This window comes from Bacillus sp. OK048 (genome assembly GCF_900103525.1).
GTDB lineage: Bacteria > Bacillota > Bacilli > Bacillales > Cytobacillaceae > Neobacillus.
Window position 1 is genome coordinate 485,971 of record NZ_FNHN01000001.1, and the last position, 57,671, is coordinate 543,641.

The 57,671-nt window shown below is 38.5% G+C and carries 59 protein-coding genes (2 of these 59 only partly in view); 1 reads left to right on the forward strand and 58 read right to left on the reverse strand.

Features of this window, described 5'->3' with window-relative positions:
- From BLR86_RS02310 to BLR86_RS02510, 41 genes are all read right to left on the reverse strand, one after another.
- A protein-coding gene (locus BLR86_RS02310; protein ID WP_090758019.1) for a PolC-type DNA polymerase III crosses the window boundary here: on the reverse strand, positions 1-750 show its 5' end (the start). Its footprint begins 3,573 nt before the window's first position; 750 of the gene's 4,323 nt are visible here — the first part of the coding sequence; its start codon is at positions 748-750; its stop codon lies off the left edge, out of view.
- Positions 751-898: 148 nt separating this feature from the next.
- Entirely contained in the window at positions 899-2,158 is a 1,260-nt protein-coding gene (gene rseP, locus BLR86_RS02315) for an RIP metalloprotease RseP (protein ID WP_090758020.1), read from the reverse strand.
- Positions 2,159-2,176: 18 nt separating this feature from the next.
- Positions 2,177-3,319: a 1-deoxy-D-xylulose-5-phosphate reductoisomerase gene (gene dxr, locus BLR86_RS02320; protein ID WP_090758021.1), complete on the reverse strand. Its 1,143-nt coding sequence runs from the start codon at positions 3,317-3,319 to the stop codon at positions 2,177-2,179.
- A 29-nt stretch (positions 3,320-3,348) separates the two neighbouring features.
- The gene (locus tag BLR86_RS02325; RefSeq protein WP_090758022.1) at positions 3,349-4,137 is read right to left on the reverse strand and encodes a phosphatidate cytidylyltransferase; all 789 of its coding nucleotides are present in this window, start codon (positions 4,135-4,137) and stop codon (positions 3,349-3,351) included.
- Positions 4,138-4,181: 44 nt separating this feature from the next.
- A complete protein-coding gene (locus tag BLR86_RS02330) occupies positions 4,182-4,961 on the reverse strand; it encodes an isoprenyl transferase (protein ID WP_090758023.1) in 780 nt (259 codons plus the stop codon).
- Positions 4,962-5,463: 502 nt separating this feature from the next.
- Positions 5,464-6,021, reverse strand: coding sequence for a ribosome recycling factor (gene frr / locus BLR86_RS02335; RefSeq protein ID WP_090758024.1), 558 nt, complete (start codon positions 6,019-6,021; stop codon positions 5,464-5,466).
- Positions 6,021-6,746: a UMP kinase gene (gene pyrH, locus BLR86_RS02340; protein WP_090758025.1), complete on the reverse strand. Its 726-nt coding sequence runs from the start codon at positions 6,744-6,746 to the stop codon at positions 6,021-6,023. Before pyrH ends, frr begins: the two co-directional genes overlap by 1 nt.
- 104 nt (positions 6,747-6,850) lie before the next feature.
- Positions 6,851-7,732, reverse strand: a complete 882-nt coding sequence (tsf, locus tag BLR86_RS02345; RefSeq protein ID WP_090758026.1) for a translation elongation factor Ts — start codon at positions 7,730-7,732, stop codon at positions 6,851-6,853.
- Positions 7,733-7,986: 254 nt separating this feature from the next.
- Positions 7,987-8,691, reverse strand: coding sequence for a 30S ribosomal protein S2 (gene rpsB / locus BLR86_RS02350; protein WP_090758027.1), 705 nt, complete (start codon positions 8,689-8,691; stop codon positions 7,987-7,989).
- A gap of 195 nt (positions 8,692-8,886) precedes the next feature.
- Positions 8,887-9,666, reverse strand: a complete 780-nt coding sequence (gene codY, locus BLR86_RS02355) for a GTP-sensing pleiotropic transcriptional regulator CodY (protein ID WP_090758028.1) — start codon at positions 9,664-9,666, stop codon at positions 8,887-8,889.
- Positions 9,667-9,723: 57 nt separating this feature from the next.
- A complete protein-coding gene (hslU, locus tag BLR86_RS02360; RefSeq protein ID WP_090758029.1) occupies positions 9,724-11,127 on the reverse strand; it encodes an HslU--HslV peptidase ATPase subunit in 1,404 nt (467 codons plus the stop codon).
- A 16-nt stretch (positions 11,128-11,143) separates the two neighbouring features.
- On the reverse strand, positions 11,144-11,686 hold the full coding sequence (gene hslV, locus BLR86_RS02365; protein ID WP_090758030.1) for an ATP-dependent protease subunit HslV: 543 nt from the start codon (positions 11,684-11,686) through the stop codon (positions 11,144-11,146).
- Positions 11,687-12,035: 349 nt separating this feature from the next.
- On the reverse strand, positions 12,036-13,343 hold the full coding sequence (gene trmFO, locus BLR86_RS02370) for an FADH(2)-oxidizing methylenetetrahydrofolate--tRNA-(uracil(54)-C(5))-methyltransferase TrmFO (RefSeq protein WP_090758031.1): 1,308 nt from the start codon (positions 13,341-13,343) through the stop codon (positions 12,036-12,038).
- A 159-nt stretch (positions 13,344-13,502) separates the two neighbouring features.
- Positions 13,503-15,584 (reverse strand): type I DNA topoisomerase, encoded by a 2,082-nt coding sequence (gene topA / locus BLR86_RS02375; RefSeq protein WP_090758032.1) that lies wholly within the window; start codon positions 15,582-15,584, stop codon positions 13,503-13,505.
- A gap of 331 nt (positions 15,585-15,915) precedes the next feature.
- Complete coding sequence (gene dprA, locus BLR86_RS02380) at positions 15,916-16,758, reverse strand: DNA-processing protein DprA (protein WP_090758033.1); 843 nt, start codon at positions 16,756-16,758, stop codon at positions 15,916-15,918.
- A gap of 72 nt (positions 16,759-16,830) precedes the next feature.
- The gene (gene sucD / locus BLR86_RS02385; protein ID WP_090758034.1) at positions 16,831-17,733 is read right to left on the reverse strand and encodes a succinate--CoA ligase subunit alpha; all 903 of its coding nucleotides are present in this window, start codon (positions 17,731-17,733) and stop codon (positions 16,831-16,833) included.
- Positions 17,734-17,756: 23 nt separating this feature from the next.
- Positions 17,757-18,917 (reverse strand): ADP-forming succinate--CoA ligase subunit beta, encoded by a 1,161-nt coding sequence (gene sucC / locus BLR86_RS02390; protein WP_090758035.1) that lies wholly within the window; start codon positions 18,915-18,917, stop codon positions 17,757-17,759.
- A gap of 414 nt (positions 18,918-19,331) precedes the next feature.
- Positions 19,332-20,099 carry a ribonuclease HII gene (locus BLR86_RS02395; protein ID WP_090758036.1) on the reverse strand — a complete coding sequence of 256 codons (768 nt, stop codon included), beginning with the start codon at positions 20,097-20,099 and terminating at the stop codon, positions 19,332-19,334.
- A 93-nt stretch (positions 20,100-20,192) separates the two neighbouring features.
- Entirely contained in the window at positions 20,193-21,068 is an 876-nt protein-coding gene (gene ylqF / locus BLR86_RS02400; RefSeq protein WP_090758037.1) for a ribosome biogenesis GTPase YlqF, read from the reverse strand.
- 18 nt (positions 21,069-21,086) lie between these two features.
- The gene (gene lepB / locus BLR86_RS02405) at positions 21,087-21,638 is read right to left on the reverse strand and encodes a signal peptidase I (RefSeq protein WP_090758038.1); all 552 of its coding nucleotides are present in this window, start codon (positions 21,636-21,638) and stop codon (positions 21,087-21,089) included.
- Between the two features lie 161 nt (positions 21,639-21,799).
- On the reverse strand, positions 21,800-22,144 hold the full coding sequence (gene rplS, locus BLR86_RS02410) for a 50S ribosomal protein L19 (RefSeq protein WP_090758039.1): 345 nt from the start codon (positions 22,142-22,144) through the stop codon (positions 21,800-21,802).
- A 146-nt stretch (positions 22,145-22,290) separates the two neighbouring features.
- A complete protein-coding gene (gene trmD / locus BLR86_RS02415) occupies positions 22,291-23,034 on the reverse strand; it encodes a tRNA (guanosine(37)-N1)-methyltransferase TrmD (RefSeq protein WP_090758040.1) in 744 nt (247 codons plus the stop codon).
- Positions 23,031-23,549 (reverse strand): ribosome maturation factor RimM, encoded by a 519-nt coding sequence (rimM, locus tag BLR86_RS02420; RefSeq protein ID WP_090758041.1) that lies wholly within the window; start codon positions 23,547-23,549, stop codon positions 23,031-23,033. The genes trmD and rimM overlap by 4 nt, the downstream gene beginning before the upstream one ends.
- Positions 23,550-23,563: 14 nt before the next feature.
- Positions 23,564-23,950, reverse strand: a complete 387-nt coding sequence (locus tag BLR86_RS02425) for a YlqD family protein (RefSeq protein ID WP_090758042.1) — start codon at positions 23,948-23,950, stop codon at positions 23,564-23,566.
- A 210-nt stretch (positions 23,951-24,160) separates the two neighbouring features.
- On the reverse strand, positions 24,161-24,391 hold the full coding sequence (locus tag BLR86_RS02430) for a KH domain-containing protein (RefSeq protein WP_090758043.1): 231 nt from the start codon (positions 24,389-24,391) through the stop codon (positions 24,161-24,163).
- A gap of 5 nt (positions 24,392-24,396) precedes the next feature.
- Complete coding sequence (rpsP, locus tag BLR86_RS02435) at positions 24,397-24,669, reverse strand: 30S ribosomal protein S16 (RefSeq protein ID WP_090758044.1); 273 nt, start codon at positions 24,667-24,669, stop codon at positions 24,397-24,399.
- Positions 24,670-24,788: 119 nt separating this feature from the next.
- A complete protein-coding gene (gene ffh, locus BLR86_RS02440) occupies positions 24,789-26,141 on the reverse strand; it encodes a signal recognition particle protein (RefSeq protein ID WP_090758045.1) in 1,353 nt (450 codons plus the stop codon).
- Between the two features lie 12 nt (positions 26,142-26,153).
- Positions 26,154-26,486, reverse strand: a complete 333-nt coding sequence (locus tag BLR86_RS02445; protein ID WP_090758046.1) for a putative DNA-binding protein — start codon at positions 26,484-26,486, stop codon at positions 26,154-26,156.
- A gap of 84 nt (positions 26,487-26,570) precedes the next feature.
- On the reverse strand, positions 26,571-27,560 hold the full coding sequence (ftsY, locus tag BLR86_RS02450; protein WP_090758047.1) for a signal recognition particle-docking protein FtsY: 990 nt from the start codon (positions 27,558-27,560) through the stop codon (positions 26,571-26,573).
- 17 nt (positions 27,561-27,577) lie between these two features.
- Complete coding sequence (gene smc / locus BLR86_RS02455) at positions 27,578-31,144, reverse strand: chromosome segregation protein SMC (protein WP_090758048.1); 3,567 nt, start codon at positions 31,142-31,144, stop codon at positions 27,578-27,580.
- A 55-nt stretch (positions 31,145-31,199) separates the two neighbouring features.
- A complete protein-coding gene (gene rnc, locus BLR86_RS02460; RefSeq protein WP_090758049.1) occupies positions 31,200-31,943 on the reverse strand; it encodes a ribonuclease III in 744 nt (247 codons plus the stop codon).
- A gap of 162 nt (positions 31,944-32,105) precedes the next feature.
- Positions 32,106-32,339, reverse strand: coding sequence for an acyl carrier protein (locus BLR86_RS02465; protein WP_090758050.1), 234 nt, complete (start codon positions 32,337-32,339; stop codon positions 32,106-32,108).
- A gap of 215 nt (positions 32,340-32,554) precedes the next feature.
- Entirely contained in the window at positions 32,555-33,298 is a 744-nt protein-coding gene (gene fabG, locus BLR86_RS02470) for a 3-oxoacyl-[acyl-carrier-protein] reductase (protein WP_090758051.1), read from the reverse strand.
- Positions 33,295-34,242: an ACP S-malonyltransferase gene (gene fabD / locus BLR86_RS02475; protein WP_090758052.1), complete on the reverse strand. Its 948-nt coding sequence runs from the start codon at positions 34,240-34,242 to the stop codon at positions 33,295-33,297. The genes fabG and fabD overlap by 4 nt, the downstream gene beginning before the upstream one ends.
- Positions 34,243-34,294: 52 nt before the next feature.
- Positions 34,295-35,260 carry a phosphate acyltransferase PlsX gene (gene plsX, locus BLR86_RS02480; protein WP_090758053.1) on the reverse strand — a complete coding sequence of 322 codons (966 nt, stop codon included), beginning with the start codon at positions 35,258-35,260 and terminating at the stop codon, positions 34,295-34,297.
- Positions 35,257-35,841: a transcription factor FapR gene (gene fapR / locus BLR86_RS02485; RefSeq protein ID WP_090758054.1), complete on the reverse strand. Its 585-nt coding sequence runs from the start codon at positions 35,839-35,841 to the stop codon at positions 35,257-35,259. The genes plsX and fapR overlap by 4 nt, the downstream gene beginning before the upstream one ends.
- Positions 35,842-35,959: 118 nt before the next feature.
- Positions 35,960-38,008, reverse strand: a complete 2,049-nt coding sequence (recG, locus tag BLR86_RS02490) for an ATP-dependent DNA helicase RecG (RefSeq protein ID WP_254782204.1) — start codon at positions 38,006-38,008, stop codon at positions 35,960-35,962.
- A gap of 1 nt (position 38,009) precedes the next feature.
- Complete coding sequence (sdaAA, locus tag BLR86_RS02495; RefSeq protein WP_090758056.1) at positions 38,010-38,888, reverse strand: L-serine ammonia-lyase, iron-sulfur-dependent, subunit alpha; 879 nt, start codon at positions 38,886-38,888, stop codon at positions 38,010-38,012.
- A gap of 36 nt (positions 38,889-38,924) precedes the next feature.
- Positions 38,925-39,587, reverse strand: a complete 663-nt coding sequence (gene sdaAB / locus BLR86_RS02500) for an L-serine ammonia-lyase, iron-sulfur-dependent subunit beta (protein ID WP_090758057.1) — start codon at positions 39,585-39,587, stop codon at positions 38,925-38,927.
- Between the two features lie 99 nt (positions 39,588-39,686).
- The gene (locus BLR86_RS02505; protein ID WP_090758058.1) at positions 39,687-41,369 is read right to left on the reverse strand and encodes a DAK2 domain-containing protein; all 1,683 of its coding nucleotides are present in this window, start codon (positions 41,367-41,369) and stop codon (positions 39,687-39,689) included.
- Between the two features lie 36 nt (positions 41,370-41,405).
- Positions 41,406-41,768 (reverse strand): Asp23/Gls24 family envelope stress response protein, encoded by a 363-nt coding sequence (locus BLR86_RS02510; protein WP_090758059.1) that lies wholly within the window; start codon positions 41,766-41,768, stop codon positions 41,406-41,408.
- Positions 41,769-42,015: 247 nt separating this feature from the next.
- On the opposite strand from BLR86_RS02510, the gene rpmB reads away from it, so the two are divergent.
- Positions 42,016-42,204, forward strand: coding sequence for a 50S ribosomal protein L28 (gene rpmB / locus BLR86_RS02515; RefSeq protein ID WP_090758060.1), 189 nt, complete (start codon positions 42,016-42,018; stop codon positions 42,202-42,204).
- Between the two features lie 101 nt (positions 42,205-42,305).
- On the opposite strand, the gene spoVM is transcribed toward rpmB, so the two are convergent.
- From spoVM to BLR86_RS02605, 17 genes are all read right to left on the reverse strand, one after another.
- Positions 42,306-42,386: a stage V sporulation protein SpoVM gene (gene spoVM / locus BLR86_RS02520; RefSeq protein ID WP_090758061.1), complete on the reverse strand. Its 81-nt coding sequence runs from the start codon at positions 42,384-42,386 to the stop codon at positions 42,306-42,308.
- A gap of 96 nt (positions 42,387-42,482) precedes the next feature.
- Positions 42,483-43,130, reverse strand: a complete 648-nt coding sequence (locus BLR86_RS02525; protein WP_090758062.1) for a thiamine diphosphokinase — start codon at positions 43,128-43,130, stop codon at positions 42,483-42,485.
- Between the two features lie 59 nt (positions 43,131-43,189).
- Positions 43,190-43,834 (reverse strand): ribulose-phosphate 3-epimerase, encoded by a 645-nt coding sequence (gene rpe, locus BLR86_RS02530; RefSeq protein ID WP_090758063.1) that lies wholly within the window; start codon positions 43,832-43,834, stop codon positions 43,190-43,192.
- Between the two features lie 2 nt (positions 43,835-43,836).
- Positions 43,837-44,718 carry a ribosome small subunit-dependent GTPase A gene (rsgA, locus tag BLR86_RS02535; RefSeq protein WP_090758064.1) on the reverse strand — a complete coding sequence of 294 codons (882 nt, stop codon included), beginning with the start codon at positions 44,716-44,718 and terminating at the stop codon, positions 43,837-43,839.
- Positions 44,719-44,759: 41 nt separating this feature from the next.
- Positions 44,760-46,715 (reverse strand): Stk1 family PASTA domain-containing Ser/Thr kinase, encoded by a 1,956-nt coding sequence (pknB, locus tag BLR86_RS02540; RefSeq protein ID WP_090758065.1) that lies wholly within the window; start codon positions 46,713-46,715, stop codon positions 44,760-44,762.
- Positions 46,715-47,467: a Stp1/IreP family PP2C-type Ser/Thr phosphatase gene (locus BLR86_RS02545; RefSeq protein WP_090758251.1), complete on the reverse strand. Its 753-nt coding sequence runs from the start codon at positions 47,465-47,467 to the stop codon at positions 46,715-46,717. Before BLR86_RS02545 ends, pknB begins: the two co-directional genes overlap by 1 nt.
- A gap of 5 nt (positions 47,468-47,472) precedes the next feature.
- Positions 47,473-48,564: a dual-specificity RNA methyltransferase RlmN gene (gene rlmN / locus BLR86_RS02550; RefSeq protein ID WP_090758066.1), complete on the reverse strand. Its 1,092-nt coding sequence runs from the start codon at positions 48,562-48,564 to the stop codon at positions 47,473-47,475.
- 3 nt (positions 48,565-48,567) lie between these two features.
- Positions 48,568-49,917, reverse strand: coding sequence for a 16S rRNA (cytosine(967)-C(5))-methyltransferase RsmB (rsmB, locus tag BLR86_RS02555; RefSeq protein WP_090758067.1), 1,350 nt, complete (start codon positions 49,915-49,917; stop codon positions 48,568-48,570).
- Between the two features lies 1 nt (position 49,918).
- On the reverse strand, positions 49,919-50,863 hold the full coding sequence (gene fmt / locus BLR86_RS02560; protein ID WP_090758068.1) for a methionyl-tRNA formyltransferase: 945 nt from the start codon (positions 50,861-50,863) through the stop codon (positions 49,919-49,921).
- Entirely contained in the window at positions 50,860-51,345 is a 486-nt protein-coding gene (gene def, locus BLR86_RS02565) for a peptide deformylase (protein ID WP_090758069.1), read from the reverse strand. The genes fmt and def overlap by 4 nt, the downstream gene beginning before the upstream one ends.
- 114 nt (positions 51,346-51,459) lie before the next feature.
- Complete coding sequence (gene priA, locus BLR86_RS02570; RefSeq protein ID WP_090758070.1) at positions 51,460-53,871, reverse strand: primosomal protein N'; 2,412 nt, start codon at positions 53,869-53,871, stop codon at positions 51,460-51,462.
- Positions 53,868-55,082, reverse strand: coding sequence for a bifunctional phosphopantothenoylcysteine decarboxylase/phosphopantothenate--cysteine ligase CoaBC (coaBC, locus tag BLR86_RS02575; RefSeq protein ID WP_090758071.1), 1,215 nt, complete (start codon positions 55,080-55,082; stop codon positions 53,868-53,870). Before coaBC ends, priA begins: the two co-directional genes overlap by 4 nt.
- Positions 55,083-55,427: 345 nt before the next feature.
- Positions 55,428-55,673 (reverse strand): DNA-directed RNA polymerase subunit omega, encoded by a 246-nt coding sequence (gene rpoZ / locus BLR86_RS02585; RefSeq protein ID WP_090758072.1) that lies wholly within the window; start codon positions 55,671-55,673, stop codon positions 55,428-55,430.
- The gene (gene gmk / locus BLR86_RS02590) at positions 55,674-56,288 is read right to left on the reverse strand and encodes a guanylate kinase (RefSeq protein ID WP_090758073.1); all 615 of its coding nucleotides are present in this window, start codon (positions 56,286-56,288) and stop codon (positions 55,674-55,676) included. It abuts the gene before it with no gap.
- 11 nt (positions 56,289-56,299) lie between these two features.
- The gene (gene remA, locus BLR86_RS02595; protein WP_090758253.1) at positions 56,300-56,563 is read right to left on the reverse strand and encodes an extracellular matrix/biofilm regulator RemA; all 264 of its coding nucleotides are present in this window, start codon (positions 56,561-56,563) and stop codon (positions 56,300-56,302) included.
- Positions 56,564-56,622: 59 nt separating this feature from the next.
- On the reverse strand, positions 56,623-57,498 hold the full coding sequence (locus BLR86_RS02600; RefSeq protein ID WP_090758074.1) for a YicC/YloC family endoribonuclease: 876 nt from the start codon (positions 57,496-57,498) through the stop codon (positions 56,623-56,625).
- A 114-nt stretch (positions 57,499-57,612) separates the two neighbouring features.
- Positions 57,613-57,671: the 3' portion of a calcium-translocating P-type ATPase, SERCA-type gene (locus BLR86_RS02605; RefSeq protein WP_090758075.1), read on the reverse strand. It continues 2,620 nt past the right edge of the window; the window shows 59 of its 2,679 coding nt (coding positions 2,621-2,679); its start codon lies beyond the right edge, outside the window — the gene reads right to left on this strand; the stop codon is at positions 57,613-57,615.

The following is a 57,671-nucleotide window of genomic DNA, read 5'->3' on the forward strand; positions in this document are numbered from 1 at the left end:
ATCAAAAATAAACCCTTCAACGGTAACTCGTCTTTCTTCATCAACGATATCAATCATGTTATGCAGGTCGGAACCGTCCTTAATGGTTAGCCCTATAGACAAAGGCCCTTCATGAACAGCTCCTCCTGCTTCCTTCTCCGCCTCTTTCTTTTGTAAATCAGCGAAGGCCATGAGTCCTCGTTCCTGATCTTCCTTTTGTTTTGCTAATAAAAACTTTTGGTATTCATCATTTTTTTCTTCACTGTTAATTTCTGTTTCGACTATTAAGCTTGGGAATCCGTACGATTGATATAGACTTGTAATAATAGCGCCATATTTCTTTTTTACTTGGATACCTTCCATTTCATTTCTTACAGAAACCGTTAGCTTATTCCCAGATATCGTAGGCACCTGTTCATTCAAGAGTTTTACCATCGGTGGTAAAATTCCTTCGATTTGCTGAATGCTATAATTCCAATACTCTAACAACAGCTCAGCGTGGAAGCTTGGTTCGGCTACCTGAATTTCATAAGAAATACTTGCTATAGTTGAAAACTTTCTTTCTAGTTGAGTAGTAAAGCGAAGGTACAAGCTAAAAGGAAGTATTTTTTCTAGTGAAAATTGAAAATGCCATTTGCGTGCTTTTTTTTCGACAATAAATCTTTCAATTTGAGCATTTTGAAATTGTGCTACTACAGCGTCCTCTTTTAATTCTAGTTGCTGGAGCAAGAGTAAGAATCGCTCTTTTTTGCCAGAGGCATGTTCGCTCATCATTCCCTCTCCTATCTATATAAAATCTTCTCTACACTTCTTATGTCAAATAATAATTATATCATATGATACAGAATCATTCGGCTGAATTCGACAGAAAAATTAAACCAAAAAAGGGTTCCATTGGAACCCTTTTTAATAATGATTCTTATAGGAAAAATCTTTGAATGTCGTTCCAGGTAACAACTAACATTAGAAGCATAAGCAATGCAAAGCCTATGAAGTGGACCATTCCTTCTTTATGTCGATCAATCGGCTTTCCTCTTACAGCTTCTACTGCGAAAAACATGAGTCGTCCACCATCAAGCGCCGGAATAGGCAGTAGGTTCATGATTCCAAGGTTAATACTTAGTATCGCTGCCCATTTCATAACATAGTAGATACCTGACTGAACAACTGTATCCGTTGAAGCATATATCCCAACTGGACCGGAGAGCATGTCGATTGAGAACTGACCAGTGACTAATTGACCCAGCATGACAAAAATTTGCTTTGTCCAAAAGTATGTCTCGGTAAAACCAGCAGTAATAGCTTTCAGTGGGGATTTCTCTATCGGGCTATAAACACCAATCAAGCCTATTTTTTCACCTTCAACGGTTTGTTCTTTTGGAGTAACTGTGATCTCCTGCTCTTCTCCATTACGGCTAATAGAGAAGTCTAGTTTTTCATTTGGATTTTCCCTAATGATTTCTACAACGTCAGACCAGCTTGAAATTTCAGCGTCATTAATGCTTTGGACAATGTCACCTTCCATCAGACCAGCAGCATTGGCTGCACCATCAGAGGTAATTTCACCTAATTTTGGTTCATTGGTCGGAACACCCTGTAGAATAGCGATAATAATGAATAAAAAGAAAGCAAGCACAAAATTCATCATTGGACCTGCAAAAATCGCCATTGTTCTTTGTGGTAAGGTTTTGGAAGCAAATTGACGATTATATGGTGCCAATTGTGTTTCAATTCCATTTTCTACAGTCACAGCAGTCGGACTTACGGTGAACGTTTGTAATCTTTCATCCTCATCTTCTGGATAGCCCTTAATAAACAGCTTGTGTTCAATATCAGCCTGCTCCACTTCAATAATCCGACAATCAGGATACTTTTCTTTATTGTTCAAAATGATTTTATTTACGATATTATCTTTGTCAAACAATAGCCCAATTCGGTAGCCAGGCTTAATTTCAACCATTTCTGGGTCTTCTCCAGCCATCCGGACAAAGCCGCCAATAGGCAATAATCGAATAGTGTAGGTTGTTTCCCCCTTTTTATGCGTGAAAACCTTTGGGCCAAATCCAATTGCAAATTCACGGCATAAAATTCCTGCACGTTTTGCAAATATCAAATGGCCTAATTCATGGAAGAAGACTAGTGCACCAAAGATAACAATAAAGGCAATAACTGTAGTCAAACTAAAAAACCACCTTTTTTATAGAAGTGTTTGTACAAACTGTCTTGTTTCTTTGTCCACTTCTTGAATAATGGATAAGTCAGGATTCATAATCAAGTCATGCTTGCTTAATGCTTTCTCTATCAAATCCTCAATCTGTAAGAAATTAATCCTTTCATTTAAAAATGCAGCTACGGCAACTTCATTGGCTGCATTCAAAACCGTTGGCAGTGTTCCGCCTCTTTTGCCTGCCTCGTAGGCAAATTTCATGCAGCGAAAACGATTAACATCCATTTCTTGAAAATGCAGCTTACCAATTTGTGCCAAATTTAAACGTTGTGAGCTAGGAAGTGGTAACCGGTCAGGATAGGAAAGTGCATATTGAATCGGGACTCTCATATCAGGTGTGCCAAGCTGGGCTATCACTGAACTATCATGAAATTCTACCATTGAATGAATAATACTTTCTTTATGAAGCAAAACATCAATTTTTTCATAAGGAATATTATAAAGCCAATGAGCCTCAATTACCTCAAGCCCTTTATTCATCATTGTGGCAGAATCAATGGTGATTTTTGCTCCCATTGACCAATTAGGATGATTTAATGCTTCGCTAACTGTGACACCTTCTAGCTCTTTACGAGTCCGATCACGGAAGCTGCCGCCAGATGCCGTCAAAATTAATCTGTCAATATTCTTTTCTTTTTCTCCCTGCAAACACTGAAAGATAGCTGAGTGTTCACTATCAACAGGGAGCAATGCCACCCCATTTTTCTCTGCAGCCTCGATAACAAGATGACCTGCCGTTACAAGAGTTTCTTTATTTGCAATCGCAATGGTTTTGCCACTTTCAATCGCTTGCAATGTTGGGTTTAATCCAACGCTTCCAATAACAGCATTTACAAGTATATCTGCTGATGGATACACAGCTGCCTCAATGAGGCCCTCCTCACCAAAGGTAAACGTAGTAGTTGGAAATTCTAATTTTAATGTATTACAATCCTGATAATCTTGTACAGAAACCAGCTCTGGCTTAAATTCATTAATTATTTTTCTTGCTAATTCTAAATTTTTCCCTAAAGAAATAGCAACTAGCTTAAATTCTCCTGGATGTTCTCGAATAATATCTAAGGTCTGGGTGCCGATAGAACCTGTTGCCCCCAGAATGCTAATCATTTTCAAAAAAATTCAACTCCGGACTTTAATGAAATCTACCATAAATGAAATAGGTTTAATAATGGCAATACGAATAATAAACTATCGAATCGGTCCAGGATTCCACCATGACCTGGCAAAATATTACCTGAATCCTTCACATTGAAATGACGTTTAAAAGCGGACTGTACAAGATCACCTATTTGTCCAAAGATTGAAAGGACAACGGTAATTGCCAGTAAATAAAGGAAGGTTGCATTTATTTCAGAAAAAACTGCAAAAAGTACAGCAACAATTAAGGCACTCACTACTCCGCCGATTGATCCCTCGACAGTTTTATTTGGACTTATTTCCGGCCAAAGTTTGTTTTTTCCAATAGCTTTTCCAATAAAATAAGCACCGGAATCTGTTGCCCATATCATAAATAGTAAGTAGAAAATATAGACGATACCGGCATCACGGGTCTCCATAAAGAAATAAAAGCCAATTCCTACATAAATAGCAGATAGAATTGAAAAACCAACATCTTCAAAGGTAAAACGATTTTTGGTTAATACCGTGTAGGTTAATAGCAATAAAATAAATGCGATACTTATTTCTGTTTTTGTATAATAAAAAGTATTTAATAGATCATTATACTGCTCCGGTAAAAGAATAACCCAGAGAAAGAAAACAGTTAACAGTCCATGAACAGAAAAAATACTAAGTTTTTTCATCTTCAATAATTCATATAAACCAACAGTTGCAAGAAAGTACGTTAAGAGGACAAATGGCAGTTTACCATAAAAAACAATCGGTAAAAATAAAGCAGCTGCTACGACCCCTGTAATGATTCTTTGCTTCATCTAAGATTTCAACACCTTTATAGTACTTGAGCGAGAATAAATTTTTAAATACCGCCAAAACGACGTTGACGATTTTGATAGGCTTCTATTGCTTCAATTAAATGCTTTTCTCTAAAATCTGGCCATAATACTTCGGTAAACCAAAACTCAGAGTATGCCAATTGCCATAACATAAAATTACTTAGCCTTATTTCACCACTTGTTCGGATTAATAAATCTGGATCACTAAGATCGGAAGTCATAAGATACGAGGAAAAAACTTCTTCGTTTAACTCGCTCTCTTTCAGTATTCCACTTTTATAATCATTTAAGACTTTTTTAGTCGCATCAATAATCTCTGATCTACTTCCATAGTTCAATGCAAAGTTTAATACGAGTCCATCATTGTTCTTTGTTTCCCGAATAGCTTTTTCAATTGCATTTAATGTATGTACCGGCAGTTGATCTTTATACCCCATCATTGCTACTTGAACATTTTCTTCAATTAATTCAGGCAGAAAGGTTCCTAAAAATTCCTCTGGAAGTTTCATTAAGTAATCTACTTCATTTTTTGGACGCTTCCAATTTTCAGTAGAAAAAGCATATAACGTTAGCGTTTTTATACCAAGTGTGTTTGCTAACTTCGTTATTTTACGAACAACCTTCATACCTTCATGATGTCCGGCAATCCGCGGCAAAGCTCTCTTCTTCGCCCAACGTCCATTGCCATCCATAATAATCGCAACATGTTCTGGAACCGGCAATTCTTTAACCTTTTCTATAGTTTCTCGGAGTGTGGAAGAGGTATTATTTTGTTTCTTCCATAGCCTTATTTTATTAAACATGACATTGCTCCTCCAAATTAAGATAATCATTTCCTCCGATAATAGATCATGCCCACAGAGCCTGTGTTGATATATATGAAGAATGCTGATTTTTGCATGCTTTTATCATACCAAAAAAGTAAGAATATATCTTCTACTAAATAAGTTATGTACTAGTCCAAAAATTAAGAATGAAGATTTATTATCGTTTAAAACATCTTCTAGTGAATAATAGTTAAAAAACCCCCTAAAAAGAGGGTTCCTCAAAATAACGCTGTGTTAAACTGGGTGGTTGATTTTTGCTCCACTAAGGAAAGCTTCTTTGAATAAACTCCGCAGTGACAGGCGGTCTCTGCCTGTCACGAGGCACTTCGCTTTCCGCAGGCGGTTCGGGAAGCCTCCTCGGCGCTAAAGCGCCTGCGGGGTCTCCCCTGTCCCGTCCTCCTGCAGGAGTCTCGTGCCTTCCGCACAAATCAACATTGTTATAAAATCAACATATACAATTAACACAGTCTTAAAATAATTAAACTTCCAAGATTTCTTTTTCTTTGTCTTTGGTTATTTGATCGACCTTACTGATATGGTCGTCGGTGAGTTTTTGAATATCGTCAGAATAACCACGGAGGGCATCCTCGGTAATGTCTCCACTCTTCTCCAGCTTTTTAAGGTCATCGTTTCCATCTCGTCGGATATTACGAATTGCTACCTTTGCTTCTTCAGATTCTTTTTTAACTAATTTTACTAACTCTTTTCTACGTTCTTCTGTCAATTGAGGAATCGCAATTCGGATTACTTGACCATCATTAGTAGGGTTTATTCCTAAATCAGATTTAAGAATTGCCTTTTCAATCGCACCAAGAATTGATTTATCATAAGGCTGGATGACCAGGAGTCGAGCTTCTGGTGTTGAAATTCCAGCCATTTGATTCACTGGTGTAGGTGCTCCATAATAGTCAATTGTGATTCTATCGAGTAATGAAGCACTAGCTCTTCCCGCACGAATGCTTGCAAGCTCACGCGTATATGATTGAATTGCTTTTGTCATTTTATCCTTTGTTGTGGAAATCACTTGTTTTGGCATTAAATTTTCCCCCTAACAATCGTTCCAATTTTTTCTCCCATAACCGCTCGTTTAATATTTCCCTGTTCCATAATAGAGAAAACAATAAGCGGAATGTCATTATCCATACATAATGAAGAAGCTGTTGAATCCATAACCGCTAAACTTTCTTTAATAACATCAAGGAATGTGAGATCATCATACTTTGTTGCATTAGGATCAACACGCGGGTCAGCAGAATATACGCCATCCACATTATTTTTTGCCATCAATATCACTTCAGCATCGATTTCAGCAGCCCGTAAGGCAGCTGTTGTATCGGTTGAAAAATACGGATTCCCAGTACCCGCAGCAAAAATAACGACTCGCTTTTTTTCCAAATGTCTCATTGCTCGTCGTCTAATGTAAGGTTCAGCAACCTGACGCATTTCAATCGAGGTTTGTACACGAGATTCAATACCTAAGTTTTCTAGACTATCCTGAAGTGCCAAAGAATTCATAACAGTTGCTAGCATACCCATATAATCAGCTGTTGCTCTGTCCATTCCCATTTCACTGCCTATTTTCCCTCGCCAAATATTGCCGCCGCCGACTACAACTGCTACCTCGACACCTAGTTCAGCAATTTCCTTTACTTGGCCAGCAATAGACTTAATAACAGATGGTTTAATCCCAAAACTTGACTCTCCTGCAAGTGCTTCACCGCTTAACTTTAGTACAACACGTTTGTATTTAGGACCGCTCATATGAACCTCCTTAGTATGTATTTTTTAATAAAAACCTTTAAAAATAGGGAACACAACGTGTTCCCTATTCAAAATATATTCCTGTAATGTTACTCTAGGCGTACTTACTTTTTATTTACTTGATTCATAACTTCTTCAGCGAAGTTGTCTTCACGCTTTTCTATACCTTCTCCAACTTCATAGCGAACGAATTCACGTACAGTTGCGCCTTTTGATTCAACGAACTGACGAACTTTTTGGTCAGGGTTTTTAACGAAAGTTTGGTCAAGTAAGCATACATCTTCAAAATATTTTCCAAGACGACCTTCAACCATTTTAGCAACGATCTTTTCAGGCTTTCCTTCGTTAAGAGCTTGTGTAGTTAACACTTGACGTTCACGCTCAACTTCATCTTGAGACACTTGGTCACGAGAAACATATAAAGGTCTTAGAGCAGCAATGTGCATGGAAACATCTTTTGCAGAATCCGCTTCAGTAGTGCCTTCAAGAACTGTTAATACACTTATACGTCCACCCATGTGAAGGTAAGCACCAAAAGCATCATTATCCGATTTTGATAATACAGTAAAGCGGCGAAGTGATAATTTCTCACCAATTTTAGCAATAGCAGCATTGATATAATCTGCAACAGTCATTCCATTGATAGTTAGAGCAGTAGCTTCTTCAACTGTTGCTGGCTTGCTAGCAAGCAAGAGAGCAGCTAATTCTTTTACTAGGCTTTGGAATGCTTCGTTTTTTGCAACGAAATCAGTCTCTGAGTTTACTTCTAATATAACAGCATTATTTCCTTCAGCAACAACATATGTTAAACCTTCTGCAGCAATACGGTCACCTTTTTTCGCAGCTGAAGCAATTCCTTTTTCACGTAAGAAGTCAATTGCTTTTTCCATATCACCATTTGTTTCTGTTAATGCTTTTTTACAATCCATCATTCCTGCGCCTGTTTTTTCACGTAGTTCTTTTACCATTTGAGCAGTAACTGCCATAACTTATTTCCTCCTTTAAATACGTATGTACATAACAATAGCTTAGCCATTGAACACGAAGATTAACCTTTAAAAAAAGGTGATAAAGGGTGCTCCCTGTTATCACCTTTTTATTGTTCATATCATTAAATATGTCCAGCTCCATCGCCTAACCCCTCGAGGTCATAAGCCAATCACTGCAGAAGGCAAAGAGCGCCTTCCACAGTGCTCGTCTTATGCTTGTCGGGGCTAACCAAGGCGATTCCGCTTTTCTATTAAGCTTCTACAGCTACTTCTTCACCTTGTCTTGCTTCAAGGATAGCGTCAGCCATTTTACCAGTTAAAAGTTTAACCGCACGAATCGCATCGTCATTCGCAGGAATAACTACATCGATTTCATCTGGATCACAGTTTGTATCAACAATTCCAACGATAGGAATGTTTAATTTTTTAGCTTCAGCAACAGCAATACGCTCTTTACGAGGATCGATGATGAATAATGCATCAGGAAGTTGCTTCATATCTTTGATTCCGCCTAAGAATTTCTCAAGACGTTCTAGTTCTTTCTTTAATTGAACTACTTCTTTTTTAGGTAATACTTCGAAAGTACCGTCTTCAGACATTCTCTCAATATCTTTTAAGCGGCCAATACGCTTTTGGATTGTTTCAAAGTTTGTTAAGGTACCACCTAACCAACGTTGGTTAACAAAGTACATACCAGAACGAGCTGCTTCTTCTTTAACAGAATCTTGAGCTTGTTTCTTAGTACCTACAAAAAGGATTGTTCCGCCATTAGCAGCAAGATCTTTAACCCAGTTATAAGCTTCTTCAACCTTCTTAACTGTTTTTTGAAGATCGATAATATAAATACCGTTACGCTCTGTGAAGATATATTTCTTCATTTTTGGGTTCCAACGGCGAGTTTGGTGTCCAAAGTGTACACCAGCTTCAAGCAATTGTTTCATTGAAATAACTGACATGTTTGTTTCCTCCTATGGTTTCGTTTTCCTCCGCTCGTTTCATTTTTAAACAGCAACTGTATAAACAGCACCGGCTGCTTAAATCAACAAGCGTGTGTAATAACACCGTTAAATAATATAGCACATGTGAAGATAACAATCAAGTTTTCCTTTCGAAAAAAAAATCCCCAGAAGAGTCCGGGGATTTCTGTTATATTAATTCGATCTTAATTTATCAAGTTCAACAAGGAATTTATTGTTTAATACTTTAATATAAGTACCTTTCATTCCAAGAGAACGAGACTCGATAACTCCAGCACTTTCAAGCTTTCTTAAAGCATTTACGATTACAGAACGAGTAATACCAACACGATCTGCAATTTTTGAAGCAACTAATAAGCCCTCGTGTCCATTTAACTCTTCAAAAATATGTTCGATTGCTTCAAGCTCACTGTATGATAATGAACTGATTGCCATTTGAACAACTGCCTTGCTTCTAGCTTCTTCTTCAATTTCTTCTGACTTTTCACGTAAGATTTCCATACCAACAACGGTTGCACCATACTCTGCAAGAATAAGGTCATCGTCATGGAACTTTTCCTGCAATCTTGCAAGAATTAATGTGCCAAGACGTTCCCCGCCACCGATAATTGGAACAATCGTTGTTAACCCTTCACGGAATAATTCTTTATTTTCAACTGGAAATGCAGTATATGCACTTTCGATATCAATATTAGATGATGTTTCTTGAATGGCAAACAGACCATTTGTATATTCTTCAGGAAATTGTCTATCTTCCAACATTTTGTACATACGTTCATTTTCAATTTGTTGATGAACCGCAAAGCCTAATAGCTTTCCACGACGACTGACAACAAAAATATTCGCTTCAATCACTTCGCTTAGAGTCTCTGACATTTCCTTAAAGTTTACTGGCTTTCCTGCTGCCTTTTGAAGCAACACATTAATTTTTCTCGTTTTTGTTAGTAAATCCATCTGTTTCTTCCTCCTAATTAACTCAGAACCATTATTAAGTTTATTGTTAAATATAAATTATAAGATAAATTGACTTAAGTCTTTATTTTTCGATATTGCTCCAAGCTTATCATCAACATATTGTGGAGTAATGGTAATCTTCTCCATTGAAATATCAGGTGCTTCAAATGATAAGTCTTCTAAAAGTTTTTCTAGAATCGTGTGTAGTCTTCTTGCCCCAATATTATCTGTATTCTGATTTACTTCAAATGCAATCTCTGCAACTCTACGAATAGCATCGTCAGAAAATTCAATTTGTATACCTTCAGTTTCCAATAATGCTTGATATTGTTTAATTAACGCATTATCAGGTTCGATAAGAATTCTAAAGAAATCCTCAACGGTTAATTTTGTTAATTCAACTCGAATCGGCAATCGACCTTGTAATTCAGGTATTAGATCTGATGGTTTTGACATATGAAAAGCACCAGCTGCAATAAATAAAATATAATCCGTTTTAATTGATCCATATTTCGTAACTACTGTTGATCCTTCAACGATTGGTAAAATATCACGTTGAACGCCTTCACGTGAAACGTCTGCTGAAGAACCACCTGAATTTTTACTTGCAATTTTGTCAATTTCATCAATAAAGATGATACCTGTCTGTTCAGCACGGTAAACCGCTTCCGTTGTAACTTCATCCATATCAATCAATTTCGCTGCTTCTTCATTGGTTAAAACTTTTCTCGCTTCACGGACTGTTAATTTACGTTTCTTACGTTTTTTCGGCATAAAATTGCTGAGTGCATCTTGCATGTTCATACCCATTTGTTCCATTCCGGAGCCTTGCAGCATATCAAACATAGAAGGTGATTGCTCTTCAACTTCAACTGTAACGATTTCTTCTTCTAATTGGCCAAGAGCTAGCTTTTCCTTCACAATTTTCCTTTTTTCCGTTATGGAGTAATCTTCTTGATGATTTTCCGGTTCTGATGTTGCATTTCCACCGCCGAAAAACATTTCAAGTGGATTTTTATAATTTTGCTGTTTCTTCGCAGATGGAACAAGTAAATCAACCATCCTTGAATTTGCATTTTGCTCTGCTCGTTCCTTCACAGATAACATTCTATCTTCTTTTACTAAACGGACAGATGTTTCGACAAGGTCACGAACCATAGATTCAACATCACGACCTACATAACCGACTTCCGTAAATTTAGTCGCCTCTACTTTAACGAAAGGTGCACCAACAAGTTTTGCAATTCTCCGAGCAATTTCTGTTTTACCAACACCTGTCGGACCAATCATTAAAATATTTTTCGGAATAATTTCTTCACGGAGTTTTTCGGTTAACAAGCCTCTTCTATACCGATTTCTTAGTGCAACTGCGACTGCCTTTTTTGCATCCTTCTGACCAATAATATATTGATCAAGTCTCTCAACAATCTGGCGCGGTGTTAGGTTATCTTTATTAGCCATTGTTAATCCCCTCCCGTTAAAGCTCTTCTACGATAATGTTGTGGTTGGTATATACACAAATTTCAGCAGCTATTTCTAAAGAAGCCTTTGCGATTTCTTTTGCAGATAGATGTTCACCTGCATATTTCTTTAGAGAACGTCCAGCTGCTAAAGCATAATTACCACCTGATCCGATTGCTAGAATTCCATCATCTGGTTCAATGACTTCTCCTGTGCCTGAAACAAGGAGCAAATCTTCTTGATTCATGACAATCAACATTGCTTCTAGCTTTCTCAGTACTTTATCGCTTCTCCACTGTTTTGCAAGCTCAACAGCTGCTCTTTGGAGGTTTCCGTTATATTCCTCAAGTTTTCCTTCAAACATTTCAAAAAGGGTAAATGCATCTGCAACTGATCCGGCAAAACCAGCCAATACTCTTCCATTAAATATCTTTCTAACCTTTTTTGCTGTGTGCTTCATCACTACTGCATTACCAAATGTGACTTGGCCATCACCGGACATTGAACATTGACCATTATGATGGATGGCAAATATCGTCGTGGCATGAAATTGGTTCATCATTAATCCTCCTTATGCATTTTTTCTTGTAAACCTATGTAACAAGAGATTGTCAGAAGTAGACAAGTGCATTACACTAGAATTGTATGAAAAATTTATTCATTCATTCCCTTTTAAGTTTGGGCATATATGTTTAATTAATTCCATCAAAACCCCACTTGTTCATCCATGAACAAAGAAAATTTACTAGAGAGCATATTGGGATTGTCCAATTGTTTATTGTGATTAAGTTTTCTCCATTTGTAAATGGTTATTACTTAACTTTACTAAAACAGTCACATTTATTAATATGTCAACCTCACAAAGGCTACTAAAGCGTAACATACTTCCTAATCCCTTGCAATAAATTTTACAAAACCTTCACAAAGTTCTGAATTGTTTCCAATGCTCTGTTTGCATGTTGTAAATTGCGTTCTTGTTTCCCTTTAACTTTTTCTGGTAATTCAGGAAAAAGACCAAAATTCGCATTCATCGGTTGAAAGTTCTTTGCGTTTGTCGTTGTGATATAGCGCGCCATACTGCCAATAGCCGTTTCAATAGGGAATTCCACTAGATCATGTCCTAAAGCAAGCCTAGCTGCATTTATTCCTGCGGCAAGTCCACTAGCAGCAGACTCTACATACCCTTCCACACCTGTCATTTGACCTGCAAAAAACAAGTCTTCACGCTCCTTGAATTGATAGGACGCTTTTAAAACTTTGGGTGAATTGATAAAGGTATTTCGATGCATGACCCCATAACGGACAATCTCGACATTTTCAAGTCCTGGGATTAACCGGAGTACTTCTTTTTGCGGCCCCCATTTCAAGTGTGTTTGAAAACCGACAATATTATAAAGTGTTCCCGCAGCATCATCCTGACGAAGTTGAATGACTGCATATGGCCTTTTCCCTGTTTTCGGATCTTCTAAACCCACAGGTTTTAATGGGCCGAATAACATTGTCTTTTTCCCTCGTTGAGCCATTACTTCTATTGGCATACAGCCCTCAAAGAAAATTTCTTTTTCAAATTCTTTTAATGGCACTGTTTCAGCTGTAATAAGTGCCTCATAAAACCGATCAAATTCTTCCTCAGTCATTGGACAATTTAAATAGGCAGCTTCACCTTTATCATAGCGTGACTTTAGGTAGACTTTATCCATGTCAATACTATCTTTCTCTAGGATAGGTGCTGCCGCATCATAAAAATAGAGATAATCCTCACCTGTTAATGATTTCAGATTTGCAGATAGGTCTTCACTTGTTAAGGGTCCTGTTGCAATTACCGTAATACCCTCAGGGATTTCAGTAACTTCTTCGTTAATAACTGTTACATTCTCATGGTTCCTAACCATCTCGGTTACTTTGGCTGCAAATTCATGTCGATCTACCGCTAGAGCACCCCCTGCTGGAACAGCACAAGCATCAGCTGCTGCTATAATAACTGAATCGAGTATTCTCATTTCTTCTTTTAATACTCCTACAGCATTTGTAAGGTTATTGGCTCTTAAGGAATTACTGCAAACCAATTCAGCAAATTTATCGGTATGGTGGGCAGGTGTTTGTTTAACTGGTCTCATCTCATAAAGTCGGACTTTTACACCACGTTTAGCAATCTGCCAAGCAGCTTCACTCCCAGCCAAACCTGCACCGATTACATTTATTGTAACATCATTCATGTTATACCTCCTGATTTTTTCAAAGAACGAATCAAGTTTTACTTTTACTATGATTACTTTTCCCTCTTTTTAGCCCAACTTGCATTTTACTATACGATTCGAAAACAAAAAAGTTTTATGATTTAAAAAAAAGGGAAAAAGGGAGAGCTGTGCTCACCCTTAACTTTGTGGTTCTTCCTTGTAATCACATTCTGTACATTGAACTTGAACACCTTTTTTTAATTTCTTTTCTACTAGTGTACTTTCACATTTAGGACAGGGTCTTGGTAAGGGTTTATCCCAAGAAATAAAATCACATTCTGGAAACTTGTCACATCCGTAAAAAATTCTTTTTTTCTTACTCTTACGTTCTATGATACTTCCTTCTTTACATTTTGGACAGGTAACTCCGATTTCTTTGACAATGGCTTTAGTATTCCGGCAATCTGGAAAATTACTGCAAGCCATGAATTTACCATAACGCCCCATTTTGAAGACCATTGGATTAGAGCACAATTCACAATCTTCCCCAGCCGGCTCATCTTTTATCTCAACCGACTGCATTTCCTCTTCTGCTTTTGCCAAATGCTTTTCAAATTCTTGATAAAATCCATCGATAATTTCAACCCAAGGTACCTTTCCATCTTCTACATTATCTAAATCCTGTTCCATTTTGGCGGTAAAATCGATATTAAGAATATCTGGAAAGAATTCGAGCATTAATTCATTACAAATTTCCCCTAACTCAGTGGGAACAAAGCGTTTATTATCTAATGCTACATACCCGCGTTTCTGTATGGTATCTAATGTTGGCGCATATGTGGATGGTCTGCCAATGCCTGATTCCTCGAGCGTTCTTACCAATCTAGCTTCGGTATACCGTGGCGGCGGCTGCGTAAAATGCTGTTTCGGTTCTATATCTTTTTTGAAAACCTCATCGCCTTCTTTAAGGTCTGGCAGCATTTTATTCTTTTCGTCCACTTGGTCATCCGTTCCCTCTACATAGATCTTCATAAAACCAGGAAACTTAATCTTTGAGCCATTTGCTCGGAAAAGAACTTTGCCATTTTGAAGATCCACACTCATTGTATCCATAACAGCCTGAGCCATTTGACTTGCCAAAAATCTTTCCCAAATTAACTTATAAAGACGAAGTTGATCTCTTGATAAGTATTGTTTTACACTATTCGGGTCTCGGAATGTACTTGTTGGGCGAATTCCTTCGTGCGCATCTTGTGTATTATTAGATTGTTTTTTTTCTTTACGCTCGTCTTCCTTTAGATAGCTCTCACCAAACTCTTTTTGGATATATTCAGCTGCTTCTTTCTGAGCAACTTCTGAAATCCGGGTTGAGTCTGTTCTCATGTAAGTGATTAGTCCAACTGTTCCTTCTGCGCCTAACTCCATTCCTTCATAGAGCTGCTGAGCAAGCATCATTGTTTTTCTAGCCCGGAAATTAAGTTTTCGCGCCGCTTCCTGTTGCAATGAAGATGTAATAAAGGCTGGAGAAGGGTTTCGCTTGCGTTCCTTCTTGGAAACAGAAACGACTTTAAACTTATCTCCCTCCATTTGCTTCAAAATAGCCTCTACATCTTGTTCAGATTTGAGTTCTACTTTTTCTTTATTCGCTAACGCGTGGAAAGAGGCGCTAAAATGATCTTTTCCTTTTACTAATTCACTTTCAATTGTCCAATACTCCTCAGGTACAAAAGCCTTAATTTCTTTTTCGCGATCAATAATTAATCGGACCGCAATGGATTGAACACGTCCTGCACTTAAGCCTTTTTTTACTTTTTTCCAAAGAAGCGGGCTAATGTTATAACCGACAAGTCGATCCAAAATCCTTCTTGCTTGCTGCGCATCAACTAAATCCATGTTAATGGGACGGGGATGTTTAAAGGATTCTTTTATCGCATCCTTTGTAATCTCATTAAAGACTACCCGGCAATCAGAAGTAATATCCACATTTAAACTATGGGCCAAATGCCAAGCAATTGCCTCCCCTTCACGATCAGGGTCAGCTGCTAGAAAAACTTTCTTTGCTTTTTTGGCAGCACTTTTTAGTTCCTTTAACACTGGACCTTTGCCTCGAATCGTAATGTATTTGGGTTCGAAGTTATTTTCTTTAGAGACTCCCATTTGACTTCGAGGCAAATCACGAATATGCCCCATAGATGCTTTAACTTTATATTTATTGCCTAAATATCTCTCAATTGTTTTCGCCTTTGCCGGCGATTCTACAATAACAAGAAACTCTGCCATGCAAATAATCCTCCTCAATGGGGATATAAGAAGTGTGAAAGTCGGAGAAAATACTTTACAAAAATGCCCTATCCCTTATTTTCCATTTATCATTTATATAATCATAATTAGAATAACTCTTATTCTTAAACAAATAGTCATTGATGTCAAATGAGACGAAACCGTTTACAACTAGTTAATGTTAATCATACGCCAAATTATTCCTGTTTACACACTCTTTTTTCTTTATCTGTTGGAAAATGTATAACATATTAGAAATAATTTCAAGCCTTTTACGCATTATTCTCCTATCATATCGAAAAAACCTTCAAAATAGAATGAATTTTATTAATTACAAATGAAGTTCCTCTAAAATATCCTCGCTCCTCATCACAAGCTTGGCACCCTGTTGGATTAAATCATTCGTACCCAATGAATTCGGGTTAAAAATACTACCTGGAAGTGAAAAAACCTCCCGTCCTTCATGAACAGCATAATTAGCTGTGATCAGAGATCCACTTTTTCGTTTTGCTTCTATTATAAATATACCATTTGATATCCCGCTAATGATTCTGTTGCGTGCTGGGAAATGCCACTGCAATGGTTTTGTATCAGGAGGATATTCAGAGATAACTAGCTGTGTTTTCATCATTTCTCCTGCTAGCTCAGTATTTTCCTTAGGATAAATATGATCGAATCCTCCTGCTATCACGGCAATGGTATTCCCACCATTTTTTATTGTGTGGACATGTGCAAGGGTATCGATACCAGTAGCCAAACCACTTACAATCACTACCCCTTTTTCCACTAATTGTGGAAACATTAAACGAATGGCATTCTTACCATATTGTGTCGCTTGACGTGAACCCACCACTGCTAGCTTTGGCTGTTTTTCAAGTAAGGACCGATTTCCCTTTACAAATATTGCCCATGGCGGCTGGTAGATTTCTTTAAGCAAACTCGGATAATTTTCATCAAAAATAGTGATGACATGAATATCTTTTTTTTCATATTGGTGGATTTTTTTTGTTATTATTTCAGTTTGAACGGTGGTTAAGGAAGGAAGAACTGATGTTTTGAGTGTATTGGTTGAGGAAGGGAAATTTGAGTCCATTTTCATACATTGGAGAACTGTTTTCCATGATATTCCTGGGTAGTGCAGTAAGCCTATGAGTTTTTCTCTAAATTCATCCATTACTTTTCCTCCAATTCTATAAATAGAAAGTAGAAATAGCCCCTTATCAAAGAGGGACTATTTCTACTATTCTTAGTGTGTTTTACACTTATCATAAATTCCTTGCTCTTTAAGAACCTCAATTAACGTTTCACCCATAACTGAAGGTGTATCAGCTACTTTAATTCCGCATTTGTTCATTACCCGGATTTTTTCATCAGCTGTACCTTTACCACCTGAAATAATCGCACCAGCGTGGCCCATACGCTTCCCAGGAGGTGCCGTGCGTCCGCCGATGAAGCCGACAACAGGTTTTGTCATATTCGCCTTAACCCACTCAGCTGCTTCTTCTTCAGCAGTCCCGCCAATTTCACCAATCATGATTACGGCATAGGTATCTGGGTCTTCATTAAAAGCTTTTAATACATCTATGAAGTTTGTTCCGTTAACAGGGTCGCCGCCAATACCAACAGCTGTCGTTTGACCAATACCTGCTTGGGTTAACTGGTGAACGGCTTCATATGTTAGTGTTCCAGAACGTGAAACAACACCTACATGTCCTTTTGTATGGATGTATCCAGGCATGATACCAATTTTACATTCATCTGCCGTAATTACACCTGGACAGTTAGGACCAACTAAACGGGTCTTTTTACCTTCCATATAACGTTTTACTTTTACCATATCCAAAACAGGAATATGCTCAGTAATACATATAGCAAGTTCTAATTCTGCATCCACCGCTTCGATAATAGCATCGGCAGCAAATGGTGCAGGCACATAGATGACCGATGCTGTAGCGCCTGTAGCAGCAACTGCTTCTTGAACCGTGTTAAAAACAGGAACTCCTTCTACTTCCATGCCGCCTTTACCAGGAGTAGTACCAGCAACGATTTGTGTACCGTATTCAAGCATTTGTTTTGTATGAAAAAGGGCAGTTGAACCTGTAATCCCTTGAACAATTACTTTCGTATCTTTATTAATAAAAACGCTCACGTTAATTCCCCTTTCTTTCGATCCTATTTCACTAGTGAAACGATTTTTTGTGCACCGTCAGCCATTGATTCTGCAGGTGTGATAGCTAAACCAGATTCAGCAAGAATTTTCTTACCCAAATCAACGTTTGTTCCCTCTAATCGTACAACAAGAGGAACACTTAATTGTACTTGCTTTGCTGCCGCTACTACACCTTCAGCAATGACATCACATTTCATGATTCCGCCAAAGATATTTACAAAAATACCTTTTACGTTAGGATCAGAAAGGATAATTTTAAATGCTTCTGTTACTTTCTCAGCTGTAGCACCGCCCCCAACATCAAGGAAGTTAGCAGGGTCGCCGCCATAATGCTTAACAATATCCATCGTTGCCATCGCAAGCCCGGCGCCGTTAACCATACAGCCGATATTTCCATCTAAAGAAATATAGCTTAAATCATATTTTGAAGCTTCGATTTCCTTTGGATCTTCTTCTTCAAGATCACGATATGCTAGTACATCTTTTTGACGATATAGTGCATTAGAGTCAAAATTTAATTTTGCATCTAATGCTATTACTTTCCCATCACCCGTCACAACAAGCGGATTGATTTCAGCAATGGAGCAATCCTTCTCGATGTACGCGCTGTATAAGCTCATCATAAATTTAACAGCTTGGTTCACTAGCTCTTTTGGAATGTTGATATTAAATGCAACTCGGCGAGCCTGATAAGGCATTAAGCCAACAACCGGATCAATTTCTTCTTTGAATATCTTTTCCGGAGTCTTTTCAGCTACTTCTTCAATTTCTGTTCCGCCTTCTTCAGAAGCCATAAGCACAACCCTTGAAGTAGCACGATCTAAAACAAGACCAATGTAATATTCTTTTTTGATATCGCAGCCTTCTTCAATGAGAAGACGCTTAACTTCTTTTCCTTCAGGACCTGTTTGATGTGTGATTAAAGTCTTACCTAAGATTTCACTTGCATATGTACGGACTTCCTCAAGGTTTTTAGCAACTTTAACACCACCGGCTTTACCCCTTCCGCCCGCATGGATTTGTGCCTTTACTACACATACTTGTGTACCTAATTCTTTCGCAGCTTCTACTGCTTCTTCAACCGTGAATGCCACTTTTCCATTTGGAACAGCTACCCCGTAACGCTTGAGGATCTCTTTTCCTTGATACTCATGGATATTCATTTCCCATCCTCCTATCAAACTCTTCAAAAAATTGACTCCGTTTTCATTTTATAGAATGACTGAAATCTTGTCCACCATTATGCCCAAAATAAATTATATTCCTCATAATATTATGAAAATTTTTCACCATAAATAAAGCGCTTTCATTGGTTTTGAATACATACATTTACAAGATATTATTTTATGAAAATAACAAAACAAGCAACTAGGGCTAGTTTTGCTTTAAATCATGGCTGTGTTAAACTAGGCTGTTGATTTGTGCTCCAGGCGCTTCGCTTTCCGCAGGCGGTTCGGGAAGCCTCCTCGGCGCTAAAGCGCCTGCGGGGTCTCCCCTGTCCCGTCCTCCTGCAGGAGTCTCGCGCCTTCCGCAAAAATCAACATAGTCATAAAATCAACATTTACCTTTAACACAACCTAAATCATATTCTTTATTGGTGCAAAACTTCTTCGATGATAGGGGGTAATGCCATGCTTTTGAATAGCTAGAAGATGTTCTTTTGTACCATATCCCATATGATGATTGAATCCATATTCCGGAAATTCAGCTGCAATTTCTGCCATTTGATTGTCTCTGGAAACTTTTGCTACAATCGATGCTGCAGCAATAGATACGCTTTTTGCATCTCCTTTAATGATTGACTCAAAAGCATATGGAGTCTCTAGTTTCATCGCGTCAATGAGTAAAACATCCGGATTTGTGCTAAGCGAACCGACTGCTCTTTTCATTGCTTTTTTTGTTGCTTCATATATATTAACCGTATCAATTTCACTTGCATTAACTTCTCCAAGACTAAAAGCAATTGCTTCTTTTTTAATGATTTCCGCATATTCATTTCTCTTTTTTTCTGATAGTTTCTTTGAATCATCAATGCCTGGTAAGTAAAAATTTTTGGGAAGAATAACTGCGGCAGCCACTACAGGACCTGCTAGCGGGCCCCTGCCCACTTCATCAACGCCTGCAATAAAATGAATCCCCTGCTCACGCCATTTATTTTCATAGACATTCATTTCAAAAAACTTTTCCTGTAGTTGTCTCTCTAGTTCCATTCTCCTTTGCCATTTATGTATGAGAAGTTGAACACCTTTGCGTTCATCCAGCACAAGCCTTTGAAAAAAAGGATCTCTTTCATCCTTGATGTTGATAAGTTGTTTCTCTATTTCAGCTATTGTTTCTATTTTCATTTTCTTCACCCGTTGTAATGATACCGTCTCATTTGTTGAAACACAATGTCAAAAATAAACAAAAAACTCGCCTGGTGTGGTGAGTTCCTTCGTTTATTGTATATTTGAATTATCTTTCAAGTCGCCTGGTCTTTCAAAAGTTAGTGCACCGAATTGCTCAGTTCTAATGTCCCTGATGACAAGCTCTGATACTTTATCATAATTAACGACTCCGCCGCTTCCTAAAGCACCTCGTAGTTCACCAATTTGGTCAAACATTTCGACCACATTTTCAGGAACAGAATCGAGCTTATACCGCTCCTTAAGTCTCTCTGGATAATGCTCTGATAAAAACGTAATTGAGAAGACAACTAAGTCCTGCATATTAAGGAGAGTGTCTTTGATCGCTCCTGTAACAGCCAGCCTTTTTCCCACTTCTTGGTCTTCAAACTTCGGCCAGAGAATTCCCGGTGTATCTAATAATTCTAATTCTTTTCCAACTTTAATCCACTGTTGGGCTTTTGTTACTCCTGGTGTATTTCCTGTCTTAGCAATATTCTTCTTTGCAAGTCGATTAATTAATGTTGATTTCCCGACATTTGGAATCCCAACAATCATCGCCCGAATAGCTCTCGGATTGACGACACCCTTGGCTCGTAACCGATCAAATTTTTCCTTAAGAACTTCGTGGGAGGCTTTAACAATTTCCTTCATACCTATCCCAGCTTGAGAATTAATGGCTATCGCTTTAATTCCTTTTTTTGCAAAATAAGCAATCCACTCATTTGTTCTAGCTTTATCTGCCATATCCGCTTTATTCAAGAGAACAAGTCTTGGTTTATGCTGAATAATTTCATCAATCATCGGATTGCGCGATGAATAAGGAATTCTAGCATCCACCAATTCATAGATAATATCGATTAATTTTAATTTTTCCGTGACCTCTCTTCGAGCTTTTGCCATATGTCCTGGAAACCATTGGATTGTCAAAGCAGTCACCTCCTAGGTCTATTTCACGATGTGTGCGTCTTTTATTGGCCAGTAGACCATACTAGTTTTTCCAATGATTTTGTCCATTGATATCGTGCCAATATGTCTGCTGTCCTTACTGAAACGACGATTATCGCCCATTACAAACAATTCACCTTCTGGCACTGTTTTTGTCCCTGCAGGTGTTTCCTCAAGCGTAAAAGGATCAGTTAATGGTCCTTCTACTTTCTTTTTGTATTCATCCAAATAAGGTTCTTCATATGCCTTCCCATTAACATATAAGGTATCATCCTTATATTCAATACGGTCACCGGGAAGTCCAATTACTCTTTTAATGTAGTCTTTCTGTTCAGGCGCATGAAAAACGATAATATCAAACCGCTTTGGCTCACCAATATTATAGCTTAGCTTGTTTACTATCATACGGTCTTGGTGCTGTAATGTTGGCATCATGGATAACCCGTCAACTACAATTGGTGCGAAAAGAAAATAACGAATGACAGCTGCCAAAGCAACAGCAATTAAAAGCGCCTTCGTCCATTCCCAAAGTTCATTCTTCTTTTTTGTCATGTCTTGTTCCCCGCCAATCACAAAAAAAATGTTTGCTATCATCTTATTTTACTTAAAAATTGAATATTAAACACGTGGGGGCTAACTTTTTTACCAAACTTTAATATTAGATCTAATACGATAGGACGAAAAAAGAGCTTGCAAAGCAAGCTCCTTTTTTATTATCGAATTTCTTTAATACGAGCTTTTTTACCACGTAGCTTACGTAAGTAGTATAGCTTAGCACGGCGAACTTTACCGCGGCGCAATACTTCAAGCTTCGCAATTTTAGGTGTGTTTACAGGGAAAGTACGCTCTACGCCTACTCCGTAAGAAATCTTACGAACTGTGAAAGTTTCGCTAATTCCACCACCACGACGCTTAATCACTACACCTTCGAATAACTGAATACGCTCGCGAGTACCCTCGACAACCTTAACGTGTACACGTACAGTATCACCAGGACGAAACGCAGGTAGATCAGAACGAAGTTGTTCTTTTGTGATATCTTCAATTAATTTTTGCATCGTTTTCAACTCCTTCCAACAGACGCTCATGCATATCTACTATCCTTCTACATTGCAGCGGAACATCGTTATAAGACCAACTGAATTCGTATATCAGCTCAAGTCACAAGAAATATCATACCATAAAAGACAAGTACATGCAATAACTACTCATATTCTTTTTTTAGTTCGGTTAGCCATTTTTCCTGTTCCTTGGTTAATTCTATTTTTTCTAATAGGTCAGGACGTCTTTGTAATGTTCGTCGTAAAGCTTCTTTGTTTCGCCACTCTTCAATTAATTTGTGATTTCCTTGAAGGAGGACATCTGGTACCTTCATTCCGCGAAAGTCAGATGGTCTTGTATAATGAGGGTGCTCCAATAGTCCAGTACTAAAGGAATCTTTCATATGTGATTCTTGATTGCCTAAGACTTCGGGTAAAAGGCGGACGACACTATCAATCACGACCATGGCCCCTAGCTCTCCACCAGTTAACACATAATCACCGATTGATATTTCATCGGTTACTATGTGTTCACGTATTCTTTCATCATAGCCCTCATAATGACCGCAAACGAAGACAAGATGCTCTTCCTTAGCTAAGTCCTCTGCTATTTTTTGATCATATCGTTTTCCTTGGGGACAAAGTAAAATGACTCTTGTTTTGTGACTATCTGCTTGTTCCTTTAATGAAGCCACCGCATCAAATAGCGGCTGCGGTTTTAATACCATTCCTGCTCCACCCCCGTAGGGATAGTCGTCTACTGTTTGGTGTTTATTATCTGCGTAGTCTCGAAAATTGACAACATTATAGTGAACAGCAGATTTCTCAGCCGCTTTTTTTAAAATGGAATGGCCAAATACACCTGAAAACATTTCAGGAAATATTGTTAGCACATCTATTTTCATCATGGAAGCAGCCCTTCCATAGGTTCAATTAGGATTACCTTATTCTTTACTTCCACTTTTTTCACAACCTCTTTGATATATGGAATTAATATTTCTTTTCCATCACTCGATTTTATTACCCAAACATCATTGGCACCAGGGGAAAGGATCTCAGTAACCTTGCCAATTTCTTGTCCACTAGTGGTTGCTACAAGACATCCGATAATTTCATGGTAGTAGAATTCATCTTTATCTAGCTCACTCAACTGTGATTCGGGGACCTTGATAATTCCATCTCTAAACTTTTCTACCTCGTTGATATTTTCAAATCCTTCAAAGGTTAAAAGATTAAAATTTTTGTGAATCCGATGGGTTTTTACCGTAAGTTCAATCGGTTTATTGGCTCCAGGCATAAACAAGTACAATGTATTCCCGACTTTATAGCGCTGCTCTGGGAAATCAGTTTTTGATATTACCCTGACTTCTCCTCTAATTCCATGGGTATTGACGATTTTGCCAACGTTAAACCATTTTTCCATTCTGTTCGTCACCTCTATCTTATTTCCTCAATTATCCCGTCTTTGATAATAATGGTAGGCTGTCTAATAACCTTTTCCCATTCATCGCCTACATTCACTTCAACAAGGGCCTGTACTTCTTTTTCCTTTAATTCACTGCCTAATGGTAGCATATGTAGTTGTTCAATTTGAAACTCATAAAGCTTTTCTTTGTCATGGCGTTTTTGCTGTTCTTTTTCAAAATGTGTTTTTAGCGCACTCGATTGGTATTTTTTGGTTTTTTCTAGTTTTTTTAACTCAAATTGTAATTGCTCATATTCTTTTTGCATCTGCAGCTTGCCTGCAAAATATTTTTCAAGGAGCTTTTGTTTGCTTTTCTCCGTTAAGATTTGCTTCACGATAACCGTTTGAATCAGTTGCATAAAATCGCCTCCCGTTCTTAAAACTTCGAGAACTGTCTAGCTGCAGCGCCTAGCCCCTCGAGGTCACTTCGGTCCTGCAGAGGAAGTCGAAAGGCGCGACTTCCTCCACAGGCCCTCCAGCGCTTGTCGGGGCTGAACCAGGCGCTTCCGCTTTTCAGATAGCAAAAAAGGGAGGATATTAATCCCTCCCTTTAATCTAGATGCAAAAAGCTATTCACCAATTTCTAGAAAAATTTTCTTTTGTTGTGATGATCCTGCTGCATATACAACAGTCCTAATGGCCTTTGCAACACGCCCTTGTTTTCCTATCACCTTTCCCATGTCTGTTTTATTAACAGTCAGGTGAAAGGTGATTCGTTGATCCTCTTCATTGACATTGACAACAACATCTTCAGGAAAATCAACCAGGGGCTTAACAATCGTTTCAATTAGCTGCTTCATAGCAATTACTTGCTATGCTTAGCATTATGGAATTTCTCCATGATGCCTTCGTTAGAGAAAAGGTTACGAACTGTATCAGATGGTTTAGCACCGTCTTGTAACCATTTAAGTACTGATTCTTCGTTGATTTGAACTTGAGCTGGTTGAGTAACCGGATTGTAAGTTCCAACAACTTCGATGTAACGTCCATCACGTGGTGAACGAGAATCTGCTACTACGATACGATAAAAAGGAGTTTTCTTTGCTCCCATACGCTTTAAACGAATTTTTACTGCCATTTTAAATAAGCACCTCCGAATAGTTTCACACAAGATAGTATATTATCAATATTTTTTTCATTTGTAAAGTGTTTTTTCTTTACAGATAGTATTACCAATTTCATACAACTTAAAACAAGTTAGAAAGGTTTAAACGGAAACTTAAATCCGCCTTTTTTCTTGCCTTTTTGTTGCATTCCAGTCATTTGCTTCATCATCTTTTTCATGTCCTCAAACTGTTTTAACAGTCGGTTTACCTCTGTAACGGTTCTGCCGCTTCCTTTGGCAATCCTCCGTTTACGGTTTGAATTCAGGATTTCTGGATGACTCTTTTCATTCGTAGTCATCGACCTAATGATTGCCTCAACATGTGCAATTTGCTTTTCTTCAATTTGAATATTATTCAAACCTTTAATTTTGTTGGCACCCGGCATCATTTTCAACAACTCATCTAGCGGTCCAAGATTTCGGACTTGTCCAAGCTGTTCCAAAAAGTCATCGAGCGTAAAAGAAGCAGTCCGCATCTTCTGTTCAAGTTCTTTTGCCTTTTCCTCATCGACATTTGCCTGTGCTTTTTCAATGAGGGTAAGGACATCACCCATACCTAAAATCCTAGAGGCCATCCGTTCAGGATAAAATGGTTCTATTGCGTCCATTTTTTCCCCTAGTCCTACAAACTTAATAGGTGTCTGTGTTACAGCACGAATGGACAGCGCAGCTCCGCCTCGTGTGTCACCGTCAAGTTTTGTTAAGACCACTCCAGTCAAGCCTAGCTGTTCATTAAAGCTTTGAGCCACATTAACAGCATCTTGACCAGTCATTGCATCTACGACAAGAAAGATTTCATCTGGTTTCGTAAGCTCTTTAATATCCTTTAGCTCGCCCATTAAGTTTTCATCCACATGCAATCGTCCTGCTGTATCAATGAGAACATAATCGTTATGTTCTTCTTTCGCTTTCGCAATCGCTTGCTTGGCAATTTCTACTGGGCTTACTTGATCACCAAGGGAAAAAACTGGCATATCCAATTGTTTTCCTAGTGTTTGAAGTTGCTTAATGGCCGCAGGCCGATAGATATCGGCTGCTACTAGCATAGGCGTACGGTTATATTTTTTACGAAGCAAGTTGGCTAACTTTCCAGTAGTGGTCGTTTTACCAGCACCTTGTAGCCCTACCATCATAATGACAGTAGGCGGACGATTCGAAGAAGCAATCTTACTTTGCTCACCGCCCATTAATGCTGTCAATTCTTCATTTACAATTTTAATGATTTGTTGACCAGGCGTTAAGCTCTTCAGTACTTCTTGTCCTACCGCACGTTCGCTGACTTTCTTGACAAAGTCTTTGACGACCTTAAAATTAACATCGGCCTCGAGTAGGGCAAGGCGGACTTCACGCATCATTTCTTTTACATCCGCTTCAGACACCTTGCCTTTTCCACGGATTTTTTGGATTGTATTCTGCAGTCGGTCGGCTAATCCTTCAAACGCCATTTATGCCGCCTCCTAATCTAAATTCTCAAGCTCGGCAACCACTTCAAGCATCGCCTGCTTTGATGGGTGTTCCTCATTTAGCAATTCTTTCATTTGCCTTAATAGCTTGCTGCGCTCTAGAAATTTCTGAAATAATACTAGCTTTTCTTCATACTCCTCGAGCATTGCTTCCGTACGTTTGATGTTATCATAGACGGCCTGACGGCTGACATCGTACTCTTCTGCGATTTCTCCAAGTGAGTAATCATCTAAATAATAGAGAGACATATAGCTTTGCTGCTTTGGTGTTAACAACGAATAATAGAAATCATAGAGGTAATTCATTCGCGTTGTTTTTTCAAGCATGCCTTTACCTCCCTTTGTTAAGTGAAAAGCCTTTACAAATAGTTTACACAGTCATACCCAGTCTGTCAAGAAAATATCTTTACATCACTCAACTGCATTATCTACTTGATCCGCGAATAATCCATAAACATACTGCTCTGCGTTAAATTCCTGCAGGTCGTCCATTCTTTCACCAAGACCTACGAATTTTACAGGAATCTTTAATTCATTGCGAATGGCCAGAACGATACCACCCTTTGCCGTTCCGTCTAATTTGGAAAGTACGATACCGCTCACATTTGTTACCTCTTTAAAGGTCTTTGCTTGTATGAGTGCATTTTGACCCGTGGTAGCGTCTAACACTAGCAGGACTTCATGTGGTGCACCAGGTACCTCACGTTCAATTACTCTCTTTACCTTTTCAAGTTCTTTCATTAAGTTAACCTTATTTTGTAAGCGGCCTGCAGTATCACAAATCAAGATATCCACTTTTCGGGATTTAGCTGCTTTAATTGCATCAAACATAACAGCAGCTGGGTCAGAGCCTTCTGCCTGTTTAATCACGTCAACACCTACTCTATCTCCCCATACCTCTAACTGCTCAATTGCCCCAGCTCGAAAAGTATCACCGGCTGCCAACAAAACAGTTTTCCCTTCACTTTTAAACTTATGTCCCAGTTTACCAATCGTCGTTGTTTTCCCTACACCATTCACACCGACGAATAATATGACAGTCAGCCCATCCTCTTGAATATTTAATTTAGAAGAATGATCCTCACCGGCATTATAAATATCAACTAACTTTTCCGAAATCACACTTTGAACTTCCCTAGGATCCTGAATATTTCGGCGCTTCACTTCACTTTTCAACTCTTCAATCAGTTTCATGACCGTGTCAAAGCCAACATCTGCTTGGATTAAGATTTCTTCCAGTTCTTCGAAGAAGTCTTCATCCACTTTACGGTACCGAGCCACAAGATCATTTACTTTACCAGAGAAGTTATCTCTAGTCTTCGAGAGGCCATCTTTAAATTTTTCTGTTACAGTCTCCGTTTGTTTTGTTATTTTTTCTTTTAATTTTTTAAAAAAACTCATTTTTTCACTTCCTCTTATTAAGTTTCAACTAGCTCCTTCGTATCCTCGAGGCGGACAGAAACAAGCTTTGAGACACCGGATTCTGGCATCGTAACACCATATAAGACATCGGCTTCTTCCATCGTTCCTTTTCTATGAGTGATGACAATAAATTGGGTTTCTGCACTAAATCTCTTTAAATATTGACTAAAGCGAAAAACATTTGCCTCATCTAAAGCTGCTTCAACCTCATCTAGGATACAAAATGGAACAGGGCGAACTTTTAAAATGGAAAATAACAGAGCAATTGCAGTTAATGCTCGCTCTCCACCTGAAAGTAATCCTAGATTTTGAAGTTTCTTTCCGGGCGGCTGGGCAACGATTTCCACACCCGTATTTAATAAATCCTCCGGATGGGTAAGTTTCAAATCTGCTCTTCCTCCCCCAAATAAAGCTCGGAATACAGGTTCAAAATGTTCACGAATTCCAGTAAACGTCTGCTCAAAACGTTTTTTCATTTCAATATCCATTTCGTCAATTACCTGATAGAGAGTGTCCTTTGCCTCTTGCAGGTCTGTCTTTTGTTCATTCAGAAATTCATATCTTTCCGAGACTCTCTCGTATTCTTCAATCGCCCCAATATTAACACTGCCTAATTCATCAATAGCTAGTTTGATCAACTTCACTTTTTTTCGCGCTTCTTCCACTGGAAGTGTAAGTGGGTATTGCTCTTTTGCTCCAGCGAAAGAGAGTAAATATTCCTCTCTTAAATGGGCAAGTTTATTTTCTAGTTCGACATCTAAGCGGTTAATTTTTACTTCTTCATCTTTTAAAACCTCAACCATTCCTTTATGAAGCCTCTTTAGTTCCTTTGCTTCCATCTCGGTATCTTCTAGTACCGAATGCAGCTGAACACGCTCCTGCCTTCTAGAGGAGATGAGTACGATTGTTTCTTCCTTATCCTGCTGCCTCTTTCTAGCAATAACTGCTAATTGTTCTTCTCCGGAAGTGCTGCCCGCCATCTCCGAAGTTAACAGCATAAGATCCTCACGATAAAGCGCGAGTCTCTCTTCACTTTCCTGTACTTCTTCATCTATCAAAGCAAGACGTTCTTTTGTATTAAAAAATTGTTCATTCTTTGCTGCAAATTCAACTTTCAAATCTGTCAATTCCTTGGTTAATGTTTCCTTAGATGACAAATCATTTGTCTTTTGTTTTGTTAGTTCAGCGATTTGATGATCAAGCGAAGCGATTTTTTCCTTAAAATTTTCCATTGATTGAAAAAGGTAGCTTTTACGATTTGTTAAGGTTTTCTGTTCCTCATTTAATTGACCCTTTTCAAGATCATACATCTTCAAACGGTCATTGATACTTTTCGCCTCAAATTCAGCTTCACGCTGGTCACCGTTTAACATTCGTTCGTCTTGTCTTAATTCTTCACCGGATTTACGCATTGCCTCTAGCTCTTGTTCCTGTGTTTTAACATCTTCCTTTAACGACTTAACAAGACTTTCTAAATTTGATGTTTTTTCACTCATCACGATGACTTTTTCTTTTAGATCTTCCAGCTCGCCTTTTCTTGTCAATAAAGAGCTTGTCTTTTGCTTTTGTGCGCCACCCGTCATTGAACCGCCAGGATTTACTATGTCTCCATCTAGCGTCACAAGCCTGCAACGATACTGCAGGATTTTTGCTAGCTCATTCGCACCTTTTAAATCTCTTGTGATGACAACATTTCCTAAGAGGCTGCCGATGACATCAGCATATTTCGAATCAAAACTAACAAGGTCTACCGCACTTCCAACCAATAACGGGTGGTTTTGAATTGCCGCTACCTGTGATGAGGACAATAATCTACCTTTAATTACGCTTAATGGTAAAAAAGTAGCCCGACCGAAGGCGTTTTGTTTTAAAAATTGGATCGCCTTTCGAGCATTTACTTCGGTATCGACGACAATATGCTGCAAGGCGGCGCCTAAAGCTGTTTCAATTGCAGTCTCATATTCCTTAGGCACGGTAATTAGCTCTGCTACTGCCCCTTCAATACCTTGAAGCTTTTTTGCACGAGCTTTTAATACTTCTTTTACCCCTTGAAAAAAACCTGAATAATCTTCTTCCATCTCCTCAAGCAATTCTTTTCTCGACTTTGCTTGCTGGAGAATTTGATAGGCTTGGTATAGCGTCGTTTCTTGCTTCTGATAATGATTTTTTGCATTTTCTAGTTTACGTTGCTTCTCCCTAAAACTAGTAACTTGATCGGATAGACTTTTTTGTACTTCTTCTAAAGCAGTCTGAACCTGAAACATCTTACTTTGAACTGAATGTCTTTCCTCAATGAATTTTTCATTTTCTGAGTCAAGGCGAGAGCTCTTTTTTTCCTGCTGTTCAAGCTGCTGATCAATGTATTTAAGCTCATTTTTTGCTCCAGCTTGTTCATTTAATTGTTCAATAAACTCACTTTTTAAGGATTCAATTTTTTCATCAATATTTTCAGTGAATAACGCTAATTTTTCTTGTTTTTCTTTTATCAGACTTTGAAGAGAATTCACTTGTTCCGTAAGTTTACTTACTTGATCAGACAGCATCTTTCGATTATTTTTTAAATGAGTAATTTTATCAGTAAGTTCTTCAATACTTTTTTCAAGCTGGCCTCTATTTTGAGAGGCGTTTTTCTTTCGTTCCTTTAATACCTCTTTCCTGCCTTCTAATTTTTCTAATTCTTCACTGGCATGGAGGAGGACATTTTGTAATTCAGAAATCGACTTATCAAGGGTAGCAATCTGGCTTCTAGTTTCCTCTATTTTTGCTTCCTTTAGCTGGAGTTGAGCGGATAGCTTAATTTCTTCCTGCTGATGTTCTGATAGCTGTGCTGAAAGCTTTTCCCACTTTTGGTGAAGGTCTTCAATATCATAAACAGTTAAGGCAACTTCAAACTTCTCCAGTTCATCTTTTTTCTCTAAATAATCTTTTGCCATGGATGCCTGGATCTTTAACGGCTCAACCTGTCCTTCTAATTCGTGGAGAATATCATTGACTCGATTTAAATTATCCTGTGTTTCTACTAGTTTAGCTTCTGCCTTTTTCTTACGATTTTTATATTTTAACACACCAGCAGCTTCTTCAAAGATGGTTCTTCGGTCCTCTGCCTTACTATTTAGGATTTCTTCTACTTTCCCTTGGCTTATAATGGAGAACGCTTCCCTGCCAAGACCAGAATCCATAAACAAATCAATAATATCCTTAAGCCTGCAAGGCTGCTTATTAATTAAAAATTCACTATCCCCAGAACGGGTGACCCTTCTCGTTACACTCACTTCGTTGTAATCAATCGCTAATCCCTCATCTTGATTATCAAGAGTTAAGGTTACTTCTGCATAATTTAACGCCTTTCGCGAATCGCTTCCCGCAAAAATGATATCTTCCATTTTAGAGCCCCTAAGTGATTTAACAGATTGCTCCCCCAAAACCCAGCGAATAGCATCTGTTATATTACTTTTCCCACTTCCGTTTGGACCAACTACAGCAGTGACTCCTTGAACAAAATCCATTCCAATACGGTCTGCAAAAGATTTAAAGCCAATGATATCCAACCGTTTTAAAAACATATCCTTTTCCTCCCTAAAGCTTGGCCGGATTCTTTCCTTAGCATTCTATTGTTGTTTACCTTTGATGTTTTGCTTTTAATACGTCCAATGCCATTTGGGCGGCATGCTGTTCTGCTTCTTTTTTTGATTTACCGGTACCGATACCTAATTCTTCACTATTTATTGAAACGCGTGAAACAAATTCTTTACTGTGCGCCGGACCTTTTTCAATTAGAACTTTGTATTCAATCAAACCAGTCCCATCTCGCTGAATTAACTCTTGTAGTTGGCTCTTATAATCCATCACATGAGAAAAAGCACCTTGATTTATTTTAGGAAATACCACTTTATCTAGAAATTCAATCACTACCTCAAGTCCCTTATCCAAGTAGAGCGCTCCAATGAATGCCTCAAATACATCCGCTAAGAGTGCTGGCCTCTCCCTGCCCCCAGTCATTTCTTCTCCTTTTCCTAACAAGATTAATCTTCCAAAGGAAAGTTCATTGGCCAAGGTTACAAGTGAAGGTTCACATACAATTGCTGCTCGAAGCTTCGTTAATTCTCCTTCACTCATCATAGGATATTTAAGAAACAAGAATTTCGAAACCGTCAGTTCTAGAACCGCATCCCCTAAAAATTCAAGCCTTTCATTATCCTCATAAGGCTTTCTGCGATGCTCATTCACATAGGATGAATGGGTAAAAGCTTGTTTTAATAGTTTTTCGTTCTCAAAATGAATACCGATCTTGTCCTGAAAATCCTTGAATTGATTTTCTTTTGCGCGATTGTTCATTTCATATTCCTTACCTTTTCTGCGCATGTAAGTCTCCACCTTGCATAATTTTTACACATACCTATCACTAGTTTAAGTAAACTTCAGTCAAAACGCAAAGAAACCTGGTAGATTAATTAAACCACCAAGCTTAATAATACACAAAGAAGCTCCGTTTGAAAACGGAGCTTTTGAAGAAAATCCAACGAATTATTGCTTGCTATTTATGTAATTCACAGCATCACCAACTGTGCCGATTTTCTCAGCATCATCGTCAGAAATTTCCATATCAAACTCATCTTCTAATTCCATAACTAGTTCAACTACGTCAAGGGAATCAGCACCAAGATCATCTTTAAATGAAGCTTCAAGTTTAACTTGTGACTCATCTACACCTAAACGGTCAATGATGATTTTTGTAACGCGCTCTAATACCTCTGCCATTCTAGTTCACCTCCCCTCAAGCTATTATAGAGTATTTCAGTAAAATAATAAACGTATTAAAATAATAAATATTTCCTTAACTTTGATTAATGTCCAGCTCCAGCGCCTAGGGGCTCGGGGTCATAAGCCAATCCGTCAAGAAGGTTAAAGAGCAACCTTCTCGCCGGCTCGTCTTATGCCTGTTGCCCCTGATCAAGGCGCTTCCGCTTTTCTGTTTACATTACCATTCCGCCATTGATATGAAGTGTCTGACCTGTTATATAAGAAGAGTCATCTGATGCTAGGAAGGCTGTCATTTTTGCAATGTCCTTAGGTTCGCCTAGGCGGGCTAAAGGTATTTGTTTTAACATTTCCGTAGTAACCTCTTCTGACAATTTATCTGTCATATCGGTGGTGATAAATCCTGGCGCAATAGCGTTTACCGTAATATTTCGGGAAGCTAGCTCCTTAGCAGTCGTCTTTGTTAATCCGATTACACCGGCTTTCGCTGCCACGTAGTTAGCTTGCCCTGGGTTCCCACTTACACCAACGACTGATGCGATATTAATGATCCGTCCAACACGCTGTTTCATCATTTGGCGGGTGACAGCTTTTGTACAAAGAAAAACACCTTTAAGGTTAATGTTAATCACATCATCCCATTCTTGTTCTTTCATTCTCATTAATAAATTGTCTTTCGTAATACCCGCGTTATTTACAAGTATATCCAATTTACCAAATCGATCTACGGTTTCTTTAACCATAGCAGCAACTTCATCGCCATTGGACACGTCACACTTGATCGCAAATGCCTCTTTCCCAATGGCTTTTATTTCATCTACCACTTCATTTGCTTTACCTTCACTGCCCGCATAATTCACTGCGACATTGGCACCTTGTCTGGCAAGCTCAAGGGCTATTTCTCTACCTATCCCTCTTGACGCACCGGTTACTAAGGCAATCTTTCCTTCTAAAGTCATGGACTTTCCTCCTTCAAATCCTCAATAACAGATTGACAGCTTTCCTCATCAGATATTGAGTATGTTTTAACACTGCGATTGATTTTTTTGATCAATCCGGAAAGTACTTTACCTGGACCAATTTCAATAAATGTATCAACACCCAAATCTATCATCTTCACCACAGAATCTTCCCATAGAACAGGTGAATATAATTGTTCAATTAAATTTTCTTTCATTTCATTTGCATTTGTCATTGGTGTTGCAGAAACATTGGCAATGACAGGAATAGCGGCATCTTTCATAGCGAGACCGTCTAATACCTCACGTAATTGATCAGCAGCTGGTTTCATTAATGAAGAATGGAATGGCCCACTGACTTCTAAAGGAATCGCTCTTTTTGCACCTGATTCTTTTGCCTTTTCACTTGCAAGTTCTACACCTTTTCTAGATCCAGAGATAACAATTTGACCCGGACAATTCAAGTTTGCTAACGAAACGGGAAATCCAGATTCACTAATATTAGCTGTCACTTCAGAAAGAGGTTCACGTCCTAACCCTAAAATGGCAGCCATGGACCCTTCACCATTTGGAACAGCTCTCTCCATAAATTCTCCTCTTTTTCTAACAGCAAAAACGCCATCTTCAAAGCTAAGAGCACCAGCAGCAACAAGTGCCGTATATTCACCAAGACTATGACCCGCAACAAAATCAGGCTTAATCGCTGACTTCTGGAATCTTTCTAGAATAGCGATACTCGTAGTTAGTAACGCTGGTTGTGTATTTACCGTTTGGGTCAATTCCTCTTGAGGACCCTCGAATATCAGTTTACTTAATTCAGACGAAATCGTATCATCCGCTTTATTAAAATATTCCATAACTTCAGGATATTGATCCGCAAGCTGTTTCCCCATGCCAACAGTTTGAGAGCCCTGTCCTGGAAATACGAAAGCGATTTTTCCCATATCCACACTCCTTTCTAAACTTCTATTTTAGAGGTATTTGCTCTTCCATTGTCTATTTAATTAGCCCGACTACATCTTTTTCTACCATTTCCCTCGTTTGCCTAATCGCACTAAAGATCGATTGACCATTCGAAGAACCGTGAGCCTTGATAACTGGAGCTTTTAACCCAAATAAACCTGCCCCGCCATATTCCGAATAGTCTAGTGTATTTTTTAATGTGATAAATTCAGGCTTTAACACAGCAGCAGCAAGTTTACTTTTCAAACTGCTCATTAACGTGCTTTTCAGCATTTTGAACATAGACATTGCCGTTCCTTCTACTGTTTTCAACACCATATTCCCAGTGAATCCATCCGTAACCACCACATCGGCTACACCTTCAAGCAGGTCTCTCGCTTCAACATTTCCAACAAAATTAATATTGGCGGTTTTTAAAAGTTCAAAAGTCTGCTTTGTCAGCTCATTGCCTTTTTTTTCTTCGGTACCAATATTTAACAAACCAATTCGTGGGTTGACTACTCCTCTTACTTTTTCACTATAAATGGAGCCCATGATCGCATATTGCAGCAAATGCTCTGCCTTGGCGTCAACATTCGCTCCTACATCCAATAGGAGAAAACCTGCCCCGCCAATAGTTGGTAATGTAGGTGATAAGGCTGGGCGGTCGATCCCTTCGATCCGGCCAACTACAAACAATCCTGCCGCCATTAGTGCACCCGTGTTTCCTGCTGAAATACATGCGTCTGCTTTGCCATCAGCAACCTGCTGGGCAGCAAGTACCATGGATGCGGTTTTTTTCCGCCGAACAGCTCTTACAGGCTCGTCCGTACCAAGTATTACCTCAGTTGTATGTAAAATACTTATTCGTTCCTGGTTTGTTAAGTATTCTTTAATTTTGGCTTCATCCCCGACCAGGGTTATATGTATATCAGAAAAAGCTTTTACAGCTTTCATTGCACCAATTACGATTTCTTTAGGAGCATGGTCGCCCCCCATAGCATCGATCGCTAACCTCATCTTTTCTCATCCTTTAATGATTTTTCTGAACGGTACATTTCGAATTGGCCTTTAAATACAATTTCGTTATTAACATAACTAATTACTTCAACTATCGTCCTGCCAATGCCATCATCTATTTTTATCACTTTAGCTTTAGCAATCACTCGCTCACCTTGCTTTACTGACCGCTTAAATTGAATATTCGCTTTTGCAGTTAACGCCAATTCATCATTTATTACCGCTACAGCTAGTGAATTTGCCTGTGCAAAAACATGATGCCCGCGAGCAATTTTATTCCGAATAAAGACATGCTCTTCTCCAACATCAAAAATAGATATCGCACTTTGATCTAAATCAATATCAATAATATCACCAATTACTTCTTCTATCGGTAAAGACCGCACCTCATCTTCAAATTTTTTCTCTGCAACATATTTAATCCTCTCCCGCAATTCAGGAATCGATAATTCCAATCGGTCAAGGCGAATGGTTTGCACACTAACTTGAAATTTTTCAGAAAGGTCTTCATCCGTTATAAATGGATTTTCCTTAATTGTCTCTTTTAACATTTGCTGCCTGTCTTTTTTTGTTCTTCTCATCTTCACACACCGTCCGAGATCTTATGACTAGGTACTAATAGTAGTATAAAAGTAGAAAAAGAAGATTGCAAGAATAACTTTTAATTCCCACAATCTACTCGTTACTAATTTCTTAACATTAATCCAGTTTTTCTCCTTCTAGCACACCAGTATCTTCAAGTTGATTTCTTAAATATTCATATTCTTTTCCCTGCCAAAAAATTTTAGACTGTATCATTAGAGAAGCATCATTTCTAGCAGTTTCGAGTGTACGGTAATCATGAACCATGTCTGCTAGTTTAAATTCAGGTACTCCGCTTTGTTTCTTTCCAAAAAAGTCCCCTGGACCCCTTAGTTCGAGATCCTTTTCACTTAAAACGAAGCCATCATTTGTTTCAGTCATAATCCGCATTCTTTCTTGGCCAACTTCAGACTTTGGATCTGCTAACAGAATACAATAGGACTGGTCACTGCCTCTTCCTACTCGCCCGCGGAGCTGATGAAGCTGTGAAAGCCCAAATCTTTCCGCATCATAAATAACCATCATGGTGGCATTAGGAACATTGACCCCTACTTCCACTACTGTCGTTGATACCAACACTTGTACCTCATTTAGACTAAATGCTTTCATGACTGTATCTTTTTCTTCTGAGTTTAAGCGTCCATGCATAAGCCCAACCTTATAGCGAGTATGAAAGTAGTGGCTTAAAGAAGTATACACATCGATTGCATTTTGAACATCTAGTTTGTCTGACTCTTCAATTAATGGGCAGATGACATAGGCTTGATGGCCTTTAACTAGTTCCTTTTCTACAAAGGAAAGAACACGATCCAGCATATCGGGTTTTGCCCAGTACGTTTCTATTGGTTTTCTACCAGCCGGCATTTCATCAATAATGGAAACATCCATCTCTCCAAATACTGTAATAGCAAGCGTTCTTGGTATGGGGGTTGCCGTCATGAACAGGACATCAGGGTTTTCTCCTTTTTCCCGTAGGACTCTTCGTTGTTCTACTCCAAAGCGATGTTGTTCATCGGTTATGACAAATCCCAGTTTCTTAAAGGTAACTTCATCTTGAATAAGGGCATGGGTACCTATTAAAATATCAATTTCACCATCAGCTAAATTCTGAAGAATTTCCCTTCTCTTTTTTCCTTTAACTGAACTAGTTAACAATTCACATCTTAGTCCAAAAGGCTCTAATAACCCCATGAGCGATTCAGCATGCTGTTCGGCTAGAATTTCAGTTGGTACCATTAATGCACCTTGATAACCAGCCGTAACGCTGGCATATAATCCAATTGCTGCAACCACTGTTTTCCCTGATCCCACATCACCTTGCAAGAGACGGTTCATTCTCAAGGGTGATTTAAGGTCAAATAATATTTCGGCTACAACTCTGCTTTGTGCGCTAGTCAGTGGAAAAGGCAATGATTGAATGAATTCCTCTACCTTTGTTTCATGAAAGTATTGTTCAATACCAGGTGAATGCTCCCGTTCAAACTTCCGTAAAGCCTGCATCTTTAACTGAAAAAATAAAAATTCCTCGTATACTAACCGACGGCGTGCATGCTTTACGTCCTCCTGGTTACTAGGAAAATGCATCGCGTGAAAAGCTTCATAGCGGTTTACTAAACGATACTTGGTCACTAGAGATAACGGTAGAATTTCCTCAATAGCTTGTCCAAATTGCTGAAAGGCAATCGAAATAAATTTCCGCATCCCTTTTGTGGTTATTTTTCCTTTTAGTGCGTATACAGGCTCAAAGTCCTTACTTTTAGCATTTTGTCCCACCTGCATTTCACTTGCCGTGATCGTTTGGCGATGGGCGTCCCATTTACCTGTAACGGTAATGGTTTCGTTCATCACGATTTTCGTCTTTAAATACGGCTGATTAAAAAATACGACCTTGATTAAATAGTGTCCAACGAACATTCTAATCATCAGTTTTGATTTCTTTCGACCATAATAGCTTAGAGAAGGCTCACTATGAACCTTCCCTTCTATTGTAATTTTCTCTTCATGCTTTACGTCTGTGATTTCGCGGAGACGATAATCCTCGTAACGGTATGGAAAATACTCTAATAGATCTTGAATCGTATATATTTTCATTTCTGCTAAACTCTCAGCTGTTTCTTCCCCGATACCCTTTAATACTGTAACTGATTGTTTAAGGTTTAGATTCACTTTAGACGCGCGGTATACCGAAGATCTTTGCTTCGAGTGCACGACCTGTCGGAGTTGCCGCCAACCCTCCCTGTGCTGTTTCTTTTAATGCAGTCGGCATTGACTGACCAATTTTATACATCGCATCAATGACTTCATCACATGGAATTCTGCTTGTTATACCTGCTAAAGCCATATCGGCAGCAACCATTGCATTTGCAGCGCCCATTGCATTTCTTTTCACACACGGTACCTCTACTAGGCCGGCAACAGGATCACAAACTAGACCCAGCATATTCTTTAGAGTTATCGCCATTGCTTCTGCGCATTGCTCTGGTGTACCACCTGCCATTTCAACAATCGCTGCAGCCGCCATTCCAGCAGCCGATCCAACCTCTGCCTGACATCCGCCAGCTGCTCCTGAAATTGAAGCATTGTTTGCAACGACAAACCCGAAAGCACCTGCAGTAAAAAGAAAGGCAATCATTTCTTCCCTTGTTGGATTTAGCTTATTTTTCACCGCAAACAGCGTACCTGGTACGACACCAGCAGAACCTGCTGTCGGTGTAGCACAAATTGTTCCCATCGCAGCATTCACTTCATTCGTTGCTACGGCTTTACTGACAGCGTCGAGGATAGTTTTCCCCGTTAAGAAATTACCTTTTTCAATATACTTTTGTAAGAGTACCGCATCACCACCGGTTAACCCCGAATGAGATTTTACTCCTTTTATTCCCCGCTCAACTGCTTCTTCCATGACAGTTAAATTACGATCCATAAAGGCAAATACTTCTTCCCGAGTACGTCCGGTAACATCCATTTCTTGTTCAATCATAATTTCTGATATTTTTTTATTTTTACTAATGGCCAGCTCTACTAACTCTGTAACATTACGAAACAATTGCCTTCCCCCTTGTTGTTTTGCGTCATTTTCTAGTTAGTCCACTATCCTTGTTACTTTCAGGATATTTGGTAGTTTTTCTAGTTCGTGAAGGATTTTATCTTCGATGTTTTGATCGACTTCAATGGTCATAAGTGCTAGCTTTCCTTTTTCTTTTCTTGAAACTTCCATATGACCAATATTAATTTCGTATTTTGCTAATATATTTGATACACTTGCAATTGCACCAAAACGATCATTATGAACAACTAATATTGCAGGATGGTTTCCTGATAATTTTAGTACAAAACCATTTAGCTCGGTAACTTCAATTTTGCCGCCGCCAATTGATATCCCAACTAGCTCCAATTCGCCTTTATCATCGCCAATGATGACCCTAGCGGTATTAGGGTGATCAGTTACCGCATCTTCTTCTATAAATCGGAGTTTCATACCCCGTTCCTTTGCTATATCAATCGCCTTGATAATCCTTACGTCATCTGTATCAAAGTCTAATAAACCACCAATAATCGCAACATCTGTACCATGTCCTTTATACGTCTGCGCAAATGAGCCGTATAAAGAAATATTTGCCCATTTAGGTTCCCTTCCGAATAAGCTTCTAGCGACTCTGCCAATCCTTGCTGCACCAGCAGTATGCGAACTAGACGGTCCAATCATGACGGGTCCAATTATGTCAAACACGCTTCTATATTTCATTCGTTTTTCCCCCTAGGACAAATAAATCTATTTTGGTTATTCTTTTATATTATTACACAGAAAAAAGAAGGGTTCTGGTTCTCCCTTCTATTTTATCACTTATTCAATTGCAAAGATAAATGAATATAATGGTTGTTTTCCATTATGAAGTTCAACCTCAACGTCCTCAAAGTTCTCTTCAACAAACGCTGTAAGTGCATTTACCTCTTCATCCGTAACGTCTTCACCATAAATAATGGTTAAAATTTCCGAGTCCTCATCCACCATCTGCGAAATCAAGTCTTCGGCAACTTTCCCTTTATCTCTGTTTTTCACGACAATTTTGCCTTCAGCAATTCCCATGAAATCTTCTTTTTCAATTTCTAATCCATCGATTTGGGTATCGCGTACCGCAAAGGTAATTTGACCCGTTTTTACATGCTGCATGGCATCCGTCATGGCAGCTTCATTTGTTTTAACATCTCCAGCTGGATTAAATGCTAAAAGTGCAGAAAGACCCTGTGGAACTGTTTTAGACGGGATTACATGAATTTCTTCATCTGAAACATCTGCAGCTTGTTGTGCTGCCATAATAATATTTTTATTATTCGGTAGAATGAAGACCTTTTTCGCATTCACTTCTTTAACAGCTTTTACAATATCCTCTGTACTTGGATTCATTGTTTGTCCGCCTTCAATGACTGCGTGCGCTCCAATGCTTTTGAATAACTCCGCAATCCCAGAACCCATTGAAACCGTAACAATCCCATATTCTTGCTGTTCCTTAGGTACTTGCGGACGATCTGAAACTAATGGGGTATGTGTTTCACCAATAATGTTAGAATGCTGTTGTCGCATGTTTTCGATTTTAATATTGATTAAGCTTCCATATTTTTGACCATAGCTTAGGCAATCACCAGGCTCCTCTGAATGAATATGCACCTTTACAACCTCTTCATCGGCAATGACGAGTAAAGAATCACCAAGCTTACTAAGATCATTACGGTAAACCTGCTCATTGAATGGGTGCTTAGCCAACTTGGCATCTTCAAACTTCACCATAAATTCAGTACAATAACCGAATACAATATCTTCTGTATTCATATGGCTTTGGACACTTTTATGGTGTTCAGCATTGACCATTTCGTCCATGGAAGGATAGTTTTCAGGGGAGTCCGGAAGCTCCTCTCCTTTTAATTCAGCAAGAAATCCTTCATATACAAAGACAAGCCCTTGCCCACCACTATCAACTACGCCTACTTCTTTTAGAACGGGCAGCAGATCGGGTGTCCGCTTTAATGATGCCTTTGCCTCTTTTAAAACTTCTTCCATAATCTCAATAATATTATCTGATTTTTGTGCAGCAATGACACCACTTTTGGCTGAATCTTTTGCAACAGTTAGGATCGTTCCTTCCACCGGCTTCATTACCGCTTTATACGCAGTTTCAACACCAGACTCCAGTGCAGTAGCAAAATCTTTTGCAGAGATTGCTGCTTTTGTTTCGATTGCTTTTGAAAATCCACGAAATAATTGAGAGAGGATGACTCCAGAGTTTCCTCTTGCCCCCATAAGTAAGCCCTTTGAAAGAGCAATACCTACTTTACCAATATGTTCCTGAACATTATTTTTTACTTCCTTTGCCCCTGAGGTCATTGATAAATTCATATTTGTTCCAGTATCACCATCGGGCACAGGAAAAACGTTTAACGCATCGACCATTTTTGCATTGGCACCTAGATGATTCGCACCTTGAATCACCATTTCTGCAAAACGTTTTCCATCTAAAGCTGTTATTGACACAAACTTTCCTCCTCTATTCAGGTCCGTTACACGAACTTACAGGTTCGTCACACGAACTCCCTGCACGTAAATATTTACCGAGTCAACGGCAAGTCCAACAGTCTTATCAAGTGTATATTTCACCTTTGACTGTACGTTATGGGCAACTTCAGAAATTTTTGTTCCATAGCTAACAATAATATACATATCAATATGTACTTCTTCATTCTCTTGGCGAACAATAACTCCACGAGTAAAATTTTCTCTTCTCAAAATTTCTGTAAGACCATCTTTTAACTGACTTTTTGAAGCCATACCGACAATTCCATAACAATCGATAGCGGCACCTCCAGCGATGGTGGCGATTACTTCATTAGAAATATCAATTTGTCCGAACTTGGTTTTTAATTCGATGGACATGAATCGTTCCCCCTTTTGGAAATTGCTCCTTGACTAAAGTCATTTTACTATAGTCACGAAAAATTTGAAAGCGATACTTTATTCTAACCTGTTTCTTCAACCAATTAAATACATGTCAAGGTATTTTTCTTGAAAGGTTTATTAATCACTATTGCATTCAAAGTTGTTGTGTGATAAATTATTAAGGTATCTTTAGACAATAACGTAAATGCTGTATAAAGCTTTGGGTATTAAGGAGGGAATCATTTTGCCACGTAAATGTGTTGTAACTGGAAGAAAAACTACAACTGGTAACGCACGTTCTCACGCTATGAACGCTAACAAGCGTACATGGGGTGCTAACCTACAAAAAGTACGTATTCTTGTTGATGGAAAGCCAAAGCGTGTTTGGGTTTCTGCAAGAGCGTTAAAATCTGGTAAAGTAGAACGCGTATAATATGTTAGGGCATCCTCTAGGGTGCCCTTTCTTAATGGTTTTTACCATATTTGTTTAAAATAAAAAGCACCCATACACAGGTGCTTTGACAGTTTTTCTATTCATTCTTTTTTAAATGCACCAATCATCGCTCGGACAAGTCCACCTAAAAACTTTGGCAATTTAATTGTATAAAACTTCATTTATGTCCCTCCTCACCATCTCACACATCTAACTTCTCTCGTACGCCCTTACTATTTTATTCAAACGGACGAAATCAGTACCTCTTTATTAAGCTATTAATCATTGCTTCTTATCACTAATAATATGCCTTCAGAAAATGAAAAAGTACCATTATCACTAATAAGTTCGTTACTAATACATAATGTAGAGCCGATGTAAATATGACGATTATTTAACGGATATTTAAAGCCATCAAGAGTGAGACCCTTAACTTCAAGGGTTAGTGGAATAAACGAAATATATTTTTTATCTAACCTCTTATTAATTTTATAACTTCCAGGACCTTTTAATGATAAAATATTTTGTTTATCAATCAGAAAAATGTTTACATTAGCTGCTTCCACTAAAGGTTTGAACATTAATTGAACATTTGCTAAGAGATGATCCAATCTGCCGCCAGTAGCTCCAAAAATTCGAATAAGTTCAGGCTTTTGTTCAACTGCCCAATTTAAAGCCAGTTCCATATCTGTTTCGTTTTTTTCAGGCTTGAATCTTTTCATTTCCATAACATGTTCTTCTATAATAGTTAGTTCTTCCTCGGTAACAGAATCGAAATCTCCAAAAGCAATCATTGGTGTAATTTTCTTTTTGATTAGGGTATACACCCCACGGTCGACACCAACCCAAATATCACTTTCACCTTTATATTCATTCAAATTAGGAAGAAGTTCATCAGGACCTCCTGCCAAAATATTAATGTGCATTCCAATTTATCCCCCTTCCTGATATACAAAAAGCCAGCATTTCAGCTGGCTTTTAACTGTTAACCTCTAATTCCCAATATGGCTGTTGCATAGTCTTCTTGATTATATATGGCTGATCCAGCTACAAGGACATTTGCTCCCGCTTCGATACATAATTTCGCTGTTTCAGGATTAACCCCGCCATCTATTTCAATCTCAATTTCTTTACCTATTGAGTCTGCCATTTCCTTTACCTTCCTTATTTTAGGAAGGACCTCCGGAATGAAGGATTGTCCGCCAAACCCAGGATTAACTGACATTAACAACACCATATCAATATCTGCGAGTATATGCTGAATGGTTTCAACGGGGGTCGCCGGATTTAACACTACCCCTGCTTTAATTCCAAAAGACTTAATATGGTGAATAGTTCGATGTAGATGCCGGCAAGCCTCAACATGAACAGTAATATAATCCGCACCTGCTTTAGCAAAGTTCTCAATATATTGGTCAGGATTTTCAATCATTAAATGAACATCTAATGGGAGCTTAGTAACTGGACGGATCGCTTCCACAACTAAAGGTCCAATCGTTATATTTGGAACAAAATGACCATCCATAACATCAACATGAATATAGTCTGCTCCTGCCTGCTCAACAGCAATTATTTCTTCACCTAATTTAGCGAAATCTGCTGATAGGATCGAAGGTGCAATTTTCACCATATTTAATACCTCGGCTTTCTATCTTTTATTTCTTGTAGGAAATCAACATAATGCTGATATCGATAGTGGGTAATTCCTTGTGATTCTACCGCTGCTTTTACTGCACATTTAGGCTCACTAATATGTAAACAGGCGCGAAATTTACAACTCTCACTTTCCCTTGCAATTTCCGGGAAGCAAAAAGCCAGCTCTTCTGCTTCAATACTGGTGAATTCCAACGAACTAAATCCTGGAGTATCAGCAATGAGACCATTACCAATACTAATTAATTCAACATGGCGGGTTGTATGCTTCCCTCTGCCTAAATGCGTAGAAATTTTGTTTGTTTTAAGGTCAAGGTCTGGTCGTAATACATTCAGCAATGAAGACTTACCGACACCTGATTGTCCAGCAAAAACGGATATTTTGTTTTCAATATGCGGGTTCAAACCATCGATCCCCGCTTCTGTTTCTGATGAAGTAATTAATACTTCATAACCTATATCTCTGTACTGATTTGCATATTTTATTATCGCCTGTTTTTCATCCTCATTCGTTAAATCCATTTTTGTAATACATATAAGGGGTTTAATATGATTATATTCTACAAGTACAAGAAACCGGTCCAATAGGACGGTACTAAAAGATGGTTCAACGGCGGAAAAAACAAGAATCGCTTGATCAACATTGGCAATTGGCGGCCGAACAAGCTCATTTTTTCTCTCCCTTACTTCCATTATATAACCTTCACGGTCATTTTCAGCTTGAAAAACCACTTCATCGCCGACTAGCGGAGTAATCTTGTTTTTCCGAAATACCCCTCTTCCCCGACATTGAATGATTTGTCCATCGTGTAGTACATAATAAAACCCGCTTAGTGCTTTTACAATTTTCCCTTCAGGCATAGCCACACTCCCTTGCCGTTTCATAGCATAACATTATTCCCTTATTCCGGATAAGCAACTGGCTGATCTGCAATCACCGTTTTATCCCTAATTACCTTATATCCTGCTTCACCTTCAAATGGAACTAAGAGAGTTAACGTCGTTTTGAAAGTATCCCTAATTGTGTAGGTATGTGCAGGTGTTGTCATACTGTGATTAACATCCTGAATATAAATAAGAACAGATTGCTCTTGATTTGGCTGCATACCCGTGAACTCGATGGTTAAATCAATGGAAACTGTTTTATGTGGTTTCTCTTCTCTACCTTTTGAAATAACAACTGAAACACTGTCTCCCTTTTTCATTTCTGTTCCTGGAGGAGGTGTCTGGGAAATAATATTACCTTTTGTGACGGTCTCATCGTACCTTTCCTCGGAAGCGTCAAGAGTAAGCCCGACTAAATCTACATAATCCTGGGCACCCTTTGCATTAGACTGTCTTAAGTCTTTAAGGGTAATTTTCTCTGGTCCCTTGCTGACCTTAAATTCTAACACTGTATCTTCTGGGACAACTTCTTCGCCACTCTTAGGATTTTGGTCTAGAATTGTACCCACGTCACTTTCATCAAATACTTCAGTTATTTTTATATTCTTAAATTTCTTGTTAGCCAATAACCGCTTCACATCATCATAGTTCTGTGCGATATAATCCGCCAGTTCGACTTTTTCTTTACCTATACTAATATAAATATTTATTGCCCTTTTTTCCTTAACCGTACTTCCCTCTTCTGGGTTGGTTTTAATAACCTTCCCTTCTTCAATTTCATCATCTGTGCTCTCAATCTTTTCATCAATCAATAGACCTACAGATTCTATTTTTGCAATTGCCTCATCAACCTCCATCCCGCTGACATCTGGAATTGTCACATCCTTAGGTGAAAGCAGGTCCGGTAAAACTGTAATCGAAAATAGTCCTAATAAGGATAAGATTATGAAGGTTGAAATTAAAATAAACGGCCACTTTTTACGTTTTTTCTGGTTATTTCCTTTTTTAGAACCATCCTCATTTCCTTTGTTTTGACTATGTACCAATGTTTCATCAAGATTTTGGAGCGGACGACGGTCATTTGTGATGATAGGAATTGCTTTTGTTGCTTCATCATCATCAGGGATAACAAATTTTGCTTCGTTTATTCTCTCGGAATCAAGTGCTGTTCGTAAATCTTCTTCCATTTCCTCTACACTTTTATAGCGATGAAAAGAATCCTTAGCAGTTGCCTTCAAAACAATATTTTCAACACTTTGTGGAATGTTTGGGTTCCACCTTCTAACAGAGGGAGTTTCTGACTGCAAATGTTTTAGGGCAATTGAGACAGCAGATTCACCTGAAAACGGCAGCCTTCCTGTTAATAATTCAAACATGACAATTCCTAGGGAATAGATATCCGATTTCTTATTTGCCATGCCTCCACGAGCTTGTTCTGGTGACAAATAATGAACAGAGCCAAGTACAGAATTCGTTTGGGTAATGCTTGTTGCACTTAATGCCATGGCAATTCCAAAATCAGTAATTTTCACATTACTAAAACGGTCAACAAGAATATTTTGAGGCTTGATATCCCTGTGAACAATCTGGTTTTGGTGGGCGTGAGAAATAGCAGATGTTAGCTGTTTCATTATCTCAATTGTTTTTTCCACCTGTAAGGATGAATTCTGTTGTATGTATTGTTTTAAGGTTTGACCTTCTACATATTCCATTACAATAAAATAAAGGTCATTCTCCTCTCCAACATCATAAATATTTACGATATTTGGGTGAGCTAAGCTTGTTGCGGATTGGGCTTCTCTACGAAACCTGCGAATAAATTCTTCATCATTTGCAAAATCAAGGCGAAGCATTTTGACAGCAACATCACGATCAAGAATCATGTCATGGGCTAAATACACGTTGGCCATGCCGCCTCCGCCAATCATTTCCAAAACTTTATAGCGGCCGCTTAAACGTTTTCCAATCAACATTATTCATCACCCTCGCTGAAATCAGAAAACTGCACAATCGCAAGTGTTATGTTATCCTCGCCGCCGAGCTCATTTGCTCTAGAAATCAATGTATTTGCCTTTTTCTCCAAATCATCATCATTCTTAAGAATTTCAGCCATTTCTTCTTCCCTAATTTTATTAGAGAGTCCGTCAGAACATAATAATAGGCTGTCTCCTTCTTCAAAAGTTATCGTTTTAATATCAATGTTTACACCCTGTTCTGTTCCAAGAGCGCGCAAGATTACATTCTTTCTCGGGTGATGTTCGGCATCCTCTTTTGAAATTTGCCCTGTGCGAACTAATTCATTAACTAAAGTATGATCTTCAGTCAATTGCTGAAATCCCGATTCATTTAAAATATAACAACGACTGTCACCAACATGAGCGATAGTTGCAAAAAGATTCGTTGTAATAACCGCTTCAATGGTGGTACCCATTCCTTCACATTCAGCATGATTGTTTGAATGTTCAAATAAGACCTTATTAACTTGTAATATTCTTGACTTTAACCATTCTTCTGCTTGATCTGCAGTTTGAATCCCTTCTGATTCCTCCCACATCTCTTTTAATGTTGTTAAAGTCATTGTACTTGCAACATCGCCTGCAAGGTGACCACCCATACCATCAGCTACGATGGCAAGGTGCAGTCCGTCATTGTTTATAAAAACACCAACACTATCTTCATTGTTCTTTCGAACTCTCCCTACATCTGTCTTATATACAGCTTTCAATGCTGTCACCTCGTCTCTTCTTTTCGCTCCTTTGCACGAAGTTGTCCACATGCCGCGTCAATGTCGTGACCTTGCTCCCTGCGAATCGTAACATTAATACCACGATTTTTAAGTGCTTTTTCAAATGCAAAAATTTTATCCTTCGGGGTACGTACATAGTCCCTTTCGGGAACATAATTAACAGGAATTAAATTAACATGGCATTTTAAACCCTTTAACAGGCCTGCTAACTCTTCTGCGTGTTCAACAGAATCATTTACACCGCCAAAAAGTCCGTATTCAAAGCTAATTCTACGTCCCGTCTTATCGATATAATACCTTACAGATTTCATTAAGTCATCAAGTTTATATGCTCTGTTGATTGGCATTAACCGTGATCTAATTTCCGTGTTTGGCGCATGTAGTGATATCGCAAAATTAATCTGCATATCCTCATCGGCAAATTGATAAATCTTTGGAACAATTCCACTTGTTGAAACCGTAATATGACGTGCTCCAATGTTTAGCCCTTTATCATGATTGATTATTTTGAGGAAAGACATCATATTGTCATAATTATCAAAGGGTTCCCCTATCCCCATAATAACAACCGAACTTACCCGTTCATCTGTTTCATCAAGTGCCTGCTGCACTGTTACAACTTGCGAAACAATTTCACCTGCTTCTAAATGACGCTTAAGTCCGCCCAGTGTTGATGCACAAAAGGTACATCCGATGCGGCATCCAACTTGTGTAGTGACACAAACCGAATTACCGTAATCATGGCGCATTAAGACCGTTTCTATGGAGTAACCATCATGAAGCTCGAATAGAAATTTAATCGTACCATCCGAGGAAGTTTGTTTTATTGCCGTTTTTAATGTAGTAATATGGAAATTCTCGAAAAGTTTATCACGTAAACTTTTCGATAAATTATTCATGTCCTCAAATGTTGTGATCCTTTTTTTATACAGCCAGTCAAAGATTTGTTCTGCTCGGAATGACTTTTCACCATTCGTTATCAGCCATTCCTTAATTTCATGTAGCTCGAGGGAATAAATAGATGTTTTTTTAGTTTCCAATGTTGTGTTTGTCTCAGTTGTATTTAGTTGTTCCAACTGTTACACCTTCTTTCTTAAGCATGCGATAAAGAATCCGTCAGAGCCAAAATCCTGTGGAAAAATTTGTAGATATCCATCTGTTACCAGCGGTTGGATAGGCTCAGGCATTCTATCTTTCATGGAAACATCCAAATTAAACTCTGGATGATCTTGTAAAAATTTGCTGATCGTAGTTTCATTTTCCTCTTTATCTACTGTACACGTACTGTAGACAAGAATTCCACCCTTTTTCACCAATGGTGAGACAGAGTCTAATAACTTTTGCTGAATTGTACTTAATTGATAAATATCTTGTTCTTTTTTTGTGTATTTCATATCTGGTTTTCGCCTCATGACTCCCAGTCCTGAACAAGGGGCATCGAGCAACACCCTATCAAAAGATTCTTTTTCTAACTGTTCTCCTGCTTGTCTTGAATCCATTACCATTGTCTTTATGTTACCCAAACCTAAACGGCTAGCATTATCATTAATCAGTTTCACTTTGTGTTCGTGTAGATCAAGCGAGTATACGACCCCAGTCAACTCCATATTCTCTGCAATATGGGTACTTTTCCCCCCAGGTGCTGCACATGCGTCGAGAATTTTTTCATTTTTATCGGCATCAACAGCATAAGATACCAGCATGGAACTTTCATCTTGAATTGTGATGAAACCTTTTTTAAATGCCCTTGAAAAAGCTAAATTCCCCCGTAGTGTTCTAATGGCTTCTGGGATTATCGGGCTTCTTTCCACATGGAAGCCTTCTTCATCAAGATCTTCAATACATTCACGAACTGTTGTTTTCGTTAGATTGACTCTAGCTGTTTGTAAGGGAGCCGTTAAGTTGACCTCACACATTTCTTTTGTTTTTTCATAGCCAAATTGGTTAACCCATCTGCGCACTAGCCATTCTGGATGGCTCGTTTCAATTGATAACCTTACTACCGGGTCACTAACTTCATTCATGGAAGGAAGACCTTGACGCTGAATATTTCTTAGTACACCATTTACCATCCCTGCAATTCCCTTGTGACCGCGTTTTTTCGCAATTTCTACTGCTTCAAAAATGGCTGCTCTGTCTGGAATTTTATCAAGGTAAACCATTTGATACAGGGTAATCCGTAGTAATTGCAGGACCCAATTTTCCAGTTTTTTGCTATTTTTTATAAAAGGCTTTAAAAAGTAGTCTAGTGCCATTTTTCTTTGTAAAGTTCCATAGGTTAATTCCGTCAATAGTCCAATATCAATCGCAGGAATTTTATTTTTCTCAATTGTGCTGTTTAGCAGCAAGTTACTATAGGATTGATTCTTTTCAATGGTTTCAAGTAAATCCATCGCTGCTTCCCGAACATTTTTTCTTTTCGTTGTCATGTTATTCTCCTAGTCTGCTGCCTACTAAGATTTTCGATCCTGCACCTCTGTAAAACTCTTCAGATGTCATTTTCGTTTTACCAGCGGGTTGCAATTCTTTTATCTTAATAGCCGTTTCATTACCGGTTGATACGATGATACCATCAGATTCATTTTTAATAATCGTGCCAGGCACCGCATTTTTTTCTCCCATAATTTTCTCAGATCGCCATACTTTTACAGTCTGGCCATCTAGAGTTGTAAAGGCAACAGGCCATGGATTTAGGCCGCGAATATGATTATAAATTTCTTCACCCGTTTTGGCCCAGTCGATTTTTTCCTGCTCCCTTTTAATGTTATAAGCAAATGTTGCTTCCTCATTATTTTGAGGTTTTGGAGTTAATTGATTTTTTAGCAGTTTAGGAAGTGTTTCAGATAAAAGGTGCGCCCCTGCTTCACTTAGTTTGCTATGAAGAGTTCCAACATTATCTTCTTCGGTAATCTCTACCTCTACCCGTGTTAAAATATCACCTGCATCCAGCTTCTCGACCATATACATTATGGTTATACCTGTTTTCTTCTTTCCTTGGATTAGCGCATAATGAATAGGTGCTCCACCACGAAGTTCTGGAAGAAGTGAAGCATGAACATTAATGCAACCATGAGTAGGAGCTTCTAAAATTTCATTTGGCAATATTTGTCCAAAAGCAGCTGTAATGATTAAATCAGGTTTTAATGCTACTATCTTTTCCAACTCATCTTTTTGACGGATTTTTTCAGGCTGATAGACGGGGATTCCATGCTTTATTGCTTCAACTTTAACTGGTGGCGGTGTTAGGGTTTTTTTTCTTCCAACCGGCCTGTCTGGCTGGGTAACCACACCAATCACTTCATAACCGTCCTCGATAACTTTTCGTAACACAGGTACAGAAAAGTCAGGTGTACCCATAAACACGATTTTCGTCATTCTCTTTCTACTCCTTTTAATTCATCTTCCGTGAGATATCGGTTAACTTTAGTGGTAAATAATATCCCGTCTAAATGGTCAATTTCATGTTGAATCGCTCTTGCGAGAAATTCCTCGGCTTCTAGTTTATATTTTTTACCTCGGCGGTCATATGCTTCGATCATGACATAATTTGGTCTTGTCACTTCACCAAAAAGATCTGGGAAACTTAAACAGCCTTCTGGACCAGTTTGCTCGCCAGATGTTTCTACTATGCTAGGATTGATCATTTCAATAGTTCCTTGCTCATTATCTATATCGACAATGGCAATCCTTGCATCGATGCCAATTTGCGGGGCAGCCAGACCGACACCATCGTATTCAATCATCGTGTCATACATATCATCAAGTAATTTTGCCAGTTTTTTATTATATTTCATAACTGGTCTGCATTTTTTTTCAAGTATCTCTGCTGGGTAGGTAACGATTTTTTGTATTGCCAAAAGTGTTCCTCCATCTGATCATAGTTGTCTGTTTTTTATCTCTAGTTGTCATTACTTACATTTTCACCTAAATAACCTTATCATAACCTTTTATATCAACGATTTTTACACATGTTACATTAAAATAAATGGGTTAACGTCTATAGAAACGAGTAAACCACTTTTTTGATCCGCTTGGTATTGGTCAAGTATCGTTTTTAAGGTTTTCGTGAGCTCTGGTTCTCGCTTATATTTAATTAGACAATGATAGCGATATCGATTATTAATTCGAGGTATAGGTGATGCAGCAGGTCCAAGGACAACTGCATGGTTCGATAGGCGTGACCTTACAAAAGCCGCAATTTTTTCCGTTGCTGTGACCACAGCCATTAACTGTTCATGACTGATGGTTATTAACGCCAAATAATAATAAGGTGGGTAGTGATGAGCCTTTCTCATCATCATTTCCCTATTATAGAAAAGATCAAAATCCTGTGTTCCGGCCAGCTCTACACTGTAATGTTCAGGGGTATACGTTTGAATAATGACTTCGCCAGGTAATTCATGGCGCCCTGCCCTTCCACTTACTTGTGTTAATAATTGAAACGTTTTTTCAGATGACCGAAAATCAGGTAAATGGAGCATTGTGTCAGCTGAGAGAACACCAACAAGTGTGATGTTTGGAAAATCCAACCCTTTCGCAATCATTTGTGTACCTAAAAGAATATCTGCTTTTCCTTCATGAAATTCCTTTAATAATCTTTCATGCGCTCCCTTTTTTCCTGTTGTATCCACATCCATCCGAATCACTTTAGCCTCTGGAAGAATTTTACCAAGCTCATCCTCAACCTTTTGTGTCCCGGTACCAAAATAGCGGATATAATCACTTGAACACTCTGGGCATTGATGGGGGACATGGCACTCGTATCCGCAATAATGACATTTCATTTGTTCTTTAACTCTGTGATAGGTTAAAGAAATATCACAATTAGGGCAATTCATTACATACCCACAATCTCTGCACATGACAAAAGAAGAATGTCCGCGTTTATTTAAAAATAATACTGACTGTTCTTTTCTATCAATTCTCTCCTTTAGCAATTCAAATAACTTGCGTGAAAACATGGAGCGATTCCCTGCTCTTAGTTCTTCACGCATATCAATAATCTCTACCGCAGGAAGTGCTCTCTTATTCATTCTGTTTGGAAGAGACAATAATTTGTATACCCCTTTTTGCGCTCTTGCAAAAGACTCGAGAGCTGGTGTCGCACTCCCAAGTACGACCGGACAGTTGTTTTTTTGAGCGCGTTCGATCGCAACCTCTCGTGCATGGTAGCGAGGCATTTCTTCCTGCTTGTAACTTGTTTCATGTTCTTCATCAATTATGATGATACCCAAATTTTCAAATGGAGCAAAAATTGCAGATCTAGCACCGACGACAACTTTAACTTCTTTTCTCTGGATCTTCCGCCATTCATCATATTTTTCACCAGCTGAAAGTCCACTGTGCAATACAGCTACTAAGTTGCCAAACCGGCCTTTAAAACGATTTACCATTTGTGGAGTTAGTGCAATTTCTGGAACAAGGACAATTGCTTCTCGCCCTTTTTCGATTACATTCTGAATCGATTGTAGGTATATTTCCGTTTTTCCGCTGCCAGTTACACCATAAAGTAAAAAGACATTATAGAGGTTATTTTCAATTGAATCTAGGATTGGCCCAATTGCTCTTTGCTGATCTGGAGTTAATGGCAACGGATCAGTACGAGTAAAAGTCCGGTTTTCATAGGGATCACGATAAACTTCCATGTACTGCTCGGAAAGGTATTCCTTTTCTATAAGCGCTTTTACTGTTGCAGCTGAAATTTTTAAATCTGCGAGCAAATGGCGCATTTCAATTGGTTCTGGATTCTTAACAAAATACCTTAATACGTCTTTTTGCTTTTCAGCTCGTTGTGGCAGGGAATTAAGTTCAGCTTCTAAGTCCGCAGCCGGGAGGAGCGGACTAACCACCTTTAATTGCTTTTTCTTTAGCTTTTCTTTAACAATATAAATAACTTCTAAATGGCCCTTCGTTGCTTCTCTTTGGAGCATTGGACCTAGACCCATTTTCAAGGCATCTTCCCAAAGTATTACTTCCTGATCCTTAAGAATCTCTTGAAGCTGAATTGGTAATACACTTGCCTTTGTACCTAATGAGAGCTTAACTTTCTTTTCATATTTCGCCTTTAAGGCAGCAGGCAGCATCGCCTGAAATGCATAAATTTTATAGCATAATGTATTTTCAGTCAGCCATTTACCTAGCTCGAGTAATTCCTGGTTAAGAACAGGTTCTAAGTCCATCGGCTCACAAATCTCACGGAGCTTTTTGAATTCTGATTCCGCTTTTAGCTCGGTTACAAATCCTTGGATTTTCCTAGGACCAAAAGGAACAATCACTCTCATTCCCGGTTGAATGGTGTCGACCCATTCTGCAGGAATTAAATAATCAAACGACCTGTCTGTTTGTTTGGCTGGTACATCCACCACAACACTAGCGATTTTCATTTTCGTTCCAATTCCTTTGGTAATGCGGCAATTTCATCGATAATCTTTTCGGCAACTTCTTTTTTAGACATTAATGGAAGCTCGATCTTACTGCCATCTCTTTTTATTAACGTCACTATGTTTGTATCCATTCCAAATCCTGCGCCATCTGATTTTATATTATTTGCAACAATCATATCTGCATTTTTGGTCTGTAGTTTTTTGCTTGCGTATTCTTCAACATTTTCTGTTTCCGCAGCAAACCCAACTAGAATCTGATCCTTCTTTAATGACCCCAGTTCAAATAAAATATCCTTTGTTCGCTCCAGTTCAATAACCTTGTCCCCAGGCTGTTTTTTCATTTTATGATTAAAAGAAACCTTTGGACGGTAATCCGCGACTGCTGCTGTTTTAATAATAATATCCGCACTGTCATAGTGGTTCATCACTTCCCGATACATCTCTTCGGCACTTTCAATCTTAACTACTTCCACACCTGTTGGCGGCGTTAAATGGACAGGTCCACTAACCAATATGACCCTTGCACCTGCATTCCTGGCTGCCTCTGCCAAGGCATACCCCATTTTTCCTGAAGAATGGTTGGTAATAAAACGGACGGGGTCAATCTTTTCTCTTGTTGGACCAGCTGTAATTAAGATATTTTTTCCTTTAAGTTTCAAGGAGTTTTTTTTGAAAAAATGTTGTTGTATCAAATCAACAATTTTTTCGGGTTCCTCTAAACGCCCTTTACCCACATAGCCGCATGCAAGATATCCTTCACTCGGCTCAATAAATTGATAATTGTATGATGATAAAGTTGAAATGTTCTTTTTCACCGCGGGATGGTCATACATATGGACGTTCATGGCTGGTGCAATCCATACTGGCGCAGTCGCTGCAAGTAAGGTGGTTGTAATCATATTATCAGCAATACCGTTGGCAAGCTTAGCGATCGTATTGGCCGTAGCTGGCGCAACCAAGATTAAATCAGCCCAATCGGCTAAATCAATGTGAGCAATTACAGCAGGATTTTTTTCGTCAAAGGTATCCGTATATACTTCATTGCGGGATAACGCCTGAAAAGTTAATGGGGAAACAAACTTGGCTGCAGAATCACTAAGTATCACTTTTACCATTGCACCTGACTGAACAAGTTTGCTTGTTAATGCGGCTGCTTTATATACAGCTATTCCACCTGTTACGCATAATAATATCTTTTTATTCATCGTCAACTATCCCCCACTTCAAATCCATGAGTATCTATTCTTTTATTATGCTAGAAACACATAATTTTTTCACCTTTTACAACTTTTTTTCGACAAAAATTGTCTTTTTTATTACCTGTAATAAACTTGATTGTTGATTTGAGCTCCATGCGCTACGCTTTCCGCGGGCGGTCCGGGAAGCCTCCTCGGCGCTGAAGCGCCTGCGGGGTCTCCCCCTGCCCCGTCCTCCTGCAGGAGTCTTGCGCCTTCCGCAAAAATCAACATAGTTATAAAATCAACATTTACCTTTAACACAGCCTTTAAGAAAAATAAAAAGGCTGACATCACGTTGCTGTCAGACCTTTCTGATTATTACTTGCCTATATTGCTGTCTTTTCCGTAGATAGCACCGGTTTCTGACTTTTTTGGTACCCGATAGGTAAGTTCTCCGCTATAGATTTCCTCTAAAGCTTTTCCTACATGTTTATAGGAAACATATTTTGGTAATCTTTCATCATGTGTTTGCTGCATAGACCGGGCACGCTTTGCTGCAACGGAAACAAGAGAGTATTTTGAATCAATTTTATTAAGTAACGAATCAATCGAAGGATATAACATTTATTCAACCTCCAGTAATTTTTTATAGCGGTGTTCTACACGTTCTCTGCGGCAATGTTCAGCGACTACGATTGCTTTCACTCGTTCGCATGCCAACTCAACCTGGTCATTTTCTACTACGTAATCGTATAATTCCATCATTTCAATTTCTTCGCGTGCAGATAACATCCGATTATTGATTAACTCTTCTGTTTCTGTCCCTCTAGTAACAATCCGATTCTTTAACTCGGAAAGACTAGGGGGCATAAGGAAGATAAACAACCCTTCAGGAAATTTCTCCCTGACTTGTCGCGCACCCTTTACTTCGATTTCTAAAAATACGTCTTTGCCAGCATTTAAAGTTTCTCGGACATAATCCACAGGTGTTCCATAATAATTCCCAACGAATTCTGCGTATTCTAATAGTTTCCCTTGTTCAATTAATGTTTCAAATTCTTCTCGAGATTTAAAGAAGTAATCTACTCCATTCACTTCACCTGGGCGAGGTACACGTGTTGTTGCTGATATTGAATATTCAAACGCCGTGTCCGGATGAGAAAATATCTCTTTTCTAACTGTTCCTTTTCCGACACCAGATGGACCAGAAAATACGATTAGCAATCCTTTTTCCTGCATTTACAATAATCCTACCCTTCATCCATAATTTCATCACGGTCTGCCAGTCGATGAGCAACCGTTTCGGGTTGTACCGCAGAGAGAATAACATGGTCACTATCCATGACAATTACTGCACGAGTACGTCTTCCGTATGTAGCATCAATCAATGAACCCCGATCTCGGGCATCTTGGATAATCCGTTTTATCGGAGCGGATTCAGGGCTTACAATTGAAATTATCCGATTGGCAGATACGATATTTCCAAATCCAATATTAATCAATTTAATCGACATGATTATCATCCAATCATCAATAATATATTTTTGCCTTGTCAAACACTTCCTAAACACTTTTATTCAATATTTTGAACTTGTTCTTTCAACTTCTCAAGCAAGCTTTTGATATCGACCACTTTTTTAGTTATCGTTGAGTCATTTGCTTTTGAACCAATCGTATTGGCTTCCCTATTCATTTCTTGAACAAGGAAATCAAGCTTTCTTCCAATCGTCTCTTGATCGTTTAATGTTTGAGTAAATTGCTGTACATGGCTTTTTAATCTTGTTAATTCTTCATTGATATCCATTTTATCAGCAAATATTGCAACTTCGATCAACACACGCGATTCATCAAATTGTCCTTGGATGAGTTCCTCAATTTTTTTCATTAATCGTTCTTTATAGGCTGTGACCACTGAGGGAGCATGATCTTTAAGTTCTTCGATATGTGCATCCAATTGAAGTAAAGAGTTATCTAGATCCTTTCTTAGCTCTTCACCCTCTGCTACTCGCATTTGTTTACATTGTAAAACAGCTTCTTCTGTTGCTTTTAATACTAGATTTTCTAATTCTTCGTTGCCTGCATCAAGTTCTTCAATATGTATAAATTCATTACGAGTCAATAATTCTTGAAGCGTTACCTTTCCTTCAATATTGAATTTATCACGTGCTTGATTGATAAACAGGTAGTACTCTTCGAGCAGCTTCCAATCAACATGTACTTTCCGAGTAACCGTTGCTTCCCCTTCTATCATGATAAAAACTTCAGCTCTGCCCCGACGGAGATGCTCATTTACTTTTTTCTTAATCTTATCTTCAATCTTAACTAGCTGTCTAGGCATCCGAACATTTATTTCACTAAATCGATGGTTAACTGTTTTTACTTCTACATTCACAGAAAAAGAGGCTGAAACAATCCTGCTTCTTCCAAAGCCCGTCATACTTATAACCATTAAGTACACTCCAATCTACCTGAAGATGAGCAGTTATTATATGTAAAGTATATTATTGGCAACTAACAAAAGGTAATAGAGTCACCTCTACTACCTTTTGGATTATATCACACTTTATTTTGTTTTTCTTAACAAAAATGATCCGGCTAGTAAAAAAGTTGGAATTGATGACA

What these genes read in the sequence shown, in the direction of transcription:
- rplS (WP_090758039.1), bottom strand. Translation starts at nt 22,144, where the DNA reads ATGCAAAAATTAATTGAAGATATCACAAAAGAACAACTTCGTTCTGAT.
- BLR86_RS02395 (WP_090758036.1), bottom strand. Translation starts at nt 20,099, where the DNA reads ATGAAAATAGAAACAATAGCTGAAATAGAGAAACAACTTATCAACATC.
- topA (WP_090758032.1), bottom strand. Translation starts at nt 15,584, where the DNA reads ATGGCAGAGTTTCTTGTTATTGTAGAATCGCCGGCAAAGGCGAAAACA.
- BLR86_RS02445 (WP_090758046.1), bottom strand. Translation starts at nt 26,486, where the DNA reads ATGCTTGAAAAAACAACGCGAATGAATTACCTCTATGATTTCTATTAT.
- sucC (WP_090758035.1), bottom strand. Translation starts at nt 18,917, where the DNA reads ATGAATATCCATGAGTATCAAGGAAAAGAGATCCTCAAGCGTTACGGG.
- trmD (WP_090758040.1), bottom strand. Translation starts at nt 23,034, where the DNA reads ATGATGAAAATAGATGTGCTAACAATATTTCCTGAAATGTTTTCAGGT.
- remA (WP_090758253.1), bottom strand. Translation starts at nt 56,563, where the DNA reads ATGTCGATTAAATTGATTAATATTGGATTTGGAAATATCGTATCTGCC.
- rpe (WP_090758063.1), bottom strand. Translation starts at nt 43,834, where the DNA reads ATGGTGAAAATTGCACCTTCGATCCTATCAGCAGATTTCGCTAAATTA.
- pyrH (WP_090758025.1), bottom strand. Translation starts at nt 6,746, where the DNA reads ATGAGCGGTCCTAAATACAAACGTGTTGTACTAAAGTTAAGCGGTGAA.
- fmt (WP_090758068.1), bottom strand. Translation starts at nt 50,863, where the DNA reads ATGACGAAAATCGTGTTTATGGGTACACCTGACTTTTCTGTACCTGTG.
- frr (WP_090758024.1), bottom strand. Translation starts at nt 6,021, where the DNA reads ATGCCAAAACAAGTGATTTCCACAACAAAGGATAAAATGACAAAAGCA.
- ffh (WP_090758045.1), bottom strand. Translation starts at nt 26,141, where the DNA reads ATGGCGTTTGAAGGATTAGCCGACCGACTGCAGAATACAATCCAAAAA.
- rpsB (WP_090758027.1), bottom strand. Translation starts at nt 8,691, where the DNA reads ATGTCAGTTATTTCAATGAAACAATTGCTTGAAGCTGGTGTACACTTT.
- fapR (WP_090758054.1), bottom strand. Translation starts at nt 35,841, where the DNA reads ATGAGAAGAACAAAAAAAGACAGGCAGCAAATGTTAAAAGAGACAATT.
- rpsP (WP_090758044.1), bottom strand. Translation starts at nt 24,669, where the DNA reads ATGGCAGTAAAAATTCGTTTAAAGCGTATGGGAGCAAAGAAAACTCCT.
- trmFO (WP_090758031.1), bottom strand. Translation starts at nt 13,343, where the DNA reads ATGAATGATGTTACAATAAATGTAATCGGTGCAGGTTTGGCTGGGAGT.
- hslU (WP_090758029.1), bottom strand. Translation starts at nt 11,127, where the DNA reads ATGGCTAATAAAGATAACCTAACACCGCGCCAGATTGTTGAGAGACTT.
- BLR86_RS02510 (WP_090758059.1), bottom strand. Translation starts at nt 41,768, where the DNA reads ATGTCCATCGAATTAAAAACCAAGTTCGGACAAATTGATATTTCTAAT.
- BLR86_RS02525 (WP_090758062.1), bottom strand. Translation starts at nt 43,130, where the DNA reads ATGCACATTAATATTTTGGCAGGAGGTCCTGATGAACTTCTTCCTAAT.
- rpoZ (WP_090758072.1), bottom strand. Translation starts at nt 55,673, where the DNA reads ATGTTATATCCTTCGATTGATTCGTTACTTAATAAAATTGATTCAAAA.
- ftsY (WP_090758047.1), bottom strand. Translation starts at nt 27,560, where the DNA reads ATGAGTTTTTTTAAAAAATTAAAAGAAAAAATAACAAAACAAACGGAG.
- dprA (WP_090758033.1), bottom strand. Translation starts at nt 16,758, where the DNA reads ATGGATGAATTTAGAGAAAAACTCATAGGCTTACTGCACTACCCAGGA.
- rimM (WP_090758041.1), bottom strand. Translation starts at nt 23,549, where the DNA reads ATGGAAAAATGGTTTAACGTTGGCAAAATCGTCAATACCCATGGAATT.
- fabD (WP_090758052.1), bottom strand. Translation starts at nt 34,242, where the DNA reads ATGGGAAAAATCGCTTTCGTATTTCCAGGACAGGGCTCTCAAACTGTT.
- rsmB (WP_090758067.1), bottom strand. Translation starts at nt 49,917, where the DNA reads ATGACAACGAAAAGAAAAAATGTTCGGGAAGCAGCGATGGATTTACTT.
- fabG (WP_090758051.1), bottom strand. Translation starts at nt 33,298, where the DNA reads ATGACTTTAGAAGGAAAGATTGCCTTAGTAACCGGTGCGTCAAGAGGG.
- rnc (WP_090758049.1), bottom strand. Translation starts at nt 31,943, where the DNA reads ATGCGCAGAAAAGGTAAGGAATATGAAATGAACAATCGCGCAAAAGAA.
- rsgA (WP_090758064.1), bottom strand. Translation starts at nt 44,718, where the DNA reads ATGCCTGAAGGGAAAATTGTAAAAGCACTAAGCGGGTTTTATTATGTA.
- tsf (WP_090758026.1), bottom strand. Translation starts at nt 7,732, where the DNA reads ATGGCAGTTACTGCTCAAATGGTAAAAGAACTACGTGAAAAAACAGGC.
- BLR86_RS02330 (WP_090758023.1), bottom strand. Translation starts at nt 4,961, where the DNA reads ATGTTTAATAAAATAAGGCTATGGAAGAAACAAAATAATACCTCTTCC.
- gmk (WP_090758073.1), bottom strand. Translation starts at nt 56,288, where the DNA reads ATGCAGGAAAAAGGATTGCTAATCGTATTTTCTGGTCCATCTGGTGTC.
- BLR86_RS02430 (WP_090758043.1), bottom strand. Translation starts at nt 24,391, where the DNA reads ATGAAGCAGCTAATTGAAACGATTGTTAAGCCCCTGGTTGATTTTCCT.
- priA (WP_090758070.1), bottom strand. Translation starts at nt 53,871, where the DNA reads ATGAAAATCGCTAGTGTTGTGGTGGATGTACCAGCCAAACAAACAGAC.
- hslV (WP_090758030.1), bottom strand. Translation starts at nt 11,686, where the DNA reads ATGAACCAATTTCATGCCACGACGATATTTGCCATCCATCATAATGGT.
- spoVM (WP_090758061.1), bottom strand. Translation starts at nt 42,386, where the DNA reads ATGAAGTTTTATACAATTAAATTGCCAAAGTTTTTAGGTGGACTTGTC.
- BLR86_RS02600 (WP_090758074.1), bottom strand. Translation starts at nt 57,498, where the DNA reads ATGGTTATAAGTATGACGGGCTTTGGAAGAAGCAGGATTGTTTCAGCC.
- BLR86_RS02325 (WP_090758022.1), bottom strand. Translation starts at nt 4,137, where the DNA reads ATGAAGCAAAGAATCATTACAGGGGTCGTAGCAGCTGCTTTATTTTTA.
- BLR86_RS02425 (WP_090758042.1), bottom strand. Translation starts at nt 23,950, where the DNA reads ATGCAACTGATTCAAACGGTTATCGTGAAGCAAATCTTAACGGAGAAA.
- sdaAB (WP_090758057.1), bottom strand. Translation starts at nt 39,587, where the DNA reads ATGAAATATAGAAGCGTGTTTGACATAATTGGACCCGTCATGATTGGA.
- pknB (WP_090758065.1), bottom strand. Translation starts at nt 46,715, where the DNA reads ATGTTGATTGGAAAACGTTTAAGCGGCCGCTATAAAGTTTTGGAAATG.
- lepB (WP_090758038.1), bottom strand. Translation starts at nt 21,638, where the DNA reads ATGACAAAAAAGAAGAATGAACTTTGGGAATGGACGAAGGCGCTTTTA.
- codY (WP_090758028.1), bottom strand. Translation starts at nt 9,666, where the DNA reads ATGGATTTACTAACAAAAACGAGAAAAATTAATGTGTTGCTTCAAAAG.
- BLR86_RS02465 (WP_090758050.1), bottom strand. Translation starts at nt 32,339, where the DNA reads ATGGCAGAGGTATTAGAGCGCGTTACAAAAATCATCATTGACCGTTTA.
- plsX (WP_090758053.1), bottom strand. Translation starts at nt 35,260, where the DNA reads ATGAGGTTAGCGATCGATGCTATGGGGGGCGACCATGCTCCTAAAGAA.
- smc (WP_090758048.1), bottom strand. Translation starts at nt 31,144, where the DNA reads ATGTTTTTAAAACGGTTGGATATCATTGGCTTTAAATCTTTTGCAGAC.